Source organism: Martelella sp. HB161492 (assembly GCF_013184775.1).
Classification (GTDB): domain Bacteria; phylum Pseudomonadota; class Alphaproteobacteria; order Rhizobiales; family Rhizobiaceae; genus Martelella.
Window position 1 is genome coordinate 1 of record NZ_JAATVV010000004.1, and the last position, 57,671, is coordinate 57,671.

General features: G+C 58.4%; 49 protein-coding genes and 1 pseudogene (1 of these 50 running past the window's edge). 25 read left to right on the forward strand and 25 right to left on the reverse strand.

Going from position 1 to position 57,671, the window contains the following annotated elements:
* Positions 1–93 precede the first annotated feature (93 nt).
* A pseudogene (locus tag HCK86_RS24050) lies at positions 94–279 on the forward strand (hypothetical protein); the annotation flags it as partial.
* A gap of 160 nt (positions 280–439) precedes the next feature.
* A complete protein-coding gene (locus tag HCK86_RS07605; RefSeq protein WP_176083879.1) occupies positions 440–2,788 on the forward strand; it encodes a DUF3772 domain-containing protein in 2,349 nt (782 codons plus the stop codon).
* Here HCK86_RS07605 and HCK86_RS07610 read toward each other — a convergent pair whose 3' ends face one another.
* Positions 2,789–5,203, reverse strand: a complete 2,415-nt coding sequence (locus tag HCK86_RS07610) for an alpha/beta fold hydrolase (protein ID WP_176083880.1) — start codon at positions 5,201–5,203, stop codon at positions 2,789–2,791.
* 1,174 nt (positions 5,204–6,377) lie between these two features.
* Here HCK86_RS07610 and HCK86_RS07615 point away from each other — a divergent pair.
* The gene (locus tag HCK86_RS07615; RefSeq protein WP_176083881.1) at positions 6,378–6,965 is read left to right on the forward strand and encodes a hypothetical protein; all 588 of its coding nucleotides are present in this window, start codon (positions 6,378–6,380) and stop codon (positions 6,963–6,965) included.
* Between the two features lie 87 nt (positions 6,966–7,052).
* Here the strand turns inward: HCK86_RS07615 and HCK86_RS07620 are convergent, their stop codons facing one another.
* The gene (locus HCK86_RS07620) at positions 7,053–7,850 is read right to left on the reverse strand and encodes a transporter (RefSeq protein ID WP_176083882.1); all 798 of its coding nucleotides are present in this window, start codon (positions 7,848–7,850) and stop codon (positions 7,053–7,055) included.
* Positions 7,851–8,061: 211 nt separating this feature from the next.
* A complete protein-coding gene (locus HCK86_RS07625) occupies positions 8,062–8,331 on the reverse strand; it encodes a hypothetical protein (protein WP_176083883.1) in 270 nt (89 codons plus the stop codon).
* 128 nt (positions 8,332–8,459) lie between these two features.
* On the opposite strand from HCK86_RS07625, the gene HCK86_RS07630 reads away from it, so the two are divergent.
* The 7 genes from HCK86_RS07630 to HCK86_RS07660 all read left to right on the forward strand — a co-directional run bounded on the left by HCK86_RS07630 (position 8,460) and on the right by HCK86_RS07660 (position 15,354).
* On the forward strand, positions 8,460–9,068 hold the full coding sequence (locus HCK86_RS07630) for a TetR/AcrR family transcriptional regulator (protein WP_176083884.1): 609 nt from the start codon (positions 8,460–8,462) through the stop codon (positions 9,066–9,068).
* A 243-nt stretch (positions 9,069–9,311) separates the two neighbouring features.
* The gene (locus tag HCK86_RS07635) at positions 9,312–11,192 is read left to right on the forward strand and encodes a potassium transporter Kup (RefSeq protein ID WP_348641049.1); all 1,881 of its coding nucleotides are present in this window, start codon (positions 9,312–9,314) and stop codon (positions 11,190–11,192) included.
* Positions 11,193–11,305: 113 nt separating this feature from the next.
* Complete coding sequence (locus tag HCK86_RS07640; RefSeq protein WP_176083885.1) at positions 11,306–11,584, forward strand: DUF4031 domain-containing protein; 279 nt, start codon at positions 11,306–11,308, stop codon at positions 11,582–11,584.
* A 114-nt stretch (positions 11,585–11,698) separates the two neighbouring features.
* On the forward strand, positions 11,699–12,154 hold the full coding sequence (locus HCK86_RS07645; RefSeq protein ID WP_176083886.1) for a hypothetical protein: 456 nt from the start codon (positions 11,699–11,701) through the stop codon (positions 12,152–12,154).
* A gap of 269 nt (positions 12,155–12,423) precedes the next feature.
* Positions 12,424–13,707, forward strand: a complete 1,284-nt coding sequence (locus tag HCK86_RS07650; RefSeq protein WP_176083887.1) for a diguanylate cyclase — start codon at positions 12,424–12,426, stop codon at positions 13,705–13,707.
* Between the two features lie 129 nt (positions 13,708–13,836).
* Positions 13,837–14,580, forward strand: coding sequence for a YoaK family protein (locus tag HCK86_RS07655; protein WP_176083888.1), 744 nt, complete (start codon positions 13,837–13,839; stop codon positions 14,578–14,580).
* Positions 14,581–14,859: 279 nt separating this feature from the next.
* The gene (locus HCK86_RS07660; RefSeq protein WP_176083889.1) at positions 14,860–15,354 is read left to right on the forward strand and encodes a hemerythrin domain-containing protein; all 495 of its coding nucleotides are present in this window, start codon (positions 14,860–14,862) and stop codon (positions 15,352–15,354) included.
* 65 nt (positions 15,355–15,419) lie between these two features.
* Here the strand turns inward: HCK86_RS07660 and HCK86_RS07665 are convergent, their stop codons facing one another.
* From HCK86_RS07665 to hemN, 7 genes are all read right to left on the reverse strand, one after another.
* Positions 15,420–16,328, reverse strand: coding sequence for a lipid A biosynthesis lauroyl acyltransferase (locus HCK86_RS07665; protein ID WP_210259854.1), 909 nt, complete (start codon positions 16,326–16,328; stop codon positions 15,420–15,422).
* Positions 16,329–16,351: 23 nt separating this feature from the next.
* On the reverse strand, positions 16,352–17,389 hold the full coding sequence (locus HCK86_RS07670; RefSeq protein WP_176083891.1) for a zinc-binding dehydrogenase: 1,038 nt from the start codon (positions 17,387–17,389) through the stop codon (positions 16,352–16,354).
* Between the two features lie 69 nt (positions 17,390–17,458).
* On the reverse strand, positions 17,459–18,742 hold the full coding sequence (locus tag HCK86_RS07675; protein ID WP_176083892.1) for a beta-ketoacyl-ACP synthase: 1,284 nt from the start codon (positions 18,740–18,742) through the stop codon (positions 17,459–17,461).
* A gap of 12 nt (positions 18,743–18,754) precedes the next feature.
* Positions 18,755–19,957, reverse strand: a complete 1,203-nt coding sequence (locus HCK86_RS07680; RefSeq protein WP_176083893.1) for a beta-ketoacyl-ACP synthase — start codon at positions 19,955–19,957, stop codon at positions 18,755–18,757.
* A complete protein-coding gene (locus HCK86_RS07685) occupies positions 19,958–20,446 on the reverse strand; it encodes a 3-hydroxyacyl-ACP dehydratase FabZ family protein (protein WP_176083894.1) in 489 nt (162 codons plus the stop codon).
* 134 nt (positions 20,447–20,580) lie between these two features.
* Entirely contained in the window at positions 20,581–20,868 is a 288-nt protein-coding gene (locus tag HCK86_RS07690; RefSeq protein WP_141147276.1) for an acyl carrier protein, read from the reverse strand.
* Positions 20,869–20,962: 94 nt separating this feature from the next.
* Positions 20,963–22,315, reverse strand: coding sequence for an oxygen-independent coproporphyrinogen III oxidase (gene hemN, locus HCK86_RS07695; protein ID WP_176083895.1), 1,353 nt, complete (start codon positions 22,313–22,315; stop codon positions 20,963–20,965).
* A gap of 232 nt (positions 22,316–22,547) precedes the next feature.
* Here hemN and HCK86_RS07700 point away from each other — a divergent pair, with 232 nt between their 5' ends.
* Positions 22,548–23,237, forward strand: coding sequence for a Crp/Fnr family transcriptional regulator (locus HCK86_RS07700; RefSeq protein WP_246739521.1), 690 nt, complete (start codon positions 22,548–22,550; stop codon positions 23,235–23,237).
* A 165-nt stretch (positions 23,238–23,402) separates the two neighbouring features.
* Here HCK86_RS07700 and HCK86_RS07705 read toward each other — a convergent pair whose 3' ends face one another.
* From HCK86_RS07705 to HCK86_RS07765, 13 genes are all read right to left on the reverse strand, one after another.
* Positions 23,403–23,768, reverse strand: a complete 366-nt coding sequence (locus tag HCK86_RS07705; RefSeq protein ID WP_281409592.1) for a L,D-transpeptidase — start codon at positions 23,766–23,768, stop codon at positions 23,403–23,405.
* A 275-nt stretch (positions 23,769–24,043) separates the two neighbouring features.
* On the reverse strand, positions 24,044–24,997 hold the full coding sequence (locus HCK86_RS07710) for a nucleoside hydrolase (protein WP_176083898.1): 954 nt from the start codon (positions 24,995–24,997) through the stop codon (positions 24,044–24,046).
* 130 nt (positions 24,998–25,127) lie between these two features.
* Entirely contained in the window at positions 25,128–25,667 is a 540-nt protein-coding gene (gene cobU / locus HCK86_RS07715) for a bifunctional adenosylcobinamide kinase/adenosylcobinamide-phosphate guanylyltransferase (protein WP_176083899.1), read from the reverse strand.
* Positions 25,668–25,931: 264 nt separating this feature from the next.
* Positions 25,932–26,969 carry a glycine betaine/L-proline ABC transporter ATP-binding protein gene (locus HCK86_RS07720; protein WP_176083900.1) on the reverse strand — a complete coding sequence of 346 codons (1,038 nt, stop codon included), beginning with the start codon at positions 26,967–26,969 and terminating at the stop codon, positions 25,932–25,934.
* Complete coding sequence (locus tag HCK86_RS07725; protein WP_176083901.1) at positions 26,962–27,873, reverse strand: proline/glycine betaine ABC transporter permease; 912 nt, start codon at positions 27,871–27,873, stop codon at positions 26,962–26,964. Before HCK86_RS07725 ends, HCK86_RS07720 begins: the two co-directional genes overlap by 8 nt.
* A gap of 301 nt (positions 27,874–28,174) precedes the next feature.
* Entirely contained in the window at positions 28,175–29,179 is a 1,005-nt protein-coding gene (locus HCK86_RS07730; protein WP_176083902.1) for an ABC transporter substrate-binding protein, read from the reverse strand.
* A gap of 496 nt (positions 29,180–29,675) precedes the next feature.
* Entirely contained in the window at positions 29,676–31,232 is a 1,557-nt protein-coding gene (locus HCK86_RS07735) for a hypothetical protein (RefSeq protein WP_176083903.1), read from the reverse strand.
* 339 nt (positions 31,233–31,571) lie between these two features.
* Entirely contained in the window at positions 31,572–32,408 is an 837-nt protein-coding gene (locus HCK86_RS07740; protein ID WP_176083904.1) for a GNAT family N-acetyltransferase, read from the reverse strand.
* An 8-nt stretch (positions 32,409–32,416) separates the two neighbouring features.
* A complete protein-coding gene (locus tag HCK86_RS07745) occupies positions 32,417–33,163 on the reverse strand; it encodes an aspartate/glutamate racemase family protein (RefSeq protein ID WP_176083905.1) in 747 nt (248 codons plus the stop codon).
* 2 nt (positions 33,164–33,165) lie between these two features.
* On the reverse strand, positions 33,166–33,981 hold the full coding sequence (locus HCK86_RS07750; protein WP_176083906.1) for an ABC transporter permease: 816 nt from the start codon (positions 33,979–33,981) through the stop codon (positions 33,166–33,168).
* Between the two features lie 3 nt (positions 33,982–33,984).
* Positions 33,985–34,893, reverse strand: a complete 909-nt coding sequence (locus tag HCK86_RS07755; protein ID WP_176084189.1) for an ABC transporter permease — start codon at positions 34,891–34,893, stop codon at positions 33,985–33,987.
* 123 nt (positions 34,894–35,016) lie between these two features.
* Complete coding sequence (locus HCK86_RS07760) at positions 35,017–36,309, reverse strand: PotD/PotF family extracellular solute-binding protein (protein ID WP_176083907.1); 1,293 nt, start codon at positions 36,307–36,309, stop codon at positions 35,017–35,019.
* Positions 36,310–36,358: 49 nt separating this feature from the next.
* Positions 36,359–37,435 carry an ABC transporter ATP-binding protein gene (locus tag HCK86_RS07765; RefSeq protein ID WP_176083908.1) on the reverse strand — a complete coding sequence of 359 codons (1,077 nt, stop codon included), beginning with the start codon at positions 37,433–37,435 and terminating at the stop codon, positions 36,359–36,361.
* Between the two features lie 244 nt (positions 37,436–37,679).
* Here HCK86_RS07765 and HCK86_RS07770 point away from each other — a divergent pair, with 244 nt between their 5' ends.
* The 5 genes from HCK86_RS07770 to HCK86_RS07790 all read left to right on the forward strand — a co-directional run bounded on the left by HCK86_RS07770 (position 37,680) and on the right by HCK86_RS07790 (position 43,975).
* A complete protein-coding gene (locus tag HCK86_RS07770) occupies positions 37,680–38,405 on the forward strand; it encodes a GntR family transcriptional regulator (protein ID WP_246739505.1) in 726 nt (241 codons plus the stop codon).
* Between the two features lie 175 nt (positions 38,406–38,580).
* Positions 38,581–39,804: an efflux RND transporter periplasmic adaptor subunit gene (locus HCK86_RS07775; RefSeq protein WP_176083909.1), complete on the forward strand. Its 1,224-nt coding sequence runs from the start codon at positions 38,581–38,583 to the stop codon at positions 39,802–39,804.
* Positions 39,805–39,807: 3 nt separating this feature from the next.
* Complete coding sequence (locus HCK86_RS07780; protein ID WP_176083910.1) at positions 39,808–41,754, forward strand: MacB family efflux pump subunit; 1,947 nt, start codon at positions 39,808–39,810, stop codon at positions 41,752–41,754.
* A gap of 158 nt (positions 41,755–41,912) precedes the next feature.
* Positions 41,913–42,758: a hypothetical protein gene (locus tag HCK86_RS07785; RefSeq protein WP_176083911.1), complete on the forward strand. Its 846-nt coding sequence runs from the start codon at positions 41,913–41,915 to the stop codon at positions 42,756–42,758.
* A gap of 122 nt (positions 42,759–42,880) precedes the next feature.
* Positions 42,881–43,975: a linear amide C-N hydrolase gene (locus HCK86_RS07790; protein ID WP_176083912.1), complete on the forward strand. Its 1,095-nt coding sequence runs from the start codon at positions 42,881–42,883 to the stop codon at positions 43,973–43,975.
* A gap of 93 nt (positions 43,976–44,068) precedes the next feature.
* Here HCK86_RS07790 and HCK86_RS07795 read toward each other — a convergent pair whose 3' ends face one another.
* The gene (locus HCK86_RS07795) at positions 44,069–45,463 is read right to left on the reverse strand and encodes a glutamate decarboxylase (protein ID WP_176083913.1); all 1,395 of its coding nucleotides are present in this window, start codon (positions 45,461–45,463) and stop codon (positions 44,069–44,071) included.
* Between the two features lie 259 nt (positions 45,464–45,722).
* Between HCK86_RS07795 and HCK86_RS07800 the strand changes: the two genes are divergently transcribed.
* The 8 genes from HCK86_RS07800 to HCK86_RS07835 all read left to right on the forward strand — a co-directional run bounded on the left by HCK86_RS07800 (position 45,723) and on the right by HCK86_RS07835 (position 55,399).
* Positions 45,723–46,907 (forward strand): alpha/beta fold hydrolase, encoded by a 1,185-nt coding sequence (locus tag HCK86_RS07800; RefSeq protein ID WP_246739506.1) that lies wholly within the window; start codon positions 45,723–45,725, stop codon positions 46,905–46,907.
* A gap of 155 nt (positions 46,908–47,062) precedes the next feature.
* Positions 47,063–48,505 (forward strand): amidohydrolase family protein, encoded by a 1,443-nt coding sequence (locus HCK86_RS07805; protein ID WP_176083914.1) that lies wholly within the window; start codon positions 47,063–47,065, stop codon positions 48,503–48,505.
* 11 nt (positions 48,506–48,516) lie between these two features.
* Complete coding sequence (locus HCK86_RS07810; RefSeq protein ID WP_176083915.1) at positions 48,517–49,368, forward strand: hypothetical protein; 852 nt, start codon at positions 48,517–48,519, stop codon at positions 49,366–49,368.
* Positions 49,369–49,548: 180 nt separating this feature from the next.
* Positions 49,549–49,821 (forward strand): YtcA family lipoprotein, encoded by a 273-nt coding sequence (locus tag HCK86_RS07815; protein WP_348641052.1) that lies wholly within the window; start codon positions 49,549–49,551, stop codon positions 49,819–49,821.
* 8 nt (positions 49,822–49,829) lie between these two features.
* Positions 49,830–50,873 (forward strand): multidrug transporter subunit MdtN, encoded by a 1,044-nt coding sequence (gene mdtN / locus HCK86_RS07820; protein WP_176083916.1) that lies wholly within the window; start codon positions 49,830–49,832, stop codon positions 50,871–50,873.
* Positions 50,848–52,704, forward strand: coding sequence for an FUSC family protein (locus tag HCK86_RS07825; protein WP_176083917.1), 1,857 nt, complete (start codon positions 50,848–50,850; stop codon positions 52,702–52,704). Before mdtN ends, HCK86_RS07825 begins: the two co-directional genes overlap by 26 nt.
* Positions 52,701–54,218, forward strand: coding sequence for a TolC family protein (locus tag HCK86_RS07830; protein ID WP_176083918.1), 1,518 nt, complete (start codon positions 52,701–52,703; stop codon positions 54,216–54,218). The genes HCK86_RS07825 and HCK86_RS07830 overlap by 4 nt, the downstream gene beginning before the upstream one ends.
* A gap of 74 nt (positions 54,219–54,292) precedes the next feature.
* Positions 54,293–55,399 (forward strand): ionic transporter y4hA, encoded by a 1,107-nt coding sequence (locus HCK86_RS07835; protein WP_176083919.1) that lies wholly within the window; start codon positions 54,293–54,295, stop codon positions 55,397–55,399.
* Positions 55,400–55,529: 130 nt separating this feature from the next.
* Here HCK86_RS07835 and HCK86_RS07840 read toward each other — a convergent pair whose 3' ends face one another.
* The gene (locus HCK86_RS07840) at positions 55,530–56,573 is read right to left on the reverse strand and encodes a magnesium transporter (protein WP_348641053.1); all 1,044 of its coding nucleotides are present in this window, start codon (positions 56,571–56,573) and stop codon (positions 55,530–55,532) included.
* Positions 56,574–56,786: 213 nt separating this feature from the next.
* Here HCK86_RS07840 and clcA point away from each other — a divergent pair, with 213 nt between their 5' ends.
* On the forward strand, positions 56,787–57,671 hold the 5' portion of the coding sequence (clcA, locus tag HCK86_RS07845) for a H(+)/Cl(-) exchange transporter ClcA (RefSeq protein ID WP_176083920.1). 471 nt of this gene lie beyond the right edge of the window; 885 of the gene's 1,356 nt are visible here — the first part of the coding sequence; the start codon lies at positions 56,787–56,789; its stop codon lies beyond the right edge, outside the window.

Genomic DNA, 57,671 nt, shown 5'->3' on the forward strand with positions numbered 1-57,671 from the left:
GTTTGAAATCGTCACTGAAATTCGATTTGCTCATGGTCGCCTTCTTACCTCATTTTTAGGCAGGAAGGTGTCTACAGTTCCCGGGGCTATTCAATCAGCCGGCTTTTCGAAATCGGTTATAACATCCCGCATGCGGCCGCAGTATCCGGCCATCGCTCATGGATTTCGCTCAAGCGGTATTCCCACATCATGCAGGCGGGAGACAAATATGCGGGGTGGAAATGGTCGCCAGGCAGCCCGTCTGCCGTCACTCCAGCGCCCGAGGCCTCTTCTCTCTGACTTCACAGTTCGGTCTCCCGGCAAAAAGATGCGTCTGGCCTCCCGTATCACCTGATAGTGCAGTAAGTTGTCGATCGCGGACTTCACACGTCGAGGGGATGACATGACTATCCGAGGGAAACGGACCGGCCATCTCGCATTGTTTGCGAGTATTCTCATCATGTCGGTTCTGGTCAACGTAGCGATGGGCCAGTCAGCGCACACGGTAGATGTCCGGAATGCTGAACCTGCTGAGCTGGCAGACGACGCAGCTGCGGGCAAGACGCAAGTGGGGCCCCGGGGGCAGCCACTCAGCCTTCTGGATCGAACCGAGCAGCAGATCGTCGGCGGGAAACTGCCAGAGAGCACGCTGAAAACCCTGCGGGCATCGCTGGCACGCCAACGTGCCGCCGCCTTTGACATCATCGAAAACGGAAGCGTGATCGTGCGCTCGCTGCAGGCGGAGCTGTCCGCGCTCGGGCCTGTTCCTGACGATGGTTCGGAAGAACCGGTTGCAATTGCTGAAGAACGGCTGCGATTGAATGATGCCCTTGCAGTAGCCAGAATGCCGATCATCGATGCGCGACAGACCTACGAGCGAAGCGGAGTCCTGATCCACGAAATAGACCGGATACTGCGCGAACGCGGGTTCACTACCCTTCTGCAACGACTTCCAACGCCGCTTAATCCGCTAAACTGGCTCACCGGTACGAATGAGTTGTCTGCCCTGACGGCCTCGTCGTTGTCATCATTCCACGATGCGCTAAGTAACCGCGAAAACCCTGTTCCACTGTCGGTTCTTGGAGGCCTCGTCCTTGCTGGCCTACTTCTAACCTATCTCGTCCACCCTTTTGTCGTTCGAAGAGCTTCACAGTTTCTGGAACGCGGTCGTTCCGGCGTCCTGAAGTCTGGCACACTCCTTACGATCCATGTTCTCAGGCTGGTTCTACCACTTGTCGGCGGTTTGATCATCGCCAGCCCCTTACTGATCATAGGGGCAGAGATTGCATCATCCACGCTGATGCAACTATCTGTTCTGATCCCGATAATCATTGCATTCTCGTTCTGGATCGGTCATGTCGCCTTTTCTCCGAACTATCCGGCGGCAGCGATTGTCAGACGCAGAAGTGAGCTCGCAAGGCGTGGCCTCTGGGTTACCCATTCGCTCGGCTGGTCGATCGCTCTTATCGGCGCAATCAATCTGATGCAGCTGACAGGCGTTTTCTCGCCAACTTTGGAAAGTCTTCTCCTGTCGCTCGCTGTTGTATGGGCGTCTGCCTGCTTCTTCGGGATCGCCCAGATCATCGGCACCAACAACAGCGATGCAGCAACACCTGACGAGCTGCCAACCCATGAGCGGGCCGTAAAGGCCGGCGCTTTCGGGATCCGCCTTATTGCAACGGCTGCCGTGATCGCCTGCGCCATCGGTTATTCAGAAATCGCAAAACATGCCGTGAGTTCGCTGGCACTGACACTCGCTCTGCTCGTCATTCTGCTTGCCGTTCACCGACTGGGGACGGGGATTCCCGCGCGCATTTTGAAGCGAGATCTCTCCGCCTCGGAAAAAGGGCTGACAGCTCTCATCCCGGTGCTTCTCGCCTGTCTTCTGGCTGCTGCGGCGCTTCCACTGCTGGCGATGGTCTGGGGTGTTCGACAGACCGATCTTGGCGAGTGGTGGATGCTAATCCTGACCGGCTTTGATGTCGGCGGTATCCGCCTTTCATTGATGTCACTCATCGTCCTGACGGGTGTCTTTGTGACTGGTGTCGTTGTCACCCATTGGGTACAGATCGCGGTGCAGACAAGCGTGATGCCGCGGACCAATGCCGATGCAGGGGTCAGGGCGGCGGTCGTCACATTCGTTGGCTATCTCGGTATTTTTCTCTCAGCATTGTTTGCTGCCAGTGCCGCGGGCTTCAACCTTTCCAATCTTGCCATTGTCGCCGGGGCTCTCTCGGTCGGCATCGGCTTTGGCCTGCAGGCCATTGTCGCCAACTTCCTGTCAGGGATCATTTTGTTGATTGAACGGCCGATCAAGGAAGGCGACTGGGTCGAGGTCAGCGGCTATTCGGGGCTGGTGCAGAAAATCTCCGTGCGCTCCACCCGCTTGCAGACCTTCGATCGTCATGACGTCATCATTCCCAATTCCGATCTCATCGCCGGGACAGTGAAGAACATGACGCTCGGAACGAGACTTGGTCGCGTCATCGTTCCTGTCTCTGTTGCCTATGGAACCGATACACGCCGGGTCAAAGCGCTGCTGATGGAGATCGCTGCGGCCCATCCGCTGGTGCTGACCAGTCCCGAGCCGTTGGTTCTGTTTCGGGCCCTTGGCGAAAGCAGCCTTGATTTCGACATGCGTTTTTTCATCAATGACGTGTTTGATACGCTCGCCGTTCAATCTGACATGCTCTTTGCGATTACCGAACGCTTCTCTGAAGAGGACATAAGCATTCCGTTCCCGCAACGCGATGTGCACATCACACTTGACGAGGCCCTGCAAGATAAGCTGCGCGGCGGTCAGGCATAGTCAATCAGCGGCGCGCGCGATCGTCAGTGTAAAATCAGCGGAGCCCGTTTCCTTCGCCTGGCCAAGCAGGAATACGCGCAATTCATAGCGCCCGTCTCGATCAAGCGCGCCCTCGTAGCTGCTCTCGCCGTTCCATGTGCTGAAGATTGCTTTGGGATCTCCATAGCGAAGCAGGTTGAAGTTCGCCGATGGCGTCGATGCTTCAAAGGCGATTTTGATCTTGTCCCCCTTGGCGGCCGCAAACACATAGGACAGCACCTCACGCTTGACGACATGTCCCTTGATGACGACGGCACCATCGCTGCTGAGGTCAACCGGTTGCGGATCAAGGCCCAGTTGCTCCGGAGTGACCATCCCGGCCTGGCCGGCGGAACCGTCACTGTCGCTGCCTGTCTTGCCGCTATCGCTCTTCGGTTCTTGGTCATCATCTTTTGCGCCAACCCAATTCGCAACATGGTATTCCTTCAATGTCGAAGCTTCACTGCAGGCATTATCGAACCGCCGCGTTGGATCATTGAAAAAGGCAACGGCCATGTCGCCGACGCATTTTTGAAAAATCAGCGCACCGTGGCCTGCTTCGTGGATCAGGAATGACTGAGCATTCGTCAGCGTATTGGCTGCATCGGCAGCCCAGCTCTGTGCTGTCTGTACATCCCAGTTACTGCCGAAGGATAGAGTCGGGACGTCACTGGTGACGGGCGTATGAAAACCGCTCTCCGGCAATGGATCAAACAGACTGCAATTTGCATAGAGCTTGGCGGCTGTCGAGATGGCCGCCCGCGTCAGATCCGGATAGTGAAGGCCGTCGATCACCTCCTGATAGCCATCCGGCGAGTTATAAGGCATATCCTCCTGACAGGCATAAATGAGCAGGTCGACGCCTTTGATGAAATCACCGGTGAACGCAAAGCTCTCATCGGAGATCACGGCGAAGGTCGCGTCAATCTCCTTATCCGACATTGCCGAAATCAGCGCCTCAAGCCTTTCCAGCGTTGCGCCTTCAAAATAGGTTCCTACGAATTTACGCAGCAGTTGTTTGTCGGGCGCCTGGGTTTGCAGGCTGACATAGTCCGTTACCAAAGCGGGAGCCAGGGTTTTGTCAGCTTTGACAACGGCGACCGCCGCTTTGGTCAATTCTTCATCGAAAAGAGCCGCCAACGGGCCATTTATGGTTTCATCATGCACAGAGTTCTTCAGGTCATGGATGATGTCACGCAGCGAGCGTGCCGCCCGTTGCTGGATCACGATGTCCGACACCGCGCTGGCCGCCAGAGCTTTTTGGCTGTCGGACAGTTCGTTGGCTGCTTTGGTGACATCGACCTCGCCAACGACTGGCAGAACGAATTTGTTTTCAAACAGATATTTGACGGTCGGCATCGGACCGCCATTGTTCAGCTCGTAGTAAAAGGCCGGAAGGTAGGGGGTGATGCTGGGGGTGCGAAATGATTGGTTCCGCTTGATGATCGGAGATATGACCAAGTCAACACTAAGCTTGGTGCCGTCCACCGTAAGCGTACCCGCTGCGGCCTTGGCAAGGACCTCACCGATAACCCGATCAAGCTCCGGATAGGCCTCATTGCATTTCGGGTTTGCGGCGCAATCGCTTGCAAGGCTGATAAGCGCCTCGTCGATCGGCGTCGCAAGTGTATCATATAGCCGTATCGACGGCGAGGCGACGCCATCTATCACCGCCGCGCGCAACCCTTCCGGTGCCGTCCGCATAACTTCTTGCGTCAGCTTGGTGCCGTAGGAAATTCCGTAAAGATTGTATCGATCATAGCCAAGTGTGCCGAGAATAGCCGGAACATCGCGGGCGTTCTGAACCGTGTTGTATTTCGCGATATCAATTCCGGCGGCCTTCAGTTCGGAAAGGCACGTCGCCAATTGTTCATCTGGTTGTCCATCAGCCGCCGACGTAATATCCGGATCGTCTTTATCATCGGTGGCAAGAGCAATATCGAGAAAACTCTGATTGATGGCGTCAAAGCAAGTGACCGACTGGCTCGAAAGGCCGGCCGCCCGCTGATCCCACATGATGACATCCCGGGTCTGACGGAACGGGTCAAATACCTGCGCAACGCCTTCCAGAGATTCCAGCGTTCCGGCCCCGGGACCGCCGTGGAGGTAAACAACAGGATCGGGAGCCGGAACGCTTGAATGCGATTTCAACACCGTGAAAAACAGGTCTATGTGCTTGCCTTCAGGCAGTTCATGGTCTTCCGGAACGGAAACCAGACCGCAAATAATTGTTTTTCCCTCGATTTCCTCTACGCCAATCGGCCGAGGGCAGTCCTTGATCCGGACGGGAAGTATCGGATCGACACCTCCGCGGGCAATTGCCGGAAAATGATCAATCGGTGCAGATGGCGCAGAAAGGGCGCCAAGAAGGGCCAACATATGTGCAAAATCCAGCATTTCTCACTCCCTACTGCAGACGAATATCTCGAAAATAACTGCGATTCAGAATCAAATTTCATGTTTTCAAGGCAGAGAAAATAATTCTTACGTCTGGAATACCAACAGGAATTCTACATATAATATTCAGTATTCTATATGTGAAAAACACTGTCTACTCGATTTAATGTGATCTATGTGAGGTCGCGATTATTGAGTGGGGCTGGCGTCTGAAACGAGAAACCAGTTTCTCCTGTCCTTTCAATACATCCCTGATACCATCAGGAAAGCCAACTCGTCGGGATCTCTCTATCACCGTCCTCAAGGGACCTGTTGGAGTTTCTGGGCAGTACATTCGTTCTTTCTGAAGACCGGAATCAGGGCACAATACCGCCGCGCGCCCTCACCCACCCTTCAGCGCCCGCAGCATCTGCATGAGCCCGTCGGAGAGCCACACCCCGAACCCGGTCCCGGCCATGGCGGTGCCGAGGATGTAGCCTCGGCCGATCTGCCTGATCTTCTGATACTCGGCGACGAATTCCTCGGTTTCGCCGAGGCGCTCGGATAGCGCCCGGTTCTGTTCCAGCCGGGAAAATGCACCGGAAAACTCTAGCCAAATCTGGTCCAGTTTTCAGAGGGCAGAGCACACACTCTGTCCTTCGGTCAGCAAGAGCGATCTATTTGCGCTGTTTCCGACCTGATGTCTGAAAGAGATCATGCACATGCCGAGGCAAGACCGTGATGAAAGGCACAGCCGGGGCCTTGTCACAAACATCAAGAACCCGGGACAAAACCGGAAATCACGTGGCGTCGACCTGTCTTCAGAGGTGCTTGCCGTCATTTGGCAAATGACCGGCATTGCGGTCGAGATATCTCCCGATGCTGCAGATGGCATGCGTCCGAACGTCAGACCTGCGCGCCGGTTTCTCGACATCAAAGGCCGCGATTTCCACAACCTCCGGCACGAGAAGATCAGCTGCCTCGTTGAGATATGGAGACAGGTGATAACGATGTCGAGTAGACGAGGTGCCGATAGGTGAAAAGCGCGTTCGGACTCTATATTGTTAATATAAAGTGCCGATTTATTCAGAAAATTGTTGGCTTCCATGGACGAATATTGCACGAATTTCCTTGGGTTTCGAAGATCAATTCCGCAATATTATTGTCACGTTCTTGTCTTTTGGGGGAAACAACATTGAAAAAAGCGATCATCTCGATAGCTCTGATATTGGCCAGCTGCAGCACAAGTGCACCCGATGTTGATCAAGAGTCAAAGTCAAATCCTGCCCCAGAATTGCAGTCAGTACTGAACGCCGCCTACCAGCAATGCATAAGTGAAGTCGTAAATCGCGCATACGACCCCGACAAGCTCGGTCAGGTGGGCCTAAATCAGGTTACGCGCAAGAAGTACACCGGCCAGGTCGATATATCGAACACACAAACCGGAAACTCGAAATCCTATCAAATCAATGTCGATTTTAATGTTGGGAAAGAACCCTGGATGATACGCGGGTGCTATGTTCTGGTTCCCCATGGGGCTGCCCATGGCTATCAGTTCCTTGAAGCATTGTGGGACTACGCGAAATCAAACGGCTATAAATTGTCTTATTACAACGCGAGATATTATATTTCCAAAGGCAATGACCTTGTTCGTTTCCATTTTCAGACGTCCAGAACACTTAACACCATTCTGAGAGTCTCGATCTCTTATCCATCCGGATTTGACCCGTCGAAAAATACCGTTCTCACCAGGCTGCCAGCGCAATCCGAGCTTACACAATGAGCAGTCGTAGCGGGCGCCCCACCTTTCAGCGCCCGTAGCGTCCCTCCGAGCCCCGCCAGACAGCCAGACCCGGCCCCGGCCATCGCGCTATTGCGGAAACACGAAGTTCATCACGAAGCGCGCGCCAAAGCCGCGCGCGCCACCGGCTGGGCTTTCAGCCCAGTAGCGCAGACCAACCTGAAAATTGATCGGCTGCCCCTCGACAACCACCAGCTTGCCGACGGTCGCGTTCAGCGGAACGGCCCAGCTGTTGCTGCGCCAGTCATAGGTCGTTTCGGTATTCAGTCCGAAGGACCAGGCATTCGCCGTCGTATAGGTCACAAATGGCTGCGCGAAGGTTGCGTTCACGTCCGGACGATCGCTCCTGCCGGCAAACGACCAGATGTGATTTGCCAGAATGCCGACTGTCCATGGCCCATTGAGTTCAAGAACCGCTGCCGTTGGCCCCGCGCCCCATTTGCCAAGCCCGGTGAGGTCATCTGTCGCCGTTGGATAGAGAAAGACAGGACCAGCGCCCCAGGTAATCCCGCTGCCAGTCGGATCCCTGGGTGACAGGAAAAAGCTCTGCACCGTATCGCCGAGACCGAACTGCGTCCCCGACTGTCCGGCAATATCGCTTTGCCAGGTCACCGGCATGATCGTGCGGGTAATCAGGTTCCACTCGCTATTCAGCGAGAAAGGAATGACCGGCTGGACATTCAACGTGACCCGGTCGCCTTTGCCCGAGCCAATATTGCCATCATAGTTGAACTGCAAGGGGACGCTGATGAGATCGGCAACCGGATTGCTCAGTTGCTTGGCCAGATCCTCGTCGCTCTCTGCAAAAGCCGGAGCAGCGCCTCCCAGACTGACCACTGCTCCCAAAAACAAGATAAGCGCTTTCATGCCAGAAAACTCCTGACATCGGGCGTTCTTGAGCCAGGTTGAAAACGCCGGGTCAACCGGATCCATTGTTCCTGCCTGCTAATACAATAGATCCGCAAGTAATATAGCACGATGCATGAAGTATTCAACGGCGGCAACAGACGACCATTCGGACAAGGACATCAGCAATGACCGGCAAGGCAGGATCTGTCGGAACCTGTGGCAGTCTCGACTATTCCGCAGGCACACGAACCGGCCTCAGAATGAAGCGCGAAAACAGACGATGAACGCCGGGGATCACCACGTATACCATCAGAAGCACCATGACAGGCGTCACGATCAGCGTTCGCTGCCAGATTGTCCAACTGGCCGTCACCATCGACATGCCGTAGAGCAGCAGCGTGATCAGCGGGTAGACAGCCACTGCCAGAAGACTGGCCAGTCGCGCTTTCGAAGGCAGATGGATAATATGACGATGCGTTTCGTCGCCGTTGTTGGCCATAATGCACCCTTATGAAACGATACGTTTCGTATATATGACGCTTGTCATTTTCACGCAAGAGGGTTCTGCTATAGTGGATTGCTGAGATTCGTGGCCCCGAGAAACCGTCTGGAACAGTTGAGCAGCCAATGCCCGAAGCGAAGAAGGTCAAGAAACGCGTCTCGATTGGCGCCGCGCGCAATCCTGACAGCCAGGATGCAATTCTGAATGCTGCGGAAGAAATCCTGCTTGAAGTCGGCCTTTCCGGCTTCACCATCGAAGCCGTTGCCCGGCGCGCGCGCGCCGGAAAGCCGACCATCTATCGCTGGTGGCCCTCCAAGGCGGCGCTGCTGCTCGACGTCTATCAGCGCCAGAAGCCTGAGGATATCTTCGCCGACACTGGAAATACCGAAGATGATCTGTTTCTGTTGCTGCGCGGCCTGATGGATTTCTGGCATAATACACCGGGCGGCGCCCTGTTCCGCTCTGTTCTGGCCGCTGAGCAGAGCGATCTCCAATCACGGGCGCTGTTGCGTGAACACACGCGCAACCGGCATCAGATGAGCGCAGCGCTGTTTCATCGGGCAAAGGCGCGCGGCGAACTGGAAGACTGGGTTGATCCGCTGCTTGCGGCAGAAATTGCCGGCAGTTTCGCCTGGGGGCGGCTGTTGCGGGACGAACTGGCTATTGACGACGAAACACTGCGCCGCGTCACGCGGCAGATCATTGAGGGCCTCAGGCGAAAGAAACCGGCTTAGCGCTCGATCCGACCGGAGCGAAACAAGGTTCGGCAGGATTATATTCACAGACAAAATGAAAATCGCGCTGCTCTTGGCTCACCAGGTCGAATCGCGCCACAGAGCGTACCGCGACAAACTGGTTCGCGCCTCTTCGACAAGCCGGCGCGACAAAAAATACAATCCGGAGCATAAGGCAATGCCGACCAGTTGCTTTATGCTCGCAGCAACGCGAAACATGAAGAATGCGATTGGGGGACATTCGTGGAGCCGAAGCAACATGAAAACGGACAGGCCGGTCTGACGGCGCTTTCGCTGTCTGCGCTTGGCATCGTCTACGGCGATATCGGTACGAGCCCGCTTTATGCCTTCCGCCAGGCGCTCGGGGAAACGACCATCGATCAGACAGCCGTTCTCGGCGTGCTGTCGATGATTGTCTGGGCGCTTGTGATTGTTGTATCCCTCAAATATCTGCTGCTCGTCATGCGCGCCGACAATAATGGCGAGGGCGGCATACTGGCGCTTCTCGCCTTGCTGCAGCCCTGGCGCGGCAAACAGACGGCGCCCAAGACATGGCTCATTATCGTCGGCCTTTTTGGCGCTGCCCTGCTCTATGGCGACGGCATGATCACGCCGGCCGTTTCCGTTCTCAGCGCCGTCGAAGGCATCCATACGATCGAACCGGCCATCGCCAGTTACATCGTTCCGATCACTGTTGTCATCCTGCTGATCCTGTTTGCCGTTCAGTCGCGCGGAACAGCGAGTGTCGCAAGGCTGTTCGGCCCGGTCATGCTGATCTGGTTTTTCGTCATCGCGCTTCTCGGCATTGTCCAGATCGTCGCGCATCCGGTGGTATTGCAGGCGCTCAGTCCGAGCCATGCGCTGTCCTTCGTCTTTGCCCGGCCGGCAACGGCTGCCATTGTTGCCGGCGCCGTTTTCCTGGCGGTAACCGGTTGCGAGGCGCTCTATGCCGACATGGGACATTTCGGCAGAGCACCGATCCGGCTGGCCTGGTTTGCCTGCGTGTTTCCGTGCCTCATTCTCAACTATTTCGGTCAGGGCGCGCTGGTGCTTTCCGATGCCAGCCATGCGAGCCAGCCATTCTATGGCCTGGCACCATCCTGGGCCCGCATTCCGCTGGTATTTCTGGCAACGGCCGCCACCGTCATTGCCTCGCAGGCGGTCATATCCGGGGCCTTCTCGCTGACCCGGCAGGCGGTGCAGCTGGGGCAATTCCCCCGTGTCGAGATCCGCCAGACCTCGGCGGAGGAAACCGGCCAGATCTACGTGCCGGCAATCAACCTGTTTCTGGCGATCTCCACGGTCATTCTGGTGTTTGCGTTCCGAAGCTCCGAACATCTTGCAGCGGCCTATGGCATTGCCGTCAGCACCACCATGGTGATCACCACCTATCTCCTGTTCTTCGTCATGGTTCACAAATGGCGCTGGTCGCTCTGGATCGTCGTGCCGATAACCGTCAGCCTTGCGGCGATCGACCTGACATTCCTGATCGCCAACAGCCTCAAGATCCGCGATGGCGGCTGGTTTCCGCTTGTCGTCGGCGCGCTGATTTTCATCGTCATGCGCACCTGGAATACCGGTCGCAGAAGACTGCTTTCCTATCTCAGCCAGAACGGTAAGGATCTCGACGAATTCCTTAATGATATTAAGAAAAATGATGCCCCGCGGGTGCATGGCCTTGCCGTATATCTCACCGCCTCGCCACCCCGCGTGCCGCCGGCGCTGATGCAGCAATATCGCCATATTCCGGTATTGCATGAGCGGGTGATCCTGCTGACGGTCGTGATCGAGGAAGTGCCGCGGGTGAGTGCGCATCGCCGCCTCGAAGTCGAGGACCTGGGGCAGAATTTCACGCGCCTGCGCCTGCATTACGGGTTCATGCAATCACCCAATATTCCCGTCGCCCTGAGGCTGCTCAACGAGATCGATGCGACACTCGATCTCGACCATGTGACTTTTTTCCTAGGACGCGAAAGTATCATCCCCTCGGCGGAGGAAGGGCTGCTGCTGCGCTGGCAGGAAAGGCTGTTCCGCGTTCTCTCCCGCAATGCGCTCGGTGCCACGGCCTTCTACAATCTGCCGCCGGAACGCGTGGTCGAGCTTGGAATGCAGGTTGAACTGTAAGTTCGGCGCAAATGCGGGATTGCCCGCAGGCCAAAGGCTTGCGGCGCTCTTGATCACCTCGCCGTCTCACCTATCTACAAAGGCTGCGATTACAGGATTGACCCGAGTTCATCATGGCTGTTTACGTTGATGATATGCAGGCTCCGTTCCGGGGCATGCGAATGTGCCACATGCTGGCCGACACCTCCGAGGAACTGCACGCCATGGCCGATATGATCGGCATTGAACGGCGATGGGTACAATATCCCGGCACAGCCAAGGAACATTATGACGTCCCCCTGCCCCGTCGCCAGCTTGCCGTCGCCGCCGGCGCCGTCGAAGTCACCTGGCGCTTCATGGGGGAGCTTGTCCGCGAGCGCCGCAGCGCCGCCATGCTTGAGAAATGCGGCTGAACAAGGCGGAAGCCTCAATTTCGCCGCTCTATTCCTGAAAACCACAGCAAAGAGATGCGTCTCGAGGATGCACCCTATTACATGTCAAAGCGAATGGCAGATTGAGGCGGTTCCATGCAGGCGATGCTGATCATGATGACGATTTTCGGCTGCGACGACAGTCTGACCCAGTGCGAATACATCGACACGGCCGCCACACATTATGACACGATCGCCCATTGTGATTCGGCGCTCGAAACCACGCTTGCTCGCTATGAAAAGGCGAACTACCCGACCATCATCGCCGTCTGCCAGGACCCCGACAAGCCACCGCAAATGCTTGCCGGCAACATGCCTGAGCAAGCTCCGGCCGAAGCGCCTGCGACCGCAGACAATAACGACCAGCCGTCGCCTGGCTCGATCGCAATGCTGCGGAACTTCGCCGGCGGACTGCTGAATTCGATTCGCGCGTCCCTGCCATCCAATGAAACCATCAGCGCGGCGCTGGTGAAACCGGTGCACATTGTCACCAACAGCTATTCCTGGGTTCTTCGCAAGACGACAGGCCATACGGTGGACGTAAGTCATTAATTACCATACGCAATCGTCAATACAATTGATTGAATGACTCTGGCATAGTTGCAACCCCCTCTAGAATTTGCCTGATATTACAGATTGATTGAACCACCCAAAGTTGGTTGAAGCTGCGTTAACCACGGCTATCCTCTGCGCTGGTTATCGCGCGACGAGACACTCCCGTCTCAAGCCCGCAATCCTTTCGGATGTGAGCGCCCTGCGGCCAGATCAACCGCTGCCGGAGAGGAACAGATATCGTGAATGCTCAAGGGGATTTGGGGCAATTGTCGCGCTGGCTTCGCGGCCTCTCCCTGCGCGCATGGCTGGCCTTGGGCTTCATGCTTGCGCTCATGCCTCTGTTTGCAATCACGATCTATGGCTATGTTTCCTATGATCGCACGATAGCGACACCGTTTCGCGATGTCCTGCACAACCAGCACCGCATTCTCGTCGCCCTGGAACGCATGCAGGACGAGTTGTGGAACCTGAATGTCGCCGTGACCGATTTTTCTGAAAGCGGCGCCGAGGACTATCGCTCATCCTTTGAATCCAGCGAACGCGAGGTGGCGGTGCAGCTCGCAGAGATGGAATCAGCAACGTCTGAATATTCGTCCTTTGCACCGATCATGCAGAGCGTCGAGCAGCAATGGGGCGAGCTTCTCAGTGCCGCTGGCAAGGTTCAGGCCGGCGAGCCCGCCCGCGCTGCGCCGGAACTGCAGCGTTTCGAAGCCGTGATCGCCGAATCGGCAAAGCGGATCGGCACCATTGCCGAAACCATGCGCCTGCAAAGTGAGCAAAGCCACGAACGCGCCCTCAAGGCGATGCGGCAGATGGAGGTCTTCGCCGGTGTCGCCATTGCACTTGCCCTGATCTTTGCCATCGCCGGCATCTATGTCATCGATCGCGCCCTGATCGCCAGCACCGACAAGCTGGTCGAAGGCGCCATGCGCATGGCCAAAGGCGAACGCAAGGGCGATATCGACGTCCGCGTACCGCCGGAACTCGCCTCCGTTGCCAATGCCTTCAATTCAATGACGCTGCAGATCAAGCGCAACGAGGAGGCTCTTGCCACCGCAGCACACACGGACGGCTTGACCGGCCTGCGCAACCGGCTGGATTTTGACGAAGTGCTTGCAGACTATCTGTCGCTTGCGCAGGAAGGCGGCAAGCATTTCGCGCTGCTGATGATCGATGTCGACCATTTCAAGCTTTTCAACGACAGCTATGGCCATCTCGGCGGCGATGAAGCGCTGCGCCAGATCGCCGCACATGTGGCCGGCGCCGTGCGTGAAACTGACCGGGTTTATCGCTATGGCGGCGAGGAATTTGCCGTGATCCTGCCTGATACGCGCGTCGACGGAGCGCTGATGCTTGGCGAGCGCGTCCGTGCTGCCGTCGAGAACCATGGTGTCATTCTGCCGAATGGCGATCACAAGCCGGCAACCGTCAGCGTCGGGGTCTCCTTCTACGGTCCGGCGAAAAGCCATCCCGAAATTGTCGCCTCAGCAGACGAGGCGCTTTATGCGGCCAAGCATGCCGGTCGCAATCTCGTCCGCCTGAAATCATAATCGCCCGCGCACAACTGCTCATTCGGCATATCTGCCCTGTTGCCACTTTTTGCTGTCTATCATTTTTTGCAGCGCGACGGCATGCTCTATGGCAAAGTCATTGAATGCCTTTGAAAGCCGGACCTATCCATGCTGATCCACGTTGGAGATGATCGAACCGTCGCTATCGACATGCGCCTCGCTGTCAGCCTGGCAGCCGTGGCCGGTGCCATCAACGCCGCTGGCTTTCGCTCGCTTGGCTATTTCTCGGCCAACATGACCGGCAATGTCTCAGTGCTGTCAGACGAACTCGCTCAGGGACTTCCACGCCTTGCCTTCTGGCTGCTCTGCCTGGTCGGCTTCTATATCTTCGGCGCCTTCACCTCGGCGATCCTGATCGAATATGGCCGGCAGAAACAGATCCGCGGCATCTACGCCTATAGCATCCTGCTCGAAGCCGGCCTGCTCGCATTTCTGGCCGCGATCGAACTGATATTTCCGCATCCGGTGACCGGATCGATCATGGTTCTGAGCCTCAGCTTCATCATGGGTCTGCAGAACGCTGCAACGACCCGCATTTCCGGCGCCCGCGTCAGAACAACGCATGTCTCCGGCACTGCAACCGATATCGGCATCGAACTCGCCGTGCTGCTTGCCGGTGCCAGGGATAATGATCGCCGCAGTGTGGTGTTTTCCCGCTTCAAGCTGCATGCGGCGACCATTATCGCCTTTCTCCTCGGCGGCATTGCCGGCGCCTTTGCCTATGGCATTGCCGGGGCCTGGGTCTTTCTTGCCGTCGCTGCGATACTGTTCATGATTGCTGCGCCGGAAGCCCGTCGCTCCTATGTCTTCGGCCGCCAGATGAATCTCGATTCACATACCAACAACAGCTGAGCGTAATTCCGGACCTCCAGACGCGTAAGCAAAGCGCGCTGACATCACGATCGATCCCGGCTGCGCCGGGCGGTGATCCAGCTGACAGAGACGCTGCTCCGCCGCCTGAATGGGCCGTGTCCCGGCTATGCTTCTGCCGAAATGCCCGCTCCTCCCGTGACAGCGCCAACGTGACATGCACACCCGACATGATGGCTCATCTTGACTTAAGTCAATGAAGCGCAGGGCTGATGGGATCAAATAAGCCATATCGGCCGATTCAACGTCGGGAGGGATAAGATGGAGGCCGTCACCATCAAAACTGCAGAAAAGGAGGCGGCTTTGGTCCAGCCAATGGTTGAAAATGCGTCGCTGGCTGACGAGCTGCAGTCCACTCATGGCTCGATCGAGAGCCTCTGTGATGCACTGGAAGCTGTTGCGGATTCATTGCCCGCCAGTATCGACCGCAGGTCCTGTGACCTGCTGTCCCAAAACCTCGTGCCAACCCTGAGACGGGCGCATGAGCGCGAAGAAAACAATGTCTATCCTCAGTTGCGGCGCAAGGCCAACGGTCGAGAGAAAGTTCTGGAGACGCTCAACCGCCTTGAATACGAACATTTCGAAGACCTCTGTTTCGCAGAAGAAGTCACCGATGTGTTGCGCAAATTGTCGGTCGGAACGTCGGTCAACGTCGAAGCTGTCGGCTATATGCTGCGGGGCCTGTTCGGTGCTCTTCGCCGGCACATGGTCTTTGAGGAAGACTATATAGCGGCCATGGAGCGACCGCTTTCATAAAGAAAAGCACCCGGGCGACCACAGGATCGTCCGGGTGTCACACCATCTTGCAACGTCCCTGAAGCCTATTGCTTCATCTGTCGTTTCCGATCCCAGCGATCATGATACCAGAGCCACTGCTCGGGATATTCGCGCACCCAGCGCTCAACCGTGTCATTGAGCAATTGCGATGTGGCCGTCACGTCGATCACGCCGCTGTCGTTGCGCGGCAGGGTGATCTCCGGCTCCAGAACCAGGCGGAAGCGATTATCGGCAAGGCGAATGCAGCGCGCCGGATAGATCGGGCAATCATACTGACGCGCAAGCTTGGCGAGCAGCGGATTGGTGCGCACCTCCTGGCCGAAGAAATATGTCGGCGTCCCCTTGCGGAACTTCTGGTCGACCAGCACACCAACCCCCTTGCCAGCATCGAGCGCACTGGCCAGTGCAAAGGATGACCCGGCATGCGAGGGCACGAGCTCGCCCATGCGTTTGCGACGGAAGCGGAACACCTTCTCACCGATATAGGGATTGTTCGGTGGCCGAAACAGCACCGAGACCTGGAGTCCGAAAGCGGCAGAGCCGACCGGCAGCAATTCGAAATTGCCGGTATGGGCCGTAAACACGATGAATGGCTTCCGGCGTTCGAGCAGTGTCTTGAAAAGATCTACGCCTTCGACCTCGATCCGGCCATTGTCGGGATGTTCGGGATCGTAATCAAAGATCTCATCAAGGAACACATATTCGGCAGCCAGCCGGCCGATATGCCCCCAGCTGGCGATGGCAATCCTTTCAATCTCGTCGTCACTCTTTTCGGGAAAGGCCTGTCTGAGATTGGTGAGGATCAGCTTGTGACGGCTGAATTTCGGTCCGAACCAGCGCATGAAGCGGTCAGCGAAGCGGATGGACGCATCGGCCGGGAACATCTTGAACGTTGTCAGCACGAGAAACACGAACTGCGCCGGCAGCCATTGCCGGGCCTGCCGCGCCTTCATTACCAGACGGGTTAGCAGTGCCTTCACAGCGTAGGATCCACCTTCAGCAGGATCTTGCCGAAGACCTGTCGCGATTCCATCCGCTCCAGCGCCTGGTCGATACCATCAAACGCGACGATCGTGTCGATAACCGGATGAACAATGCCGCGCGCCATCTTTTCCATGGCGTCGGCCATGTTTTCCATGCGGCAGCCGAAGGATCCGAAGAATTTCAGCTGCTGCTGGAACAGCATCATCAGATTGACACTGGTGGAAACACCGGAGGTCGAACCGCAGGTCACCAGACGGCCGCCCCGCTTCATCGACAGCATCGAGCCCGCCCATGTATCAACGCCGACATGCTCGAAGACGACATCAACGCCCTTCTTCTTGGTCAGCTTGCGAACCACGCCCTCAAACCGGTCCTCGCGATAATTGATCACGTGGTCCGCGCCGAGCGCCTTGGCCTTTTCCATCTTGTCTTCCGAGCCGACCGTGGTGATCACCGTGCAGCCCATCTTCTTGGCCAGCTGGATTGCCGCCGAGCCGATGCCCGAGCCACCGGCATGAACCAGAATGGTCTCGCCCGGCTGGAGCTTGGCATTGTCAAACAACATGTGCTCAACTGTGCCAAAGGTAACCGGAGCAAGGGCAGCGCCGATCGCATCAACGCCGGGCGGAGCAACGACCAGCTGCCGGGCCGGTACATTGATCAGATCCTGCGCGAAACCGTCAATATGGAAACCGTGAACACCCGACACATGTTCGCACAGATTGTCACGCCCCTCGCGGCAGGCCTTGCAGTGGCCGCAAACGCGTGCGCCGTAAATCGAGACAAGATCGCCGGGGAGGACATTGGCGACGCCCGGGCCAATGGCCTCGACAATCCCCGATGCTTCGGCCCCCACGGTCATCGGCAGCTTCCGCTTGGCAAAGGCCATGCCGCGCCAGCCCCAGACATCGATATGGTTGAGGGCGACGGCCTGAATTCTCAGCGTCACCTCTCCGGCTGCAGGTGCATCCGGCTCCGCCACGTCGCGGATATCGATTGTCTTGTCGTCAATGAGCTGCAAAGCGCGCATATCATATTCCTCAGGCCAGAAGCCGTTGATCTCAGGTTTACAGCCTTATTGGTCGAACAGGCTCGAAGGTCAAGACGGTTCGCGTGTCATCACGACGCAGGCATTCTGCCCGCCGAAGCCGAATGAGCTCGAAAGAACCGAGGAAACCTGGCACGCCCGCTTCACATTCGGGATCACATCGAGATCAATCGCCGGATCAGGGTTTACATGGTTGATGGTGGGCGGCAGCACACCGGTCAGCATCGACTGAAGCGAGAATACCGCTTCAACCGCACCCGCTGCGGTCAGCGTATGGCCGATCATCGACTTGTTGGACGACAGCGGAATCGACTTCAGCCTCTCGCCGAAGACAGCGCTGAGCGCACCATATTCCATCTTGTCATTTTCCGGAGTCGAGGTGCCATGCGCATTGATGTAGCCGATCTCGTCAATGCCAAGCCCGGCATCGGCCAGGGCAGCACGGATCGTGGCGATCGCCGGTCCGCCATCCGGCGAAGACCGTGTGCGGTGAAAATGGTCCGCCTTTTCGCCGCACCCCTTGATCAGGCCGAGAACCTTGGCGCCGCGGGCAATGGCCGATTCCAGCGATTCGAGCACCAGCGTTGCCGCACCTTCGGCGATCACAAAGCCATCACGATCCTTGCTGAAAGGCTTGGACGCCTTTTCTGGTGGATCATTCTGGGTTGAAAGAGCAGACAGAAGCGAAAAGCGTACCAGCGCCTCGGCACTGACCGAACCATCCGTGGCAACCGTAAGCGCCCTGTCTGTCCGCCCCTGACGGATCGCCTCGACACCGAGCTGGATCGCCGTTGCGCCGGATGCGCAGGCCGTCGATGTGGTGACCGGCAGTCCGCGCGTGCCAAATTTGTCGGCAAGACGCTCCGAAATCGAACCGAACATCACCGCCTCATGGAAGGAGGGATCAGGCTGCGCGCGCATGGCTGTCAGAAAGCGCGCGTAGATATCCTCATCGCCCTCGGCTGCGCCTGCCCGGTCGGCCAGATCGAAACGCATCGACCATTCGGGTTCAACCGGCGGCGCGGCCAGAAACAGCGGCGCATCGAAATCGCCGGAAAGCCCGGCCTGCGCCAGCGCCTCTTCGACCGTCGCCTCGGCGAAAGCATAGGAACGGGCAACCGAATTCGGCTCGGAGGGAATGAAATCCACCGTACCGGCAATCCGTGTCGAAAGCTGATCGACCGGAAAGCGCGTCACGGTGTGAATGCCGGAAACGCCGCCCGTCAGCTTTGCCCAGTTATCGGCAAGCCCGCGTCCGAGCGAAGTGACAACGCCCATGCCCGTCACGGCAACAAGCGGGCGTCCGAGGTGATCCGTATAGGTCTTGCTCATCATCAGCCCTTTCTCTCATTCATCCGCTTCAAGCACCGCAACGCCCTCGCCGCGATGATGGCCAACGGTGGTGACAGCGATGCGCGAGGCTGGCTGCGCCGGCTTTTCCCGCGCCGCATCGAAAACCGGCACGGAGGCCTTTTCGCTGATCGCCAGTGCCGCCAGTGCCAGCCCGGTGGTGAACTGGGCCTCAAGCGAGGCCCCAGTCAGACCGCAATAGCCGCGAAGGCCCGCATCCGGAAAGCTTTTCGCCAGGAAATCCGCTTCGCGAAGCGTGAGGCCATTGCGGCCCGTCGCGCCGGAGAAGATCAGATCGCCGGCCTCGCCGGCAAATCCGACAGCCTTGAACATGCGCTCCAGACGGCCTTCAAGCCTGCCATCGTCGCGTTTGCCGCGATCACCTTCAACGCCCGTCATGACGGCATAAATCCGCGCGCCGCGCGCCTCGGCAAACTGACGTGATTCCAGCACCAGAAAAGCGCCTGCCGTGCCCATGACCATGCCGCCCTCGACATCATCACCACGCTGCCACAACGGCGCCCAGCCCTCGGGCCTGAGGGCGCGAACCGATTCGAGCATCAGCAGGATGTCGCGACGTTCGGCGATGAAGGATGCGCCCACCAGCGTATGGGTGGACTGACCGGCAAGGATCCGCGCATAGGCGGTCGCGACGGCGGAAACGCCCGCGCCCTCCTCGCCCATGAAGGTCCGGGACGAACCGGTTACCTTGTGAACAATCGAAATATTGCCGGCCACGAGGTTTGCGAGCTGGGCCAGAAACAGCGTCGGACGCAGTTCCGTGGTCAGCTTCTCGTTCAGCAGCACTTCACGGTCATTGCGCTTCAGCGCTTCGTTGGCAATCAGCGTGTCAACGGCGATATCACGCTCGCCACCGCCAGCCGCAACGATCATGTCCATGGTGGAGAGGATGCCCTCATCCTCCTTCACCCCGGCATCATCCAGCGCCAGGCCGGCCGCATAGACGCCAAGCCGCTGCCAGTTTTCCATCTGCCGCTGGTCGCCGCGACGCGGAATCTGGTCCTTCCAGTCAATTTCGGGCAGAGGATGCACAGGATAGGGTCCGCACGTCTCGCTGTTGATGACGGGCTCGGGCGCTTTGGCGCCGCCCAGGACCGCTATATGCGGCGCACAGCCGGCGCCGAGACTTGTGACCAGACCGATGCCGGTAACCACGACATCATTCGGAGATTTCTTCATCTAGGCCTCCCCTGCAGATTTGTGCTGTTCGATTGCCGCAAACAGTCCGATCTCCTCGGCGCGGGCACGCACGATCGGAGCAAGATCATTATCGGCAAAGGAAAGGGTTCTGAATTTCAGTTGCGCATCACAAACGGCCTTGCCGTCCGATTTTATCTTGGCCTTCGTGACCGCGAAACCCGAGCCTTCATGCTCCAGCTTCGCCTCGATCTCGAGAACGGCTCTCGGCTCGACAAAAGTGCGCATCTTGGCGCTGTCAACCATCATCAGGAACGGCATGGCCGCACAGCCATTGACCCCGAGCAGCAGCATGCCCGAAGCCTGTGCCATGGTTTCAATCAGAAGCACACCTGGCACCAATGGCATGCCGGGAAAGTGACCTTCAAAAACCGTGCTTTTTTCAGGAACGACCGAACGTGCCGTCAGCTGACCATGTGTCAGATCCACGGTTTCGATCCGGTCGATCATCTGGAAATATTCCAGCAGCATCACATCCTCCACCGATCGGAGACGGCATCGGCGGCAGCTGCCTGAAAACAAAAGGACGAACCGATGCGTAAACAGGAACAACCGGGCGCATCATAGAGTTGAAACCGAAGCTTCTTCCCTGCGCCCGGCCGCAATCAGGCTTCCTTGGCGGCGCGCAGTGCGTCGATCTTGGCGCAGAGGTTTTTCAGGATGAAGTACTCATCTGCCGCAACCTTGCCTTCGTTGACTTCCTGAGTCCACTTCTCAAGCGGAATCTTGATGCCGAATTCCTTGTCGATGGCAAAAACGATATCGAGAAAATCGAGGCTGTCGATTCCCAGGTCGTCAATGGTGTTGCTTTCCGGGGTGATTTTTTCCCGTTCAATCTCGCTGGTTTCAGCAATGATATCGGCAACTTTGTCAAATGTAGCGCTCACGCCCATACCTCATAATAAGTCAGTTAGCCCCCTCATAGGCAAAGATTGCGAAAATGCCAATGGCCCGGGGGCATCCGAAGTCGATTTTTCGACAGCTGCCTCATACAGCCGCCGAATGTCGGCCCCGCCCACCACCTAGATAGGTATCGAAAATCGCAGCAACAGAGCGCGCGAAGGGATATGCATCACTTTTCAGTCGAAAGCCGAACCTATCATATAACGCAACCTCGGGATTTTTGACAGCGAAAGCCCGCGCCTCCTCAAGAACGGGTGCAGCCAGGGCACCATAGCGGCGTGTCAGTTCGCAGCTCGAAAAGCCGAAGCCGCACATGATCCGCTCGATGACCAGTGCCCGCATCCGGTCCTCATCGGAAAGCGCAATCCCGCGAACGACGGCCAGCTCTCCATTTTCCACCATGCGCTGATACTCTCCCGTCGCCGGCATATTCTGCCAGTAGCCCTGCGGCAACTCACTGATCGATGAGGCCCCGAGGCCAATCAGCGCGTCAGCCGCATCATCGGTATAGCCCTGAAAATTCCGCCTGAGCCTGCCATGGCGCACAGCCTCTGCCAGGCCATCCCCCTCCAGCGCGAAATGATCGATACCGATCGCATGATAGCCGGCAGAGACCAGCATTTCGCCAGCCAGCGACATCTGCTCGAAGCGCGCCACGCTGTCGGGAAGCGCATCTTCGGGAATCAGCCGCTGATGCTTCTTCATCCAGGGCACATGGGCATAGCCGAACAGCGCAATCCGGTCAGGCCTCAGCGCCAGGATGCTGTCAACCGTGTGCCGAAGCGTCTTCTCAGTCTGAAAGGGCAGCCCGTACAAAAGATCGCAATTGACCGAAGCGACGCCCCGCGCCCGCATTGCCTCCACCACAGAACGCGTCTGCGCGAAAGTCTGCACCCGGTTGATGGTCTCCTGCACCTTCGGCTCGAAATCCTGCACGCCAAGGCTTGCGCGGGTCACACCGATATCTGCCAGCGCGTCATATCGCGGTTCATCGAGGTCGTTGGGGTCCATTTCGACGCTGATTTCCGCGTCATCGGCAAAGCTGAAGGCGGATCTGAGCCAGCCCATCACCAACCGCATGTCATCCGGCCGCAGCATGGTCGGCGAGCCGCCGCCCCAATGAACGGCCGTGACGCGAACCCCTTCCGGAACAAGCCGGCCGACCGTTTCGATCTCCTGATGCAGGGCTTGAATATATTGAGTAATAGGCTCATATTTAAGCGTATGTTTGGTATGGCACGCACAGAACCAGCACAGCCGGTCGCAATAGGGAATGTGAAGATAAAGCGAAAGCGTCTGCCCTGCTCTCAGCGTCGCGATCCAGCCCTTCACCGTATCGGCATCAATACCGGGGTGAAAGTGCGGCGCGGTCGGGTAACTCGTGTAACGGGGAACCGGAGTGCTGAATTTCGCCAGCAAATTCTTGTCACCTGACATGACATCTCCCTTTTCGCATTGCGCTTTATAAGCTTGTGCGATAGCCCCTTGTCCGTTGACAAGCTTTGACATTAGTCAAATTATAGAGAAGCGATGCTCGCAACGATAACAAAACCGCTGAAACCCTTGCATGTTTTGGTTCCTGCGGTTACTTCATCTTGCTTGTTCCGGGCGAACATCGAGCGGGTCCAGAATGGAAGACAAATTGCTGAAAGAAACTGACGACAATGTCATGCCACGCGTTTGCCGCGCGTGCGAAGCCCGTCACGGCGGAATCTGCTCTGTTCTCAACGCCACGCAGCTGGTTGAGCTCAACAAGCATTCCACCCGCCGATCGATCGATATCGGTACGGAAGTCGTCGGTCAGGGCGAGAATGTCACCAATTATTCCAACATCCTCCGCGGCGTCGTTAAGCTGTCGAAGATGATGGCCGACGGACGCCAGCAGATTGTCGGACTCCAGTTTGCGCCCGACTTCCTTGGCCGCCCCTTCTCGCGCGAAAGCGCCCTGACGGCCGAAGCCGCTACCGAGACCGAGATCTGCGCCTTCCCCCGCGTCGTCATCGAGCGGATGATCTCGGAGACACCGGAGCTCGAACACCAGCTCTACGACCAGTCGCTGAAGGAGCTTGACGAGGCGCGTGACTGGATGCTGACGCTCGGCCGCAAGACCGCCCGCGAAAAGGTCGCCTCGTTCCTGCATCTGATCGCCACCCATGTCGATCCCGAGGCTGATGACGGCTGCGAATTTGAACTGCCGCTGTCGCGCGCCGATATCGCCGACTTTCTCGGCCTCACCATCGAGACCGTCAGCCGCCAGATGACCAAGCTGCGCAAGGAACGGGTCATCCTGATTGAAAACAACCGTCACGTCATCGTGCCGGATATCGAAGCTCTGAACGAAGCTGCCGGCAACGACTAGAGCGCCGGGCGTCCTTTTGGGCGCACCAGGACGCTCTATCTTGTTGAATCTACGCATCGTTCTTTTCGGAAATCGATTCCGATTCTCGAGCCGATGCGTCAGGCCGGCGGTCTCGCCTGAAAACGGTGGAACGCCGATTAGCAGCCGGCCGCAGCCGCGTTTTCGTCAATCACCGATCACCACCGTCATATTCTCAATTCCCGCCTGTTTGGCCATGTCGAACAAGATGGCAGCGTTGGCAGGATCCAGCCGGACGCAGCCATGCGAGGCCGGACGCCCAAGCCTGGAAATCTGGTCCGTGCCGTGAACGGCAAAGCCATGATAGAAAAAGATCGCATAGGGCATGGGTGCGTTGTTATACTTGCGCGACCGATGATTTCTCGACAGCCACTCGGCGCCATAGATCCCCTTCGGCGTCGTGTAGCCGCCAGCGCCCGTCGAGACAGGCCATTCATAGGCCTCCTGACCATCGATAATCACCTTCATCGTCTGGCTTTGAAGGCTGATCGCCGCCACAACCTGACCCGGCAAGAATATATCGTCACCTGACTTGCGTGCAGCCTGTGCAGGACAGGACAGCGCAAGCAGAACAGAACCCAATATCAGAAATCGTCGCATATCATCCCTCTCAGCCAGCTTCCCCCGAAAGAAAACCTACCCAATATGAGATACGGCGACAATAATACTCTCAACCTATGGTAAATATCTTGCCTATTCAGAACGAATTAAAAGAAAAGGCCGCCTTCTGAAAACAGAAGCGGCCTTTCCATTATCCGGACATGAGCGGTCGCGGGACCGCCAGTTGATTACTTCGACGGAACCAGGGTTTCGGCAATGAAGTCGACAACCTTCTCCGGTTCGATCGTCATGGCCACGTCCTGGGCCGGGAAGCCATCCCAGGCGCTCGGCGGAAAGAAGCGGCTGGCGGGCGCCTGCAGCGTCAGACCATCGGCGATGCCGCCGCAGACGACGCGCACAGAGCCCGCACGCAGACCGAACAGCTCCGGCGCAACCACATAGGCGCAGGCGCAGGAATCATGCACGACCATGCCGTCTTCGACGATCTGGCTGTAGAAATCGATATAGGGATCAGAGATCTTTGCCAGAAGCTCCAGATCGGCGCCGCCGCGCTTGGCCAGATCCTGCATCATCGTGCGGCTCATCACCGTCTGCATCGTGACGTCAAGACCGATCAGCACCACCTTCCAGGCAGCGGTGAACACCGCATCGGCGGCTTCAGGATCACCCCAGATATTGGCTTCGGCGGCCGGCGTGACGTTGCCGTTGACCTCGAAGGCACCGCCCATGATGACAACCTGCTTGACGAGATTGGCAATCTCCGGGTCATGCTGCAGCGCCAGCGCCAGATTGGTCATGCGTCCGACGGCGACAATCTCGACCTCACCCGGATTGGCGCGGACCGTCTCGATGATGAACTGCCACGCCGGGCGCGGATCGAGAGGCACATCGACAGTCTCAGGCAGATCGATATCGCCGAGCCCGTTCACGCCATGCACCACAACAGGCCAGTCGCCCATGGCGCGTGAGGCATCAAACGTGCGATCAGCGCCCTTGGCAACGGGTGCGGCGATCTTCCATTCGCGTTTCAGGAACAGGGCATTGCGCGTGGTCGTCTCGATTGAGGCATTGCCGAAAACGCTGCAGACGCCGAGAAGATCGATATCGGGATGACGCGCGAGAAAGAGCAGCGCCATGGCATCATCGATGCCCGGATCAGTGTCGAAAATGACCTTATGCATGTTAAAACCCTGAATGATTTGTGAAACGAAAACTGCTCGGCGCAAAACCGCCGATCCTGTAAAAGGGCCTACACGATCTCGCCCCATCTGGCAAAGCCTAACCGCGCCATGCCGCGCCGCGCGTGGTCGTTCAGCCCTTCAGCTTCAGCGGCAGACCGGCAGCAACAAAGAAGACAGAACCGGAAACGGCGGCAATGGCCTGGTTGAGAAAGCCGGCCTCGTCGCGAAACCGGCGTGCCAGCGCATTATCCGGCACGATCCCCTGTCCCACCTCGTTGGAAACGATGAACAGCGGATAGGTGCAGGTTTCAACAAATGCGGCGAGCCTGCGGCCTTCCGCAGCGATATCGCGGTCGGCAAGCAGAAGATTGGAAAGCCAGAGCGTCAGGCAATCGACGAGCACCACCGGCGCCTCGCCTTGCGAAAGGTCCGCCAGCACATCCACCAGGGCAAATGGCGCCTCATGGGTCTGCCAGAACGATCCGCGCATGGACCGATGCCGGGCGATCCGCGCAGCCATCTCCGCGTCACCGGCCTCCGCCGTGGCGATATAGTGATGCTGACCGGCACGCGCACTCGCCCAGCTTTCGGCAAGCCTGGACTTGCCCGAGCGGGCACCACCGAGAATGAAAACCGTTCTGGCCTCAGCGGCCGGTTCGCTTGCCGCCATGCATGCCAGCCTGAAACCAAGAAGAAAAAAGACAGGCGCCGGAAGCAGGCCCATGATCGAAGCGAACGATTCGTAGACAATCAGAGGCGTCCGCCTTGCTGATCGGTCATGAACCAAGCACACATTGCAGCAACCGGCCAATCCGGCAGCCATACCATGCGGCTTTCTTCCGACGCAGACCCATATATAGCGGGCGCCGCAGCCTTGTGCAATTGGCTGCGGCGCCCTGCATTTCCGGGAAACTCTGCCGTGGCTGGCCTCGCCTCAGGCGTCACTGACAGCCGGGGTCACCATGGCACGCACCACGGCCGGCAGATCGACAATACCGAGCGGCTTGCCGCTCTTGTCGACAACGGTTGCCATATCAACGCTTTCCGACATCATCCGTCGCGCCACCTCTTCCAGCGCCAGATTGCGCAACACCTTGAGCGCCGGCAGCTCCCCCTCGCCGATCGGCTCCATCACCGTGGCGGCGCGGATGACGCGGCCCCGGTTGACCTCCTTGACGAAGGACGCGATGTAATCGTCGTGCGGGCGCAGAACGATCTCCTGCCCTGTGCCCTGCTGAACCATCTCGCCATCGCGCAGGATCGCGATCTTGTCACCGAGCCGCAACGCCTCATCAAGATCATGGGTGATGAACACGACCGTCTTGTTCAGCTCTTCCTGCAGCTCCAGCAACATGGTCTGCATGTCGACGCGAATCAGCGGATCAAGCGCCGAATAGGCTTCATCCATCAGCAGGATATCAGCATCATTGGCCAGCGCCCGGGCCAGCCCAACGCGCTGCTGCATGCCGCCGGAAAGCTGGTTGGGATAGTGATCCTCGAAACCGGCAAGACCGACCCGGTCAATCCAATGCCGGGCTGACTGATCAGCCTTTGCTTTCTCCACGCCCTGGATCTCAAGTCCGTAAAGCGTATTTTCCAGCACTGTGCGATGCGGCAGAAGCGCAAATTTCTGAAACACCATTGCCGTCTTGTGGCGCCGGAAATCACGCAGATCCTTCTCGGACATGGAGCAGACATCGGCATCATCATAGATGACCTCGCCGGTGGTCGGCTCGATCAGCCGGTTGATATGGCGGATCAGCGTTGATTTGCCCGAACCGGAAAGCCCCATGATCACCGTGATTTCGCCGCCAGGCATAGCGATATTGATATCTTTCAGGCCAAGGACATGCGCATGTTTCTCATTCAGCTCAGTCTTGGTCATGCCGGCCTTGACGGCTTCGATATATTTCTCACCATTTGACCCGAAGATCTTGTAAAGATTTCGTATTTCGATTCCGAGACTAGCCATGCAGAACCTCCTGATGCTTCTGCAGGCGCTTGCCGAAGGCCTGGCTCGTGCGGTCGAAAATGATGGCGATGCCGACAAGGGCGAAGCCGTTCATGAAGCCGACGGTGAAGAACTGGTTGGTGATGGCCTGCAGCACATTCTTGCCGAGACCGCCAACGCCGATCATCGAGGCGACGACGACCATTGCCAGTGCCATCATGATGGTCTGGTTGATGCCGGCCATGATTGTCGGCAATGCCAGCGGGATCTGCACATTGAAGAGCTTCTGGCGCGGCGACGAGCCGAAGGCATCGGCAGCCTCCAGCACTTCCTTGTCCACCAGACGAATGCCAAGATTGGTGAGACGGATGATCGGCGGGATCGCATAGATCACGACGGCGATCAGGCCGGGCACCTTGCCGATGCCGAAAATCATCACGACGGGGATCAGATATACGAAGCTCGGCATGGTCTGCATGATATCAAGCAGCGGACTGACAACCGCCTGGGTACGGCTGGAGCGCGCCATCAGAATGCCGATCGGGATGCCGATGACAATCGAGATCAGCGTGCAGACGGTGACCATGGCGAGCGTCACCATCGTATCCTCCCAGAGACCGACAAGCCCGATCGCCAGCATGGAAATGGCTGTGCCTATGGTGATTTTCGCGTCGCGGCCGGCCAGATGAACCACGACCAGCAGAACCAGGAGAACGATGATCCAGGGAGAATCGGTGAAGAGATCCTGAAGCCAGTTCAGGAAGAGCTGCAGCGGCTGTGTCGCATGGTCGATGGCATTGCCATAAGCGCGGACAAAATCCTTGAAACTGCCGTCGACAGCGCGCTTGAACGCGCGCATCGTGTGGTTGGAAATCGCCGGGAATTCGCACAGAATCTCGGGGAGAATATTACAGACAGGACCCATCGGCGCCTCCCCCATACTGCCTGCGTTCACTCGACCAGCAAAATACGGTTCCGCGCCGCCAGCTTGTCGCACAGCGAAGGTGATGCTGCGCCGCCACCTTCATGCCGGCGACGCTATCGACACCGTTCATTATGTTTGTTTTTTTCATTCTATCCATCACGGGCTGGGAGCATTCATGCCTGCGCCATTGCGGCACAGAGAAGGCTCGGAAGCGCGCTTCACCGCGCATCGGCACGCCGCTGAAAGCGCCACGTCCGGAAACCGGCGGGCAAAACGGCCCGCCAGTCCCGTAAAGCGCCAGTCAAAGCGCGGCCTGAACCTTCGTCGCAACGTCATCCGACACCCATTTGTGCCAGAGGTCCGGGTAGTTCTCGAGGAAGTAGTAAGCCGTATCCTCGTTCGAGGCCTGATTGTCGCTCATCCAAGCGAGGATCTTGCCGACCGTCTGGTTGTCCCACTGACGGGTCTTCAGATACCCCATGGCAACCGCATTGTTTTCAGCGAAATCCTTGGTGACGACCGTGTAAACGTCGGAAACCGGATAGGAGTTGATCTTCGGATCGGGGCAGTCTGCCTGGGAGGTGCAGTCATCCCACTCCTTCTTGTCATTCGGCACGCCGAAATCGAGCTTGACCATCTCATACTTGCCGAGAATGCTTGTCGGTGCCCAGTAATAGCCGAGCCAGCCTTCCTTGTTCTCGTAGGCGCGGGCGATCGAGCCGTCAAGGCCGGCTGCAGAACCGGTATCAACAAGCGTGAAGCCCTTGTCTTCGGCATCGAATGCGCGGAACAGGTTGGCGGTCGAGATCTGGCAGTTCCAGCCCGAGGGGCAGTTGTAGACGGCGCCGACATCGGGATCTTCAGGTGCCGGGAAAAGCTCGGGATGCTTCAGTGCATCGGCAACGGTCTTGATGTCGGGATGGGCATCCTGAACATATTTCGGGATCCACCAGCCTTCAACACCGCCATCGCTCAAAAGCGGAGCGGCAATAACAAGACGGCCTTCGTCAACCGCTTCGTCAAGTGCATTCTTGACGGCATTGACCCAAAGCTCGGGCGCGACATCCGGTTCGCCCTTCTCGTTCATCGAGGTAAATGTCGGCATGGTGTCGCCCGTCACCAGCGTGACATCGCAACCATAACCGTTTTCCATAATGATTTTGTCGACCCAGGCACCGACACCGGCCGACGCCCAGTTCATTTCAGCAATCTGCACGTCGCCGCAAGCATTGTCGGCTGCAGATGCCGAATTGGCAAACGCAAACATGCCGGTCGCGAGAATGGTGGAAGCGATGAGCTTCATCATCTAATAGACCCTCCAGTCATGTTGCAGCGTTTTGATAAAAGACCGGCCGGGACGCTGCCACACCGACGATCCAAAGGGCAGGTAAGGCGCACAAAGCCAGATAAGGCGGACGCGCAAGGAGCGCGAAAAACGTGCAGCCAAAATGGTGGGGCAATCAAAGGACACCCTCACGATGGCTCAAACTAAGGATAAAAGCGTAAAAATCAACCGCTGCCGCAAATTTGTGCAGGCATCACGGCTTGAAACCGCGACAGGACGCCATCGGTCCACAGAAACTCTCGCCCAGAGGCAACAAATTCCAATCTGCTAACAAAGCAGTAAGGATCTTTCGCTAAAACGTGAGGCAGCGGAAGGTTGCGACAGTTTTGAGACCGCCCACAGGTTTTGCGTTTGGCGGGATAGAGGCTGACAGGGTATTGCGTAAGCAACCTCCGCCGATCTGACCAACATAAGTACCCGCAAGAAGAGCCGTGACGCGATGGTCGCGCGGTGCAATCTAGACCATCGATGCAATACCGCGAAAGCCACCCGTGTCCTTTTTGCCCTGGAGCGGCTGATAAACGTCCGGTGATCCAGGGGCCTTGAAGGGGCCATCCTCTACAAATTTGTTGCCGCCATCAAGCTTGCCGGTCTTCGGCACTATGCGCATGCTAAAGTCCTGCGCGAAAAAGGAATTGGCGACCTTGATCTCTGGACGGAAGAATCCGTTCACCAGTCTATTCACCCTCTCAGGATCATCTGCATTCAGATACGCATTCCGATGCTCATCCGAAAGGACCTGACGCATGACCTTGACGAGCGAAAGAGCAAGCCCTTCCCGCATGTCTTTGGCCGAGAAAATCAGCTCCCGGGCGACATACTGACTGCCAGTGGCTTCATAACGCTCGGACTCTTCGGCCGTAAGTTCGGGAATGTGATTTGCCACATCCCGCTTTTGCAAATTCAACATGTCATTGAGGCTCATCCAGCCCTTATCGCGGATATAATGATTATCGAGATCGAAGGCATAGAGCTGCCGGCCGAACCGGCTGCTGGGCTTTGTGGATTCCGAACCAGGCTCAACAGAGAAGAAAACGAAATCATGATTCGCCAACGGGCGAATATCATTGCTTGAATTCTCGCGACTGAAAGACACGCCCTCCTGCTCGAGCCGCCGTCGAGAGAGCAACTTTACGTATTTCGCGCCTGTGCTGGGGTCGATAGATTCCACTTGTGCATCGGTTGCATGTGTAGCGAGGAAAGGCATCGTTTTCAGTCTTTCGACGAAGCTCTGCTCAGCAAAGGATAGCGGCGCCCCGGCCAAAGTCTGGTTACCCTTAGCATCCCTAACGCCGTGAGCAAGCTCAAGCCTCAACCGCGCGATATTGCGCATCGATATCGCGTTGACGCTCTTTGGAAGCCCATGCTTCTGCTCGTTCATCCAAGTCGTTCCCTCATTGAACATGAGGCGGGTCGCACGCGTCAGATCGCGCGCGCCACTCCATCGCATCAACCGCTCCATCGCAGCTGTCTGGCTTAACGCCGGAGCGCGAGGTGTTTCAGCTCGTGACAAAGAAGAAGTCCCGGAGAACTTCGAGTCTTCGCTCGATATCGACAGATCAGCGCGACCCGAATCCTTACTAGACGACATTGAACTCGAACTGACCGAGGCGCCCTCATCCCCCGAAGGTCCTAAACTTCCAAATCCTTCGTCTTCTTTTGAGCCAGCGACACCAATGCGAGCCCGCATCAGATTGTTTGCTTTTTCGAGGACTTCCTTGCGCCGCTCCGGACACAGTTTCGCACGGCCCTTACTAAACTGGTTCGCACGAGCGAGGTATTCCTCTTTTTTGTCCTTGGATGGCAAAGTTGAGCGGAGCAGATCCCGAATTGTAGCTGCATCCAATTTCGCCGAAGTCGGCGTCGGGGCAGCTGCCGTGCGGGATGCGGGATAACGACTTGCCGTTCTTGGTCCGCCCCGCCCCGAAGTGCGACCAGAACCATCCGGTGCAGCCGCCACATGAGTCCCATGGTCGTTGGTCGCGACTGCGGCGTTTCTGTCTACAGGCTTCATATTTCACACCTCTGAGTCTAGAGAGGTGCTTATAGCTATAAAAGTACGGTATACATAATTATATATTGTTAAATATGCAAATATTAAGAAATTTAAACCATTTAATACTTAAAAATAAAGCGGACAAAGCGGCATGACCTGATCGCCGGGAGGGAACGACCGCTCCGCCGACGCCGTGAGGACGGCGACGTGCGACACCCGCCGCTCGAAAGAGATTGCGAAACGGAAAGGCGAATACGGTTCTGATCGAGGAAACGCAGGTAAACACACGGAGGATCCAGACCGGGTCTGCCGGTCAGGTTTCCTATCTTCAGTCACATTTGGTAAAAGATGTTTTTTTCAACCGAGTTCGAGGCTCGATACGCCAAAAACACATTCGCCATCAATGACCGGTACCGCGCCACGAAACATCCGCGCTGTTTCAAAACCACGCGAAAGACCTGCGGACTCCAGCCCTGCAACAAAGCGCGTTTGCGCAAGCGGGCAGTCGATGTCAATGCGGGATCCCGACAGATCATCAGTCATTCCGCCCATAAGACTGAAGGCGATGTCGGCAGAGCGGGCAAAAAGTGGTCCGACCTTGTAGCCATCAATGCATCTGCGCGCTGTGCCAAAACCGACGAGCCGCCCATCTTTGGCAACGACCCTTGCCGATTGCGCCTGCGCCAGCCAAGCCCGCAGGAAATCGCGCCGCGACGCCATGAAGCAGTCCCCATCCAGTTGAAGAACGGCATCGAAATCATCAGGTTCAAACGATCGCGAGGCCGATGCTCCGGCAAGGTAGCCAGGCTTCGCCACGCCACTCCAGCGCGCCGTGCCGTAATCGGTGACAAAGCCCATGCGGCGATAATTTTCCTGCTGTTCAGGTACGCCATCAAGGCCGATCGTCCGGTTGCCGAGATAGGCCATGCCATGGTCCCAGACCCTGCGTCCATAACCCTTGCCGCGCATGTCCGGCCGGGTGATGTAAAGACCGATAAAGCCATAGGCATCGTCATAGGCAACCGCGGAGATGCCAGACACCATCTGCCCGTCGACAAACAGGCCGAAAAAGCCGCTGGGGTCGGCGGCCTGAAACGGCACGGCATCGCCGAGGCCCGGATTCCAGCCCTCCTCGCCTGCCCAGCTCACCAGCTGGCGAATTTCGCCCGCGTTCAGAACACGTATCTCGCTCATTGCCGATCTCAGATCCTGTCGAGCAGCTGCGGCGCAAACGGCTGCAGCATGCCTGAGTAGTTTTTTGCGACCGGCGAAGCATAAGGGCCGCGCTTGGCTGTTGAAAGCCCCAATCCCACCAGAGCCTCGGCCTGTTTCACCGCCGCAGAGACGCCATCGATCACCGGGAGGCCAAATTCGCGCGTCAGCTCGGAGGCCAGGTCGGCCATGCCGGCACAGCCAAGAACGATGGCCTCGGCCCTGTCCTCCCGCATGGCAGCAGCGATCTCGCTGCGCAGACGGTCCCGTGCATTGGAATGCGGATCTTCAAGCGACAGCACGGAAATATCGGCCGCCCGCACCCGCGCATTGTCCGAGACGCCATAACGCCTGACCAGTTCCTCGATCGGCACACGCGAGCGTTCCATCGTCGTGACGATGGTGAAGCGCCTTGCGATATAGCTCGCCATCTTGACGCCGGCCTCGCAGATGCCGACCACAGGAATGCCCGCCATGGCACGCGCCGCATCGAGCCCGGTATCGTCGAAACAGGCGATAATGGCCGCCTGGGCGCCCCGTCGCTCGCCCCGCGCGATCTCCAGCAACAGTCCTGGCACGGCAATCGCCTCATCATAATAGCCCTCGATCGAGGCCGGCCCCATGGAAGAGGTGACGGCGGCAATCTCGGTTTCACCATGCGCCGCAGAGCGTGCCGCTGCGGCAATTGTCGCGGTCATGCTCGCAGTCGTATTGGGATTGACGACAAGGATCTGCATGTTCACCCCTTGGCGCGGCCGCGGTTCAGCGAGCGGATCAATGTCAGCGCCAGTCCGATAACGATGAAGGAAAACACCGTTGTCACAGTCCCCAGCGCATAAAGCACCGGCGTCGTGACATTGGTGGTCATGGCCATAATCTCAAGCGGCAGCGTGTTATAGGTGCCCGCCGTCAAAAGCGTACGGGCAAACTCATCATATGAAAGCGTGAAGCCGAACAGCGCCACGCCTATCAGGCTCGGCGCAATCATCGGCAGGAGAACGTAGCGGAAGGTCTGCCATGCCGTGGCGCCAAGATCGCGCGCCGCTTCCTCATAGGATGGCGAGAAGCGGTTGAAGACAGCAAACATGATCAGCACGCCGAACGGCAGCGCCCAGGTGAGCTGCGCGCCGAAGGCAGAAGTATACCACGCAGGTGCAATGCCGACCTGCTGGAACATCACGCCAATACCAAGCGAAATGATGATCGACGGTACGACAAGGCTCGCAATCGCCACATAGAACAGCACCGTCGCACCAACGAATTTGCGCCGGAAGGCCAGCCCTGCCATCAGCGAGACGACCACGGTGACCACCATCACCATCAGGCCCAGCATCAGCGAACGCCGGAAACTGCCGCCGAAATCTCCGACCGCCTGCGTCTCGAACAGATTGGCAAACCAATGCAGCGAGACACCGTTGAGCGGAAATGTCAGACCGCCATGCGGCCCCTGAAAGGACAGGATCAGGATCGCCGAAAGCGGGCCGTAGAGGAACAGCACAAAAACCGTGAAAAAGGCCGCCAGGATATAGAATTCACGTCCGCGTCTTTCATGCATGGCCTAAAGCTCCTTGCGGATATCGACGATGCGCAGAATGCCCGCCACCATCATCAGAACAACGATCAGCAGCAGCACCGCATTGGCGGCAGCGCCCGGATATTGCAGCAGTGACATCTGGTTCTTCATCATCAGCGCCACGGAGGCGCTCTGGCCGCCCGACATCACCAGCACGGTGATGAAGTCCGCCATGACCAGCGTGACAACGAAGATCGAGCCGATTGCCATGCCAGGCTTGGCCAGCGGCAGAATCACATTGGTGAGGATCTGCATGCTGGATGCGCCTGCATCGCGTGCAGCCTCGATCAGCGCCCGGTCGATGCGGATCAGCGAATTGAAGATCGGCGTCACCATGAACAGCGTATAGAGATGCACCATGGCGAGGATGACGGCGAAATCCGAATAGAGCAGCCATTCGACCGGCTGATCGACAATACCGAGCTTGACCAGTCCCGTATTGACCAGCCCGTGACGCCCGAGAACCGGGATCCATGAAATCATGCGAATGATGTTGGACGTCAGGAACGGCACGGTGCAGACCAGGAACAACACGGTCTGCATGGCGGCCGTCCTGATATGAAAGGCGAGGAAATAGGCGACCCAGAAGCCGATGACGAGCGTCAGCCCCCAGACGATCACCGCATATTTCAGCGTGTTGAGATAGGTCTTCCAGGTCACCCAGGAACCAAGCGTCTCGGCATAGTTGAAGGTGTAGAACCCCGGATACATCAGGGCAAAATCATAATCCCAGAAGCTGACGATCAGGATCATCAACAGCGGGAACACCAGAAAGATCCCCAATATCACCGCCAGTGGCAGCGCCTGAAGATAGGAAATCATCCGGCCGGTCAGTTTGCGGCCGGACCGCTTTGGATCTGAAGCCGGAATGCCGGAAGCTGCCGGTGTCGTCATGTCGTTGCCATCCATCGCTACCATGTCCTTTCCAAAACCGGACGGCTTTGAAAAGGACATCCCTTGCGAGATGTTCGGGCATGCGCGGGCCGGCAGGAACAGGCCGGCCCGCGCATGCAACCTTCAGGAGGCGATGAACTCGTTCCAGCGACGAACCATGTAACGGTCCTCGTCCATGACCGAGTTCCAGCAGGCAACATGGCCCATGCGCTCTTCGAAGGAGCCGCCATCACGCACCGCGCCGGCCTTTTCCATGACCTGACCTTCCGGCGAGAGGATATCTTCGGTCGCGGGCTTGCCCTCGATCCAGTAACCCCACTCATTGTCGGACATGAATTTCTTCGCCGTATCCATGCAGGCCGAGTAATAGCCCTGACGGTTCAGATAGGCGCCAACCCAGCCGGACAGGTACCAGTTGATATATTCATAGGCCGCATCAAGCTGCGCGCCCTGAAGATGCGAAGCAAGACCGAGACCGCCGCCCCAGGCGCGATAGCCTTCCTTCAGCGGCTGATACTTGCAGGCGATGCCCTTGGAACGGACGGCAGCAACGGCCGGCGACCACATGGACTGAATCACGACTTCGCCGGAGGCCATCAGGTTGACGCTTTCGTCGAAAGTCTTCCAGAAGGCGCGGAACTGGCCTTCCTTCTTGGTGGCGATCAGGAATTCGATCGTCTTGTCGATCTCTTCCTTGGTCATGTTGCCCTTGTCGCCATATTTGATCTTGCCATCGGCTTCCATGATCATGGCGGCATCCATGATGCCGATCGACGGAATGTTCAGGATCGAGGTCTTGCCCTTGAAGGCGGGGTCAAGAATATCAGCCCAGGAGGTGATGTCGCGGCCGACGAGGTCGGGGCGGATACCAAGCGTATCGGCGTTGTAGATGGTCGGGACCATCGTCATCCAGCCGGTTTCGGCCGGTGCGAAGGTCTTGTCGCCGGGCTTTTCAACAAAGCCGACGGTGTGCGGTGCCGTGCCCTGAGCGATGACGCTGTCGGGCGTCAGCTTGCCGGTCTTGAACAGCGGAACGATGTCGCCGTAATAGGTAAGCTTGGAGACGTCCATCGGCTGAATGACGCCGGTCGCCCAGACTTTCTTCAGGATCCAGTATTCGATATCGGCGATATCGTAGGAATTCGGCTGGGTGGCGGCCCGCTGGGCGGCGGCGTCGGAATCCATGGCCGTCATTTCCAGCGTGATGCCGAGATCGGCCTTGCACTTCTCGGCAACGGCGTTGATGTTGGAAACGCCCGTGCCGAACTGGCGCAGCGTGATCGGATTCTGTGCCCAGATCGTCGGGAAACCGGTAATAAGCCCGGAACCGACGGCGGCACCCGTGGCGGCCGCCCCCGTCTTCAAAAGCGTGCGGCGCGTAAGGCCCTTGCCTTTCTTCTTGTCGCTGTCAGTCATCTTGTCTGCTCTCCTTCCAGAGATATCCTGTTGAAATATCTTTTTATTTTTATGCCAAAATGATCGCGTCATAGGCGTTCCAGTAAACCGAGACCGCCTCCCCCACGCGAACCGGATTTTCAAAGAAACGGCTGTCGGACAGAATGACGACGAAATCTTCGACGCCCGCCCCGTTCATGATCAGCTTCACTGTCGAGCCGAGATATTCGACCGTCGAGACGACCCCGGTGAAGCCGAGACCGGGAACTGCAGTCTGCCCAAGCCGGATGTGATCGTTGCGCACAGCAATATCGGCATGCGCCCCGACCTCTTTCGCGCGCCCGACCGCGGCAAACTGGCCACCGCCGGGGACATCAAGCGTGACACCGGAGCCCGTCGCCTCCGAAACACGCCCCGAAATGACATTATGGTCGCCCATGAAACGGGCAACGAAGGCCGTTGCCGGCTTTTCGAAAACCTCGCGCGGCGTGGCCGCCTGCTCGATCTTGCCGTCATTCATCACCACGATCAGATCGGCGAGCGCCATCGCCTCTTCCTGGCTGTGGGTCACATGAACAAAGGTGATGCCGAGTGACGTCTGCAGCTTCTTCAGTTCCGCGCGCATCTGCACCTTCAGGAAGGGATCGAGCGCCGAGAGCGGCTCATCAAGCAGCAAGGCCTCCGGATCCGTGATCAGCGCGCGTGCCAGCGCCACGCGCTGCTGCTGACCGCCGGACAGTTGCGCCGGGCGCCGTTCGGCATAGGGCTCCAGCTGCATCAGCTTCAGCATGTCCAGCGCCTTGGCGCGCCGTTCCTCCTTGCCAATGCCTTTCATCTTCATGCTGAAAGCGACATTTTCGACCAGATCGAGATGGGGAAACAGCGCATAGGACTGAAACATCATCGCCGTGCCGCGTCTGGCGGGCGGCAGATCCGTGACGACCTTGTCGCCCATAACGATGTCGCCGCGCGAGACGGTCTCATGCCCGGCGATCATGCGCAGCGTCGACGTCTTGCCGCAACCGGACGGGCCGAGCAGGCAGCAATAGGTGCCAGCCGGTATTTTCAGGTCGATGGAATCGACAGCAACAGCCTGCCCATAGATTTTGGATACAGAAACGATCTCGATCGCTGCAGCTTTTGACATGGGGGCCCCTCGTTTTTCTGATTTTTCTAATGCATGAGCCATGCCACTTTCGCGAAAGTTGTGTATGTTATTGTTAGTTAAGCCGTTTTTATTTCATCGAGATCGCCCGCAGCAGAACAGCTCAAGTGCATGCACAAAAAACAGTCATTGGATACAATCCAAATGCACGATTGCAAGCACATCTGCTTTTCCTTTTCCGAAACGCGCTATTTTCAAACCGACCGGAATAAGGGTAAAAGGCAGTATGAAACACGACAGCACTATGGATGAAGGGCTCAGGCTCTCGATCGACTCTACGCAGGAAGATCGTGCTCACGCGATCCGCGATGCCTTGCGCGACGCGATCGTCGACCGTCGCCTGGCACCCGGAACACGACTGCCGGAGGCCGAAGTCGGCACGCTCTTCAGTGTCAGTCGTACCGTGGCACGCTATGCTTTGCAGATGCTTGCCTTTGAAGGCCTGGTACAAAGCGAGCGAAACAAGGGGGCGATTGTATCCAATCCGTCGCCCGAGGAAGCCCGTCAGGTTTTCGCCGCCCGCCGGCTGATCGAACCGGGTATCGTCGCGACAGCGATTGAGCGGATTGGCCCGAAGGAAATCGAACGCTTCCGACAGCAGCTGGCCGAGGAAGATCATCACAAGGCCCGGCGCGGCGTCGATGCGAAGCGGTCCGAGATCAAGGCCTCCGGTGACTTTCACCTTCTGCTGGCAGAGATCGCCGGCAATGCGGTGCTGGAGAAATTCATGAGCGAGCTGGTTGCGCGCTCTTCACTTGTTATTGCGCTTTACGGCCGCTCCGGCGTTTCGAGCTGCGGACATAGTGAACATGAGGACATCCTCGCGGCGATCGAGGCGGGTGACAGCGCCCGCGCCAGCGCCACCATGCTGCGTCACATCGACCTGATGGAAGGCGACCTTGACCTGCGCCCCCGCGACGGCCTGACCCTGCGCGACGCTTTGCAGGTCTGAGCCGAAGCTTCGCTCGCGCAAGTCGATATTATTACATATAATTCACCACCCGCCTGTATTGCGATGCTGCGGCTGCGGAGGTAAAATCGGCTACAGCGGAATCGCCCGTTTCCGGCCACGCGGCATTTTTCGCTTCCACGCTCCTGTTGCGAGAAGATTCTGGAAGACGAATAAAATGAAAATCAGACGCCTTGCCATTCTGGCAACCGCCGTTGTGATCGTCGGCGGCGGCGGTTATGGGTTATGGAAATTTGTCCTCAAGCCGCCGCCTGCCCCGCTTGCCACCGTTGCAGTCAGCCGCGGCGATATCGAGGAAACGGTATTGGCGACCGGTCAGCTCAAACCTGTCCGGCTCGTCGCCGTCGGCGCCCAGGTCTCCGGTCGCATCACCAATGTCGACGTCAAGCTGGGAGACACCGTCAGCGAAGGCGATCTGATTGCTGAAATTGACGACACCACCCAGCAGAACAGTTTGCGCACGGCCGAAGCGTCGCTTGCCAATGTCAAGGCGCAGCTTGCGGAAAAGCAGGCAACCCTGACGCTCAATCAGCAGTCGCTGACCCGCTACAAGGAGCTGTTTGACCGTGAATCCGGCACCAAGGCCGATTACGAGAGCGCCATGGCCGATGTCGGTGTAACCGAGGCGCAGATCGCCGCCCTCACCGCCTCGATCACCGAAGCGCAGGTCGCCGTCGATACAGCCAAGGCCAATCTCGGCTACACCAAGATCACCGCACCGATTGCCGGAACCGTGCTTGCCATCGTCAGCCAGGAAGGCCAGACGGTGAATGCCAGCCAGTCTGCGCCGACGATCGTCGTGCTCGGTCAGCTCGATCAGATGACGGTCTATACCGAGATTTCCGAAGCCGACATCACCAAGGTGACGGCTGGCATGCCGGTCTATTTCACGGTCCTCGGCGCCCCGGACACACCCTACAAGGCAACGCTGGAATCGATCGAGCCAGCGCCGGAATCAATCAAGAGCGATTCCAGCTTCTCGACCTCGAGTTCCTCGTCTTCCTCTTCATCGTCATCAAGCTCGTCATCTTCGGCGATTTACTACAATGGCGTCTTCACCGTGCCGAACCCCGACGGCAAGCTCAGAACCTATATGACGGCCGAGGTCCATATCGTGCTCGGTTCGGCCGACAACGTCCTGACCATTCCTTCAGCGGCGCTCGGCAATGCCGGCCCCGACGGTCAATATACCGTGCGGGTGATGCAGGCTGACGGCTCCATCAGGCCGGAAAAGATCAAGATCGGTCTCAACAACAAGGTGACAGCTGAAGTCCTTTCGGGTCTCAGCGAGGGCGACAGGATTGTTACGGGGCAGATTTTCGCGACCGACAAATCGGCATCGAATTCCGGGCGCCCGCCAGGTCCGCCGATGAGGTTTTGAGCCATGAGCGATCCACTGATCAGTCTCTCCGGCATCCGTCGGGCCTATGCCTCGGGTGACGAGGAGATCGAGGCGCTCAAAGGCATTGATCTTGAAATCCGCGCCGGTGAAATGGTCGCCATCATCGGCGCCTCCGGTTCGGGCAAGTCAACGCTGATGAATATTCTCGGCTGCCTCGATAACCCGACATCCGGCCGATACGCCATTGGCGGACGCGAAACGGCCCGCCTTAACGGCGACGAACTGGCAGCGCTCAGGCGCGAACATTTCGGCTTCATCTTCCAGCGCTATCACCTTCTGCCCGAGCTTTCCGCCACCGGAAATGTCGAGATCCCGGCGATCTATGCCGGCATCAGCCCGGCGCGCCGGCATGAGCGGGCCAATGCACTGCTTGCCCGGCTCGGCATGGCCGAACGCGCCGGCCACCGCCCCGGACAGCTTTCCGGCGGACAGCAGCAGCGTGTCTCCATTGCCCGCGCGTTGATGAATGGCGCGGAAATCATATTGGCCGACGAACCGACGGGCGCGCTCGACAGCCGCAGCGGCGACGAGGTTCTGGCCATTCTCGATGAATTGCATGCAGAAGGCCATACGGTGATCATCGTCACCCATGATGCCCATGTGGCAAGCCGTGCCGAGCGCATCATCGAAATTGCCGATGGCGAGATCATCTCGGACAGGATGACACGGCCGGAAGCAGCGCGCCAGGACGCGACGCTCCGCCGCGATCCCGCAAAACGCTCCGCCGCAGGTTTTCTCAATGCCTTCAGCGAGGCCTTCAACATGGCGCTTCTGGCCATGTGGGCACACAAGCTCAGAAGCTTTCTGACCATGCTCGGCATCATCATCGGCATCGCCTCGGTGGTTAGCGTCGTCGCACTTGGCCAGGGATCACAACAGCAGGTGCTTGCCAATATTTCGAGCCTGGGAACCAATACGCTGGAAATCTTCGCCGGCAAGGGCTTTGGCGATGTGCGCGCTGGCAGGATCACCACGCTGACCGTGGCCGATGCCGATGCACTGTCGGGCCAGCCCTATGCCGCAGCCGTGACACCGACCGTATCTACCTCGAAGACCGTACGCTATGGCTCAACCGAATCAAACGCACTGGTCAGCGGCGTTGGCGCCCAATATTTCACCGCCAAGGGCCTGGAACTGAGCGAAGGCCGCCTGTTTGATGCCGAAAGCGTGAAAAGCATGGCGCAGGACGTTGTCATCGATGCCAACACCAAGGATGCGCTTTTTCCCGAAACAAGCCCCGTCGGCAAGGTGATCTTCGCTGGAGACGTCCCCTTGCGCATCGTCGGCGTGGTCAAGTCGCAGCAATCGGGTTTCGGCTCCAGCGGCAATCTGCAGCTATACCTGCCCTACACCGCCGTTCAGGCCCGCTTTCTCGGTGAAACCTCGCTGCGCAGCATCATCCTGCAGGTCAACGACGCCTATAGCATGGATGACGCCCAGACCTCCGTTACCCACTTCCTGACCCAGCGCCACGGCACGGAAGACTTCTACATCCTCAACACCGACGACATTCGCGAGACCATCACCTCGACCACGCAGACGCTGACGCTGCTGGTGACCATGATCGCGGTGATCTCGCTGGTGGTCGGCGGCATCGGGGTGATGAATATCATGCTCGTTTCGGTTTCCGAGCGCGTTTCTGAGATCGGTGTGCGCATGGCGGTCGGCGCCCGCCAGAGCGATATTCTGCGCCAGTTCCTGATCGAGGCAGTCATCGTCTGCCTTGTCGGCGGCCTTCTGGGCATCGGCGGCGCGCTGCTGATCGGCTTTGTCTTCAGCCTGTTCGTCTCCTCCTTTTCGCTGGTCTATTCGCTCACCTCGATCATCGCCGCCGTCGTCTGCTCAAGCATGATCGGCATTGCCTTCGGCTACCTGCCGGCGCGCAATGCCTCCCGGCTGGATCCGGTTGCCGCCCTTTCGGGCGAATGAAACGCCATCGCCGGGCCGCGTTTGCCGCGGCCCGATTGCAACTTGCAATGTCTCGACACCGTGGGTTATGACCGACAGGCGCAGCGTTGCTCCGATCCCGAGCAGCCTGCGGACGTTACGCCCGAATTTCGGCTCCCTCCCAGGAACAGGCTTTGCGAATGGCAGACAGAAACGTTCGGGAAAAGCATCACCGCAGCGTTGAAATCGGCCCCTGGCCTTTCGTCACGCTCCGCCTTTACCAGCATGGCGGGCGGCATTTCGACTGGCGTTCACGCGACCACAGAAAGGGCCTGTTTCGTCACCGCCGCGGGCTGGAACATGTCCATGCCCCGATCTGGCAGCGGGCATTCTACAACTGGCTGACGGGGCTTGTCTTCGTCATCGGCGCAGCACTGTTCATGACCGGCAGCGCCATGGCGCTGTTCCCCTCGACCGTTGCCAGCCTGCCCGCCTGGGCGACCAACGCCATCTTCTTCGCCGGATCGATCCCCTTCACCACCGCCGCCTATCTGCAGCTGTTCCAGGCAGCCAATGCGGATGAGAAATACACATCCGGCAGGGAGCGGCCTGCGCTTTTCGGCCGGGATTTCAAAAGCGCCGGCTGGCTGAGCGCCTCGACCCAGTTCATCGGCACCATCGCCTTCAATTTCAATACATTCGATGCACTGGTCGCACCGCAACATTGGGCCATTCAGAACCTCGTCATCTGGCTGCCCGGCATGATCGGCTCGGTGCTGTTCCTGATCTCCGGCTATCTCGCCTATATCGAGGTCGGGCATGCCCATGTTTCGCTGCCGAAGCGTGACCTGTCCTGGTGGATCGCCGCCATCAATTTGCTCGGCTGCATCACCTTCATGATTGCCTCGACGCTCGCCTATGTGCCCGCAGGTTCGCAAGCGCCGTGGATCATGATCGTCTCCAACGCCAATCTCTGGTTCGGCGCCTTCTGCTTTCTTGCCGGTGCTGCGCTCAGCATGCGCGAGGCGCGCAATGCGGCACGGTGAATGAGACGCGGAAATCAACGCGTCGCGACACACTTACAGATTGATTTTTACAGCCTGATACTCTTCGATACAGTGTAAGTCTGAACTGCCTTTTTTCGTACGAGCCAATACCGAGGTCGAACATGTGTACATCCCTTCTCTATCGCGATCTGTCCGGTTCCGTTTATGCCGGCCGCACCATGGAACTCCCGGTTGAGCTGCCTTATCTCGCAACATTCCTGCCCAAGGGCACGCCCTTCTGCTCAGGGGTTGGCGCACATGCGCAGGTCGCCTTCGAAACGCGATATGCCATTCTCGGCTTTTCCGTTCCCAACGGCTCGGTGAAAGATCTCAAGATTGTCGAGGCGATGAACGAGGCCGGTCTCGATTTCAGCCTGCTGGCCTTTGCCGATACGCATGGCCCCGAAGATACGCTTCCCGCAGAGACAGCGGTGCTGTCAGCGATCGATCTCGGCGCCTGGATCCTCGGTCAGTTTGCAACGGTCGCCGAGGTCAAGGCAGCGCTTGAGACCCAGCCGGTGCTGATCGAGCCGATGGCGGCGCTTGGCGGCACCATTCCGCCCTTCCATTACACCGTTCACGACCGCAGCGGCGCCTCGATCGTCATCGAATTCTTCGATGGCGAGCGCCATGTTTTCGACAACCCGGTCGGCGTGATGACCAACAGCCCACGGTTTGACTGGCACCTGACCAATCTCAACAATTATACCTTCCTCAGCAATATCGATCAGACCAGCGCAACCATTCTCGGCCGCCAGCTGGTTCAGCCGGATTCGGGTATTGCAACCACCGGCCTGCCCGCTTCCGACACGGCCGTCGGCCGCTTTATCCGGGCCGTCTATTACGCCAATTTCACCGAAAAGGCCGACGGGCCGGATGCTGCGATCCTCGAGCTTTCGCACCTGATGAACAAGTTCGACCGTCCCCGCGGGGCCTCACGCTATGCAAGCGCCAAAGCGAGCGCGCTGACGTCGTCTGCGGCCCAGATCATGGGCAAGGCAGACGAGCAGAAACCCGAAACCATCACCGAATATACGTCCTGGACATCGCTGACCGATCTTGAGCGCCGGAAGATCTTCGTGAAGCCCTATAGCAGCCTCGGCTATGTGAGCCTCGATCTCGATCAACTTGCAGAGGCCGGCGCGGCACGCATTGTCCCGCTTGAGCACTTCAGCCAGGCCGAAGGCAACGCAACGGCCATGATGCTGGCCCATTAGCGCTTCGGCTCGAAAATCGGAATCGATTTTCGAGCCGATGCCTAGATTCAACAAGATAGAGCGTCCTGATGCATCCAAAAGGACGCACGCCCCTTAGTGGTGGAAACCGGAAGCCTCTTCTTCGGTCAGCGGCTTGCTGATCGGATGCGCGCGGAAATATTCGATGGCCGCCTTCATGTCTTCCACCAGCAATGCGCAGAGATCGATGCTGACACCGTTTCTGACGAGAATGCGCTGGATCGCCTGATCCTGGCAGTTGGCGGGAAGCGTGTAGGCGGGTACCTGCCAGCCACGCGAGCGCAGCCGGTCGGCAAGATCGAACAGCGTGTAATTCGTCTTCAGTCCGTCCTTCAGCTTCCAGGAAACGGCGGGAATGCCCTTGGCCGGGTCGCCGTCATAGACGATATCGACGAGCCCGGTCTTTTCCAGTTCCGCAGCCAGATAGGCGGCACTGCGATAACAGGCGGCGTGAACCTTGCGATACCCCTCGCGGCCGAGACGCAGGAAATTGTAATACTGGCAGACCACCTGCCCGCCCGGCCGGGAAAAATTGAGGGCGATGTCACGCATGTTACCGCCAAGATAATTGACCCAGAACACCATTTCTTCCGGCAGATCCTTGTCCTCGCGCCACAGCACCCAGCCAACACCGAGCGGGGAAAGCCCGAATTTATGGCCGGAGGCATTGATGGACTTCACCCGCGGCAGGCGGAAATCCCATGGCAGGTCCGGTGCACAGAACGGCGCCAGAAAACCGCCGCTGGCGCCATCGACATGGATCGGAATATCAAGGCCGGTGCGCGCCTCAAGCTCATCCAGCGCATCCGAAACAGCCTTGACCGGCTCATACTCGCCGGTGAATGTCACGCCAAGCGTCGGCACAACACCGATTGTGTTTTCATCACACAGTTTCAGCACTTCTTCCGGCGTCATCAGCAGACGGCCGTCTTCCATCGGGATCTCGCGATGTTCGATATCCCAGTAGCGGGTAAATTTGTGCCAGCATATCTGTACCGGCCCGGTAATCAGGTTCGGTTTGTCAGTCGCCTTGCCCGCAGCCTTGCGCTTTGCTTCCCAGCGACGCTTCATCGCCAGACCGCCCAGCATGGCTGCTTCGCTGGAACCGGTGGTGGAGGTTCCCGTCGCCGGCCCCTCGGGCGCATTCCAGAGATCGGCAAGCATGCGCACACAACGGGCCTCGATCTCCGCCGTCTGCGGATATTCGTCCTTGTCGACCATGTTCTTGTCGATACAGTCATCCATCAGCCGATGGACTTCCGGCTCTTCCCAGGTCTGGCAGAAGGTCGCCAGGTTCTGCCGTGCATTGCCATCCAGCAAAAGCTCATCATGAATGGCGGCATAGGCAAGACGAGGCGCGCGCTCGCTGGCCGGAAACTTCGACTTTGGCAGAATGGCCGACAGATCTGCCGCACCATAGGTTTCGTCATTCGGATCGAACAGAGTATCATTCGCACGATCATCAGCCATGGCATTCTCCGCTTTGCGCCGTCTCAACTTTGCAGAGTGTAATCATCCGGTTGTAACGGGGTCAAGACAGGTTAGTAGATTGTTTCGAAAAGCGTTTTCTTCTCAACTTCTGCCTGTCCGGTTTCATCGCCGAAAGCTTTCGCCCGCAACAAGACTTGTCCGGCTTGCTTTCCAGCCGGTGCGCTTTTACTACTTGTCGAAAGGTCGCTCTGATGGCCTGTCATAACGTTCCCACGATAAACGCTTGCGATTTCAGCCGATGATAGAGATGGTCCGCGCCTCCGCCAAATCCCCTTTCGATGCATCGTGCCTGGCCCGGCGCCCTGCTGCGTTTTTCCGGCTGTCGCTGCTCCTCGCAGCGCTTGTGCTGCTTGCCGCCTGTGCGCAGCGCCCGGGACCGGACGTTCTTTACCCGAACCCGCAAGCCGCCGCGAGCAAGCGCACCGTTACCGTCTATGTTGCAACCTCACGCGAGCAGGCGGATCCGGCAATTGATGGCTTCACCACCGAGCGCGCGGGAGAGCTGAGCTATGCGGAATTCGTGATATCCATTCCGCCGGCCCACACCGATGGCGATATCGAGTGGCCGCATTCCGCCAAACCGGATCCCGCAAAGGTCTTCACCGTCGTAAGCCACACGATCCTGTCAAAGCAGGCGTTTGACAGCCGGATCAACGCGCATGCCCGCACCGAAAGCGACGGGAAGGTGGCGCTGTTCGTGCATGGCTTCAATGTGAGCTTTCAGGAAGGCCTGTTCAGGCTGGCGCAGGTCTCCACCGATTCTGACATTTCCGGCGTACCGGTCTTCTTTTCATGGCCATCGCAGGCCCGACTGCTCGACTATGCGACAGACAAGGACTCCGCCACATTCTCGCGTGACGGCCTTACCGACGTTGTCGATCAGCTGACGGGTCTGTCGGCGGTTCGTTCGGTCATGCTGTTCGGCCACAGCATGGGTGGCTGGCTCTCCATGGAAGCGCTGCGGCAAATGGCGCTTGAGGGCAATCACAAGGGGCTGAAAAAGCTGAATGTCATTCTCGCCTCGCCTGATATTGATGAGGATGTTTTCGCAACCCAGCTTGATGTAATCGGTCCGCTCGATCCGCCGCTGCTGGTGCTCGTATCGGGCGATGACCATGCGCTCCAGGCCTCGCGTTTCATTCAGGGCAACCGTCAGCGGACCGGTCAGCTTGATATTTACGATCCCGAAGTCGTCGAAAAGGCCAAGAAGGAAAATGTGCTGCTTCTCGATATTTCGTCGATCCAGTCGCGCGACCCTCTGAACCACAGCCGCTATGCCGACCTTGCCTCCCTTTATGCCGAACTCGAGGACGAAAACGAGATGGACAGCCAGCTCAGACAGGCCGGAGCCCTGATTTTCGATGCGGTTGGCAACACGCTCTCAGCCCCCTTCGATCTGGCGGGCGCGGCGCTCGACCAGTAAATCAGTTGGCACTGCTCGCCGAAAATGCGATTATTTACTTGAGTTTATTTCTCAAACCTCAATAAGCTCTATCGATCATGTTGGCAGAGGCGGTCTTCAGCGATCGATTGCATTGCGATGATCCGTGGGACATGACATGAAATCCGGGAGATGAGATGCGCGCAGGACATAAATACCAGCACCTTGTTCACGGCGCGGGTTGCCCATGCCACACGCCGGAATTTGCGCGTCTCAATGCCCGTCTCAATGCAGGGTTCAGCCGCCGGTCGCTGCTGAAGGGTGTCGCCGGCGTCATTGCGGCCAATGCACTTGCCACCTTTCCGGCCCTAGCCCAGACCGCACCCCGCCCCGTTCTCTTCACCAATGTCCGCATTTTTGACGGCGTCTCGGCAAGGCTGATCGAGGGCAAGAATGTTCTGGTCGACGGCAATGTCATCAAGGCCCTGCCTGACGTCAGCGATATGGTGAGCGACGCCGAGGTGATTGACTGCGGCGGTCGCGTGTTGATGCCCGGCATGATTGACGCCCACTGGCACGCACTGCTTTGCGCCATTCCGATGCAGACGGCGATGACAGCTGCCATTCCCTATGTCCACCTCGTCGCCGCACACGAATCGGAGCGCACGCTTCTGCGCGGCTTCACGACGATCCGCGATGTCGGCGGTCCGTCCTTCCCGCTCAAGCGCGCGATTGATGAAGGACAGGCTGTCGGGCCGCGCATCTATCCGTCCGGCGCGATGATTTCACAGACCTCTGGCCATGGCGATTTTCGCATGGTCTATGAGATTCCCGCCTCCGACCAGAGCAATCTCAGCCATGCTGAAGAAGCCGGAATTTCTTCCATTGCCAACGGGGTACCGCAGGTTCTTAATCGTGTACGTGAGCAATTGATGCTGGGCGCCAGCCAGATCAAGATCATGACTGGCGGTGGCGTTTCCTCAGCCTATGACCCCATTCCCAGCCTGCAATACACAGCGGAAGAAATCAGGGCTGCCGTTCAGGCAACGGCAGACTGGGGCACTTATGTCTGCACCCATGTCTACACCGCCGAAGGTATTCGTCGTTCGATCGAAAACGGCGTCCAATGTATCGAGCACGGCCAGCTTGCCGATGAAGACACGGTGAAGATGATCGCCGATACCGGCACGTGGTGGAGCATTCAGCCCTTCCTCGGCGGCGCCTTCGCCAATCCGAAAGGCACCGCCCAGCAGCGCCAGGAACAGCAACAGATTGCCGAAGGCACGGTGCGCTGTTTCGAATGGGCCCAGAAATACGGCATCGAGAAATTCGTCTGGGGCACGGATATCCTGTTCAATCCGGCCGGAACCGTCAATCAGGGCAAACAGCTTGCCCAGCTTGCCGACTGGTTCTCCAATGTCGATATTCTGCGTATGGCCACTAGCCGCAGCGGCGCGTTGATGGCTTTTTCCGGTCTGCGCAATCCCTATCCCGGTCGCCTTGGTATCATCGAGACCGGTGCACTTGCCGACATGCTGCTGATCAACGGCAATCCGCTGGAGGATATCGCCCTGATCGGCAACCCCGAAAACTTGTCCGTCATCATGAAGGACGGACGTTTCTTCAAAAACACCTTGTGAGGGCTTCCCCGATGACTTGTCTGCCCCTGCATTCCCGATATATCGCAGCCGCCCTGACGGCCGTTGGCCTCAGTCTTGCCAGCAGCTCTGCCGCCCTGTCGGCGGACATGCCGGCCCCGGTCGATCCCGTTGCCGACCCCGTTGTCGCGGCGCCAGCATCCAGCTGGACCTATGTGGTGACGCCCTATCTGTGGGGCACCGGCCTTTCCGGCGATGTGGCACCGTTCAAAAACGCACCCACCGTACACATCGACCAGTCATTTTCCGACATTCTTTCCAATCTGAACATCGCCGGTTTCCTCAACTTCTGGGCGACCAACGGCCGCTACGGTGTCTATGCCGACGTGATGTATACCGATATCAGCGAAAAGGACGCGACCGGCCCGGTCAATATCCCGAATGTTGGTGTGGTTGATAATCTCAATGTCAAGGTTGGCAACAAGCTGTTCAACGCCGCCCTGTTCGGTTCCTACAGACTGGCCGACGAACCCGATTTCAAGTTCGACGCGCTCGCCGGTATCCGCGCCTATCGCGTCTGGACCGATCTCAGCGTCAATGCGCCGTCCTATAACGCCTATTACAGCACATCGAGCGCGTTTGGCTGGGTTGATCCGGCGGTCGGCTTCCTCGCCCAATACAGCTTCACCGACAAGATGAAGGTCATCGGTCAGGCCGATGTCGGCGGCTTTGACGTCGGCTCGAAAATCTCCTGGCAGGCGCTCGCGGCCTTCCAATACGCCTTCAAGAAGAACATGGCGCTGTCGGTGGGCTATAAATATCAGTCGGTCGATTATGACAGTGGCGGCCATGTGTTTGACACGCAGATGCAGGGACCAGTCATGGGCGTCAGCTTCCGCTTCTGATTTTCATGGCGGCGGCCGTCAGCCGGCGGGTTGACGGCCGCGGCCGCCGAAACGGCATAGTTTCATTGATATTTCAATGGGCTGATATTGACAGCGCGGACGAACCTCAAGACAAATGATATTGGATTGCCCGGGGGGGCGACGCCTTTGTTGAAGGCGCTATTGCAAGAGTTTCCAGGCGTGATCAGTCTCAGACTTTCCCTTTTCTGCTTGATTGCACCGTTGTTGAGTGGCTGCGCACGGACGAGCCACGGGCCGGTGATTTCGCTTTACGGCGCCTATTTTCCCTCATGGATCGCCTCGGCGCTGATCGGCATTATCGCAACGGTGATCATCCGCCTCATCCTGATCAAGACCGGCGTTGACGAGATCCTGCCCTTGCGCGTCGTCGTCTATTTCTGCATGGCGATCACCATCGGCCTTGCATCCTCGCTTTTGATTTTCGGGAGATAGGCTGGTTCATGCTCTCACTTAAAGCCAAGGCACTGGTGCTTGTTCCCGTCGTCCTCATCGTCGGCACGGCATGGCTGGGCTATGCCCATATGACGCGCATGCGCTCCAACATCCTGTCACAGGATGCGACATTGACAGCTGAGATCACCAATATCTCCGCATCGGTTCCGGGCCGCGTCTCTGAGATCTTCGTCGCCGAGAACGACCGGGTCACCAAGGGGCAATTGCTGTTGAGCCTCGATGACACGGTCTACCGCCTGCAGGTCACCCAGGCCGAGGGCGATCTGAAGGCCGCTGAAGCCGCCTATGAAACGCAAAAGCGCAATATCGCCGCAGAGCAGGCCAATGCTGCAGTTGCCGAGAAGCAGATCGAACGCGCCCGCGTCAATCTCGATCTGGCGACGAAAACACTGGAGCGCCTTCTGCCACTGCAACCCAAGGGCTACGTCACCGATCAGCAGGTGCAGGATGCGCGCACGGCAAAGCTTGATGCCGAAGTCTCGCTGCAGCAGGCGCTTCAGCAAAGCACAGCAGCAAACGCACTGGTCTCTTCCCCCGAAGCCTCGCTGGCGCTGATCCAGAGCCGGCAGGCAGCGCTTGATATTGCCCGGCGCAATCTCGCCAATACCAAGGTCTATGCGCCGCATAATGGCCGTGTCGTCGGGCTGATCTTCTCGGCAGGCCAGTATATTGTCACCGGGCAGAGCGTCTTCACCCTCGTCAACACCGACAAATGGTACGCGACCGCGCTTTACCGCGAGGGCGAGCTGAACGACATTCGCGTCGGCACCTGCGCCACCGTCTACGTCATGGCCGATAAGTCGGTTCCGGTTAAGGGCCATGTCCAGGGCGTTGGCTGGGGGGTCGCCTCGGAAGGTGCGATCAATATTCCGCGCAGCCTGCCCTATGTTCCAAAGGAACTCGACTGGGTGCGCATCGCCCAGCGCTTTCCGGTCCGTATCGCCCTCGATAATCCACCCGAATATCTGATGCGCATCGGCGCATCGGCATCCAGCGTCGTGAATTATGACACCAATTGTGGAGACCAGTGATTTCAGGCGCAAGACGCTTCGGCTGATTGATGACCTGAAGCCGTTTCCGGGACGGTTTTACCAGGCGGTCTCGATCGGGATCATCTGTGCCATCTCCATTTCCATCGCCATGATGTACCACTTCCCGGAAGCGGCGATCGGCTGCTACCTCGTGATCTTCATGGCAAAGCCCAATGCTGCGGAAAATGTCGTCACCGGCGTCGGGCTGATCATCGCCGTCAGCCTCGTCGTCTTCCTGCTGATCGGCCTGATCAACCTGACCATCGACCATCCGCCGGCACAGATCGCCGCGATCATCATTTCCTCCTTCATTTTCCTCTATATCGATTCGGCCACCAAGCTCGGCGAGCAGGCCGGCATTTTTGCGCTGGTGATCTCCTTCGTGATGACGCTTCTGAGCTATATCCCGATCGGTGAAGTTGCCACCCGTGCCGTGCTCTATGCCTGGGCCATGGTCTTTGTGCCGATGGCGACGCTGGCGCTCTACAATCTGTTCTTCGGCATTCCACCGCAAAAGCTGCTGCGTCAGGCCATCGCCGAACGCCTGCGCAGGACCGCCGATTTCCTTGAAGCGGCTGATGACAAAAGCCGTGACAGACTGGTGGAGCTTGTCGGCGAAGGCACGGTCGAACAGGACAAGCTCTTGCAGATGATCGCCCTGTTCAGGCTCCTCAACCGCCGCGACGCCGCATTCCTGACCGCCTGCCAGGCGCATAGCTATCGCCTGATGCTTGCCGCACTGGCCTGCGGGCACACTGGCAGCGACGAACACGCCAGCGCCCTTGCCGGCCTGTGCCGCGATGCGGCCAGTCAGATCGAGGCGAAAAAGCCAATCGCCAGCGCACAGATTGCCCTTGCCGAAGACAATGAGCACGGCCTTGGCGCTGTTGAAGCGGCGCTTGCCGCATTCCTGGCCGCCACCCCGCCGGAAAAGGGAGCGCCGGTTGATGCCCCCTTCATCGCGGCCGATGCATTCACCAATCCGATCCACCTGCAATTCGCGCTGAAGACAACGCTTGCCGCATTCACATGTTATTTCATCTACACGGCCGTTGACTGGCAGGGCATCCACACCGCCATGATCACCTGCTATGTCGCAGCGCTTGGAACGACGGGCGAAACCGTTCACAAGCTGCTTTTGCGCATTTCGGGCTGTCTGATCGGCGCGCTGATCGGGCTTCTCACCATCCTGTTCGTCATTCCCCAGCTCGAGTCTGTCGGTGGGCTGGCCGTCGTGATCTTCCTCGTCATTGCGCTCGCGGCATGGGTTTCGACCGGCAGCGAGCGGATCTCCTATGGCGGCGTCCAGATTGCGCTCGCCTTTCTTTTGACCGTGATCCAGGGCTTCAAGCCGGGAACGGATCTGAGCGCTGCCAGTGATCGCATTTTCGGTATTCTGCTTGGCAATGCCGTCGTCTACATCATCTTCACGACCATCTGGCCGGTCAGCGTCTCCTATGCGGTGAAGAGCAATATTCTCGCCGTAACGGAGCGCCTGAAGCGCCTTGCCGCCCTGCCCTTCGCCGAACGCAAGGCCTCCCTCGGCCTGATGGCGCTGATCGAGAGCAATCTCGGCGCGGTGCGCAACGCGCTCGACATGGCCGGATATGAGCCGCGCTCGGTGCGCCCGGCCAGAGACAGGCGCGCCGCCGTCAACGCCAAAGCCGAGCGGCTCCATGACCTGGCGCTCGGCCTGTTCTTCAAACCGGATATCGCCGCAGATGCGATCGCCGAGATTGACGCGATCAACGACAGTTTTTCCGGCAAGGACTCCCGCACTCCGGCGGAACCTGCTTTAACCGGTCATGACGGTTCGGGAGACAGCCATTGAGGCGCGCAAGAGCAGACAAGCGGACGGCGGGCAGCAGCATTGCTGCGATGATTGCCATGATCACCGTTGCAGCAATGCTCAGCGGCTGCGCCGCGCAGTCGCTGAAACTGGCGCCGCCCGATCCGAACCATCCATGGTCGGCGTCCCAAGACGCCAACAGCGCGTCATTACGCTCAGAAGCGCAGGAGAGCGGCGAACTGTCGCTGTCGGCGCCGGAAATCGACGCGAACAGGACCTATAATCTGCCGGAGCTGATCGACCTTGCCCAGCGCTCCAACCCGACAACGCGTGCAGCCTGGGAAAGCGCCCGCCAGGCCGCGCTTGCTGTCGGCATGGCGGAGGCGACCTACCTGCCCTTCATCACGGCCAATGCGATCGGCGGAACGGGCACCAACACCTCGCCATTGCCGATTCCGATTGGCGCAGATTCCTATTTTTCGACCAATATCGACGGGGTCGCCCCCTTCATCGCCCTGCAGTGGCTGGCCTTTGATTTCGGCGGCCGCAGCGCCGTCATCTCCGCAGCCCAGCAACTGTCGCTGGCCGCAAACTACAAATTCAATGCCGCCCATCAGCAGCTGATCTTCCAGGTCACGGGGGCGTGGCACCAGTATAATGCCGCCCGCAATCACACCAAAGTCGCGGTGCAATCGCTCGCCAATGCCCGAACGCTGCTGGATGCCGTCACCGAGAAGCGCAAGAACGGACTTGCCACCTCCGTGGATCTGGCGCAGGCCGAACAGCTGGTCGCGCAGGGCGAATTCCGGGTGGTCAAGGCACGCGGCGATGAAAGCGACGCCTATCAGACGTTGCTCGGCGCAATCGGCATTTCGCCGGCCTCCCGACTTAAGATCGCCGACAGCAGCGGTCAGCCGCTGCCGTCGTCGGTCACGACGCCGGTCAAGACCATGATTGACATCGCCCTTGCCCGCCGTCCCGATATTCTTGCCGGTTATGCCGCCGTCAAGGCATCGCAATCCGGTGTCGACGCGACCAAGGCTGCATTCATGCCGAAAATCGGCATTTATGGCTCGCTGGCGACCTATAGCGCCGACGCCACGGTCGGCGGCCTGCCGACGGCCAATGCCAGCGGCGTCAATGGCAATATTTTCGTCGGCATTTCGATCCCGCTTTATGACGGCGGCATGCGCGAGGCCAATATGAAACAGGCCGAGAGCCGCGAGGCAGCCGCCAGCCGTGATTTCGAACATCTGAAGGACACGGCGGCGCGCGAGATCGTCATGGCCTCCAATGCGCTGACCAGCGCCATCGCCTCTCACAATGCCGCGGTAAAGATGTCCGCCGCCGCCGCCAAGACCTATGATTCAACGCTTGAGGCCTATCGCAACGGCGTCGGGACCGTCACGGCAGCGGCTGCCGCGCAGACCGATCTGCTGAATGCACGGCTCGCCGAAGGCGACGCCCGCGAAAGTGCTTTTGCAGCGGCGGCCAATCTCGCCTTCGTGCTTGGCTCCTCCATGTCCGGGCCGGATGGTCAGCCGGCAAATCCATAATGCATGTGATGACAAGCCGTGTTGGTTGATGTATCGGCGTTGAGGTGCAAGCGATACCAAGAGGGGACCATGCCATGCATATCAACCCGAGAGCGATGCCAACCTGGAGTTGGCTGGTGCCGGTGCTGGCAGCCGTCCTGAGTGCGCTTGAGGTCTCTGGCGTCCTGCATGAGCGCTCGGTGATCTTCATCATTCCAGCGGTCGTTCTTCTCGGTGGCGCCATCTTCGCCGCCGTCATGCATGCAGGCGTGATCGGCGCCAAAATCGGCGAACCTTACGGCTCGCTGGTGCTGGCGGGCTGCGTGACGCTGATCGAAGTCGCCTTGATCATTTCCATCATGAATTCCGGTCTTGAAGGCACCGATGAAGTGGCGCGCGACACGGTATTTTCAGCCGTCATGATCGTCTTGAACGGAATCGTCGGACTGTGTCTTGTCTTCGGTGCGAAAATTCATCGCGAACAGAGTTTCAAGCTCGATGCCGCTTCCGCCGCGCTGGCAGTGCTCGGCACCCTATCCACGCTCGCCTTCGTGCTCCCGGTCTTTGCGGTTTCCGGTCGTGACAAGCAGTATTCCTGGGCCCAGCTTCTGGTCGTCAGCCTGTGCTGCCTTGTTCTTTATGGCGTCTTTCTGTTCATCCAGACGGTCCGGCATCGCAATTACTTCATCGATGAGCCGGAGACCAAGCCGGAGCCGCTGGCCCACAGCAACCTTGAGACGCCCACCAGCAGGGTGACACTCGGCTCGGCCATGCTGCTGCCGCTGGCGCTTTTGACCGTGATCCTGCTGGCCGAGGCCCTGTCGCATCCGCTGGACGATGCCATCGCCGCAGCCGACCTGCCCCCGGCCCTTGTCGGTGTCGTCATCGCCACGCTGGTGCTGCTGCCGGAAGGCATCTCATCGGTTCAGGCGGCGATGAACAACAAGATCCAGCACAGCATCAACCTCGTGCTTGGTTCGGCGCTAGCCAGTATCGGCATGTCGATCCCGGTCGTTTCGCTCTTCACGATCTTCGCCGGCAGCCAGCTGACACTGGGGCTTGATCCGGAAAACATGGTGATGCTGATCCTGACACTGTTTGTCAGCACGATCACGCTCGGCACCGGACGCACCACAGTGCTGCAGGGCGCAGTCCATCTTGTGATCTTCGCCGTCTTTGTGCTGCTGACGCTCGTTCCCTGAGGCCGCCGGACGGCGATTGCAGCGTCCGCTAGCGCATCGGCTCGAAAATCGGAATCGATCTTTGAAAAGAACGATGCGTCGATGAAATAAGTTAGAGCGTCCTGGTGCGGCCAAAAGGACGCACGGCGCGCTAGAACTGAACCACATTGGTGAGGCCCAGCAGCGATGTCGTGATCACGAAATAGAGCAAAAGCCCGGTCAGATCGACAATCGTTGTCAGCGCCGGCCCTGATATGATGGCCGGATCCTGGTTCACCGCGATGGCGCCAAGCGGCAGCAAGGCACCGATCAGCGTCGCGGAGATCACCTGGACCGCCAGGGCTATGGCAATGGCAAAGCCGATGGCTTCAAGCGAAAGCCCATCCGGCACATCGGCCGCGTTGGAGATCAGCACCACTTTCAAGAAGGCAAAGAGAAACAGCAGAACCGCCATCAACAGCGAAACCCGGGTTTCGCGCCACAGGATACGCAGCGAATCCTTCATCTGCACATCCCCTGCCGTCAGCGCCCGCGTCACGAGGCTTGCCGACTGCGTTCCGACATTGCCGCCGGTATCAGCCACCATCGGCATGTAGAGCGCGAGGATCACCAGCGCATCCAGTGCATCCTCGTAGATATGGACCACATAACCCGCAGCCAGACCGGCAATGGCAAGACCGAGCACCCAGGGAAACCGACGGCGGAAATCCGACCAGACCGTATGTTCGAAATAGTCATCGCCATAGGTGCCTGCGACACCGGCGAAACGATCCTGATCTTCGCGAAGTTCCTCAACGACATAACGGCTTGCTGCAGCGCTGCTGACCACGCCGGCAAGGATGCCCTGATCATCGACAACCGGCAGAAGCGCGAGCCGGCCGTCAATCATCTCCAGCGCAGCCGATTCGGCCGTTCTGTCCAGACCGACTGTCGGTGCATCCCGCCGGGCCAGGCTGGAAACCTCGGCATCCTGTTCGGCATTGAGGCAGGCTTTCAGGCTCACAGTTCCGGCATAGCGGCCATCGCCATCGATGAGGCAGGCCTGTGACCCGGCATCATCATGCGCGGCGGCAAAGGCCAGGATCGCCTCGCGGCAGGACATGGTTGCCGAAAGCGAAAACGGGTTGCGATCGGCTATCGCCGCAACGGGTTCGAGTGATGATGGCAGTTCCTTTGCAATGGCAGTCTGTGACACGCGGGCGGCCTCCTGAATCAGCTTTCACTTACACTTGCATTTCTAAAGCTTTCATGACGAAAGCAGCCCCTTCAGCCATTCTGGACTTTTTCTGCCGAGTCTGATTACCATCCGTCAAAGGGGCAAATTTCTGAATTTCTAGCATGGGCTGCAATCTGCAACCTGATCCGACGCCGCATCTTTGAACCCGAAGAGCACGCATACAAGGCTATCATGCACAATCAGGACAGTGACTTTGAGGACGGCCTTGACCAGCGCGGCGCGCAGGCCCGCTATATCGCCCTTGCGCTTCTGGCGGGTTCCCTTGCCGGCATCTTCGGCTCGCTCTTTCATCTGACCATCAAGCAGCTGATCACCTGGCCAACCCATCTGGCGAACCATACAAGTGGCGTTACGCTGGTGCTGCTTTCGGCACTGATCGCCATGGCCGTGACGGTGTTGTCGGTCTTCATCGTCCGCCGTTTTGCTCCGGAAGCCGGTGGCAGCGGCGTTCAGGAGATTGAAGGCGCGATGGAAAATCTCCGTCCGGTCCGCTGGCAACGGGTTCTGCCGGTGAAATTCATCGCCGGTATCGCCGCGCTCTCATCCGGCCTCGTGCTTGGTCGCGAAGGGCCGACAATTCACATTGGCGCGTCGTTCTCGGCTGCCATTGCCCAGTTCTTCCGTGTCAGCGATACAGAAAGGCGCGGCCTGCTGGGAGCGGGTGCCGCGGCCGGTCTTGCCTGCGCCTTCAACGCGCCGCTGGCCGCCATCCTGTTTATCATCGAAGAAACGCACAATCAGTTCCCCTATACATTCCGCACCTATGTCGGTGTGATTGTCGCCGCCCTCGCATCGACCGTTGCAACGGAGATCATCGGCGGCACCGCGCCGGATCTGTCCATGGTCGTGGCGGAACCATCGCTGACGCTGATCCCGGCCTTTATCCTGCTTGGCATCGTGCTGGGTGTCATCGGCGTCAGCCTCAATGCCAGCCTGATGCACATGACCGCCTTCAGTGCAAAGCTCCACCGGCGCGTCCCCTATCTCTATCCGGCAATCGTCGGGCTTGCGGTCGGCGCCTGCTTCATTCTCCTGCCGCAGGCCGTCACCGGCGGT

Bases quoted from the DNA above. Each gene is read 5' to 3' on its own strand.
- HCK86_RS07755 (WP_176084189.1), bottom strand. From the start codon at position 34,893: ATGACGACACCGGCAGCTTCCGGCATTCCGGCTTCAGATCCAAAGCGG.
- HCK86_RS07675 (WP_176083892.1), bottom strand. From the start codon at position 18,742: ATGATGAGCAAGACCTATACGGATCACCTCGGACGCCCGCTTGTTGCC.
- HCK86_RS07780 (WP_176083910.1), top strand. From the start codon at position 39,808: ATGAGCGATCCACTGATCAGTCTCTCCGGCATCCGTCGGGCCTATGCC.
- HCK86_RS07685 (WP_176083894.1), bottom strand. From the start codon at position 20,446: ATGCTGCTGGAATATTTCCAGATGATCGACCGGATCGAAACCGTGGAT.
- HCK86_RS07745 (WP_176083905.1), bottom strand. From the start codon at position 33,163: ATGCAGATCCTTGTCGTCAATCCCAATACGACTGCGAGCATGACCGCG.
- HCK86_RS07725 (WP_176083901.1), bottom strand. From the start codon at position 27,873: ATGGGTCCTGTCTGTAATATTCTCCCCGAGATTCTGTGCGAATTCCCG.
- HCK86_RS07730 (WP_176083902.1), bottom strand. From the start codon at position 29,179: ATGATGAAGCTCATCGCTTCCACCATTCTCGCGACCGGCATGTTTGCG.
- mdtN (WP_176083916.1), top strand. From the start codon at position 49,830: ATGCTCTCACTTAAAGCCAAGGCACTGGTGCTTGTTCCCGTCGTCCTC.
- cobU (WP_176083899.1), bottom strand. From the start codon at position 25,667: ATGGCGGCAAGCGAACCGGCCGCTGAGGCCAGAACGGTTTTCATTCTC.
- HCK86_RS07645 (WP_176083886.1), top strand. From the start codon at position 11,699: ATGCAGGCGATGCTGATCATGATGACGATTTTCGGCTGCGACGACAGT.
- HCK86_RS07800 (WP_246739506.1), top strand. From the start codon at position 45,723: ATGATAGAGATGGTCCGCGCCTCCGCCAAATCCCCTTTCGATGCATCG.
- HCK86_RS07805 (WP_176083914.1), top strand. From the start codon at position 47,063: ATGCGCGCAGGACATAAATACCAGCACCTTGTTCACGGCGCGGGTTGC.
- hemN (WP_176083895.1), bottom strand. From the start codon at position 22,315: ATGTCAGGTGACAAGAATTTGCTGGCGAAATTCAGCACTCCGGTTCCC.
- HCK86_RS07785 (WP_176083911.1), top strand. From the start codon at position 41,913: ATGGCAGACAGAAACGTTCGGGAAAAGCATCACCGCAGCGTTGAAATC.
- HCK86_RS07770 (WP_246739505.1), top strand. From the start codon at position 37,680: ATGAAACACGACAGCACTATGGATGAAGGGCTCAGGCTCTCGATCGAC.
- HCK86_RS07750 (WP_176083906.1), bottom strand. From the start codon at position 33,981: ATGCATGAAAGACGCGGACGTGAATTCTATATCCTGGCGGCCTTTTTC.
- HCK86_RS07760 (WP_176083907.1), bottom strand. From the start codon at position 36,309: ATGACTGACAGCGACAAGAAGAAAGGCAAGGGCCTTACGCGCCGCACG.
- HCK86_RS07680 (WP_176083893.1), bottom strand. From the start codon at position 19,957: ATGAAGAAATCTCCGAATGATGTCGTGGTTACCGGCATCGGTCTGGTC.
- HCK86_RS07610 (WP_176083880.1), bottom strand. From the start codon at position 5,203: ATGCTGGATTTTGCACATATGTTGGCCCTTCTTGGCGCCCTTTCTGCG.
- HCK86_RS07740 (WP_176083904.1), bottom strand. From the start codon at position 32,408: ATGAGCGAGATACGTGTTCTGAACGCGGGCGAAATTCGCCAGCTGGTG.
- HCK86_RS07810 (WP_176083915.1), top strand. From the start codon at position 48,517: ATGACTTGTCTGCCCCTGCATTCCCGATATATCGCAGCCGCCCTGACG.
- HCK86_RS07700 (WP_246739521.1), top strand. From the start codon at position 22,548: ATGCCACGCGTTTGCCGCGCGTGCGAAGCCCGTCACGGCGGAATCTGC.
- HCK86_RS07640 (WP_176083885.1), top strand. From the start codon at position 11,306: ATGGCTGTTTACGTTGATGATATGCAGGCTCCGTTCCGGGGCATGCGA.
- HCK86_RS07670 (WP_176083891.1), bottom strand. From the start codon at position 17,389: ATGCGCGCTTTGCAGCTCATTGACGACAAGACAATCGATATCCGCGAC.
- HCK86_RS07795 (WP_176083913.1), bottom strand. From the start codon at position 45,463: ATGGCTGATGATCGTGCGAATGATACTCTGTTCGATCCGAATGACGAA.
- HCK86_RS07835 (WP_176083919.1), top strand. From the start codon at position 54,293: ATGCATATCAACCCGAGAGCGATGCCAACCTGGAGTTGGCTGGTGCCG.
- HCK86_RS07660 (WP_176083889.1), top strand. From the start codon at position 14,860: ATGGAGGCCGTCACCATCAAAACTGCAGAAAAGGAGGCGGCTTTGGTC.
- HCK86_RS07605 (WP_176083879.1), top strand. From the start codon at position 440: ATGTCGGTTCTGGTCAACGTAGCGATGGGCCAGTCAGCGCACACGGTA.
- HCK86_RS07735 (WP_176083903.1), bottom strand. From the start codon at position 31,232: ATGAAGCCTGTAGACAGAAACGCCGCAGTCGCGACCAACGACCATGGG.
- HCK86_RS07625 (WP_176083883.1), bottom strand. From the start codon at position 8,331: ATGGCCAACAACGGCGACGAAACGCATCGTCATATTATCCATCTGCCT.
- HCK86_RS07690 (WP_141147276.1), bottom strand. From the start codon at position 20,868: ATGGGCGTGAGCGCTACATTTGACAAAGTTGCCGATATCATTGCTGAA.
- HCK86_RS07790 (WP_176083912.1), top strand. From the start codon at position 42,881: ATGTGTACATCCCTTCTCTATCGCGATCTGTCCGGTTCCGTTTATGCC.
- HCK86_RS07665 (WP_210259854.1), bottom strand. From the start codon at position 16,328: ATGAAGGCGCGGCAGGCCCGGCAATGGCTGCCGGCGCAGTTCGTGTTT.
- HCK86_RS07765 (WP_176083908.1), bottom strand. From the start codon at position 37,435: ATGTCAAAAGCTGCAGCGATCGAGATCGTTTCTGTATCCAAAATCTAT.
- HCK86_RS07775 (WP_176083909.1), top strand. From the start codon at position 38,581: ATGAAAATCAGACGCCTTGCCATTCTGGCAACCGCCGTTGTGATCGTC.
- HCK86_RS07630 (WP_176083884.1), top strand. From the start codon at position 8,460: ATGCCCGAAGCGAAGAAGGTCAAGAAACGCGTCTCGATTGGCGCCGCG.
- HCK86_RS07720 (WP_176083900.1), bottom strand. From the start codon at position 26,969: ATGGCTAGTCTCGGAATCGAAATACGAAATCTTTACAAGATCTTCGGG.
- HCK86_RS07655 (WP_176083888.1), top strand. From the start codon at position 13,837: ATGCTGATCCACGTTGGAGATGATCGAACCGTCGCTATCGACATGCGC.
- HCK86_RS07825 (WP_176083917.1), top strand. From the start codon at position 50,848: ATGACACCAATTGTGGAGACCAGTGATTTCAGGCGCAAGACGCTTCGG.
- HCK86_RS07620 (WP_176083882.1), bottom strand. From the start codon at position 7,850: ATGAAAGCGCTTATCTTGTTTTTGGGAGCAGTGGTCAGTCTGGGAGGC.
- HCK86_RS07710 (WP_176083898.1), bottom strand. From the start codon at position 24,997: ATGCATAAGGTCATTTTCGACACTGATCCGGGCATCGATGATGCCATG.